This is a genomic window from Burkholderia sp. CpTa8-5 (genome assembly GCF_017815045.1).
Taxonomy (GTDB): Bacteria; Pseudomonadota; Gammaproteobacteria; order Burkholderiales; family Burkholderiaceae; genus Burkholderia; species Burkholderia sola.
This window is the reverse complement of the sequence record NZ_JAGIQD010000001.1, coordinates 1-57,270: the sequence shown is the minus strand read 5'-3', so window position 1 is coordinate 57,270 and position 57,270 is coordinate 1. Positions and strand designations below refer to the sequence as shown.

Annotated in this window: 48 protein-coding genes and 1 pseudogene (1 of these 49 only partly in view); 26 read left to right on the top strand and 23 right to left on the bottom strand. The window is 66.6% G+C overall.

The window, feature by feature from the left end:
* Positions 1 to 149, top strand: the 3' portion of a protein-coding gene (locus J8I35_RS00245) for a porin (RefSeq protein WP_209924178.1). 1,024 nt of this gene lie to the left of the window's left edge; only the last 149 of its 1,173 coding nucleotides appear in the window; the start codon falls outside the window, past its left edge; its stop codon occupies positions 147 to 149.
* Positions 150 to 229: 80 nt separating this feature from the next.
* On the opposite strand, the gene J8I35_RS00240 is transcribed toward J8I35_RS00245, so the two are convergent.
* The 3 genes from J8I35_RS00240 to J8I35_RS00230 form a co-directional block, all read right to left on the bottom strand.
* A complete protein-coding gene (locus J8I35_RS00240; protein WP_209924177.1) occupies positions 230 to 694 on the bottom strand; it encodes a sodium:proline symporter in 465 nt (154 codons plus the stop codon).
* A 60-nt stretch (positions 695 to 754) separates the two neighbouring features.
* The gene (locus tag J8I35_RS00235; protein WP_050015628.1) at positions 755 to 1,420 is read right to left on the bottom strand and encodes a hypothetical protein; all 666 of its coding nucleotides are present in this window, start codon (positions 1,418 to 1,420) and stop codon (positions 755 to 757) included.
* A 220-nt stretch (positions 1,421 to 1,640) separates the two neighbouring features.
* Positions 1,641 to 2,603, bottom strand: a complete 963-nt coding sequence (locus tag J8I35_RS00230; protein WP_209924176.1) for a LysR substrate-binding domain-containing protein — start codon at positions 2,601 to 2,603, stop codon at positions 1,641 to 1,643.
* Positions 2,604 to 2,660: 57 nt separating this feature from the next.
* Here J8I35_RS00230 and J8I35_RS00225 point away from each other — a divergent pair, with 57 nt between their 5' ends.
* From J8I35_RS00225 to J8I35_RS00215, 3 genes are all read left to right on the top strand, one after another.
* Complete coding sequence (locus J8I35_RS00225) at positions 2,661 to 3,560, top strand: EamA family transporter (RefSeq protein ID WP_124555163.1); 900 nt, start codon at positions 2,661 to 2,663, stop codon at positions 3,558 to 3,560.
* 576 nt (positions 3,561 to 4,136) lie between these two features.
* The gene (locus J8I35_RS00220) at positions 4,137 to 5,291 is read left to right on the top strand and encodes a branched-chain amino acid ABC transporter substrate-binding protein (protein WP_050015633.1); all 1,155 of its coding nucleotides are present in this window, start codon (positions 4,137 to 4,139) and stop codon (positions 5,289 to 5,291) included.
* A gap of 87 nt (positions 5,292 to 5,378) precedes the next feature.
* Positions 5,379 to 5,681, top strand: a complete 303-nt coding sequence (locus J8I35_RS00215; RefSeq protein WP_050015635.1) for a hypothetical protein — start codon at positions 5,379 to 5,381, stop codon at positions 5,679 to 5,681.
* Between the two features lie 95 nt (positions 5,682 to 5,776).
* On the opposite strand, the gene J8I35_RS00210 is transcribed toward J8I35_RS00215, so the two are convergent.
* Positions 5,777 to 8,824 (bottom strand): FAD-binding and (Fe-S)-binding domain-containing protein, encoded by a 3,048-nt coding sequence (locus J8I35_RS00210; RefSeq protein ID WP_209924175.1) that lies wholly within the window; start codon positions 8,822 to 8,824, stop codon positions 5,777 to 5,779.
* 151 nt (positions 8,825 to 8,975) lie between these two features.
* Here J8I35_RS00210 and J8I35_RS00205 point away from each other — a divergent pair, with 151 nt between their 5' ends.
* The gene (locus J8I35_RS00205) at positions 8,976 to 9,866 is read left to right on the top strand and encodes a LysR substrate-binding domain-containing protein (protein WP_209924174.1); all 891 of its coding nucleotides are present in this window, start codon (positions 8,976 to 8,978) and stop codon (positions 9,864 to 9,866) included.
* 21 nt (positions 9,867 to 9,887) lie between these two features.
* Here the strand turns inward: J8I35_RS00205 and J8I35_RS00200 are convergent, their stop codons facing one another.
* Positions 9,888 to 10,736, bottom strand: coding sequence for a LysR substrate-binding domain-containing protein (locus J8I35_RS00200; protein WP_050015640.1), 849 nt, complete (start codon positions 10,734 to 10,736; stop codon positions 9,888 to 9,890).
* A 111-nt stretch (positions 10,737 to 10,847) separates the two neighbouring features.
* Between J8I35_RS00200 and J8I35_RS00195 the strand changes: the two genes are divergently transcribed.
* A complete protein-coding gene (locus J8I35_RS00195) occupies positions 10,848 to 11,495 on the top strand; it encodes a LysE family translocator (protein ID WP_050015704.1) in 648 nt (215 codons plus the stop codon).
* Between the two features lie 59 nt (positions 11,496 to 11,554).
* On the opposite strand, the gene sfnG is transcribed toward J8I35_RS00195, so the two are convergent.
* The gene (sfnG, locus tag J8I35_RS00190; RefSeq protein WP_050015642.1) at positions 11,555 to 12,658 is read right to left on the bottom strand and encodes a dimethylsulfone monooxygenase SfnG; all 1,104 of its coding nucleotides are present in this window, start codon (positions 12,656 to 12,658) and stop codon (positions 11,555 to 11,557) included.
* Positions 12,659 to 12,695: 37 nt separating this feature from the next.
* Positions 12,696 to 13,256, bottom strand: coding sequence for an FMN reductase (msuE, locus tag J8I35_RS00185; protein ID WP_089490148.1), 561 nt, complete (start codon positions 13,254 to 13,256; stop codon positions 12,696 to 12,698).
* Positions 13,257 to 13,709: 453 nt separating this feature from the next.
* On the opposite strand from msuE, the gene J8I35_RS00180 reads away from it, so the two are divergent.
* Positions 13,710 to 14,837 (top strand): sigma 54-interacting transcriptional regulator, encoded by a 1,128-nt coding sequence (locus J8I35_RS00180; RefSeq protein WP_209924173.1) that lies wholly within the window; start codon positions 13,710 to 13,712, stop codon positions 14,835 to 14,837.
* 246 nt (positions 14,838 to 15,083) lie between these two features.
* Entirely contained in the window at positions 15,084 to 16,784 is a 1,701-nt protein-coding gene (dhaL, locus tag J8I35_RS00175; protein ID WP_209924172.1) for a dihydroxyacetone kinase subunit DhaL, read from the top strand.
* 19 nt (positions 16,785 to 16,803) lie between these two features.
* Here dhaL and J8I35_RS00170 read toward each other — a convergent pair whose 3' ends face one another.
* On the bottom strand, positions 16,804 to 17,091 hold the full coding sequence (locus J8I35_RS00170) for a DUF1330 domain-containing protein (protein WP_209924171.1): 288 nt from the start codon (positions 17,089 to 17,091) through the stop codon (positions 16,804 to 16,806).
* Positions 17,092 to 17,354: 263 nt separating this feature from the next.
* Between J8I35_RS00170 and J8I35_RS00165 the strand changes: the two genes are divergently transcribed.
* On the top strand, positions 17,355 to 18,737 hold the full coding sequence (locus tag J8I35_RS00165) for an MFS transporter (protein ID WP_209924170.1): 1,383 nt from the start codon (positions 17,355 to 17,357) through the stop codon (positions 18,735 to 18,737).
* Between the two features lie 307 nt (positions 18,738 to 19,044).
* Positions 19,045 to 19,977: an MBL fold metallo-hydrolase gene (locus J8I35_RS00160; protein ID WP_209924169.1), complete on the top strand. Its 933-nt coding sequence runs from the start codon at positions 19,045 to 19,047 to the stop codon at positions 19,975 to 19,977.
* Between the two features lie 140 nt (positions 19,978 to 20,117).
* On the opposite strand, the gene J8I35_RS00155 is transcribed toward J8I35_RS00160, so the two are convergent.
* From J8I35_RS00155 to J8I35_RS00120, 8 genes are all read right to left on the bottom strand, one after another.
* A complete protein-coding gene (locus J8I35_RS00155; RefSeq protein ID WP_124651809.1) occupies positions 20,118 to 21,512 on the bottom strand; it encodes an aspartate aminotransferase family protein in 1,395 nt (464 codons plus the stop codon).
* 20 nt (positions 21,513 to 21,532) lie between these two features.
* Positions 21,533 to 23,011 (bottom strand): NAD-dependent succinate-semialdehyde dehydrogenase, encoded by a 1,479-nt coding sequence (locus J8I35_RS00150; protein ID WP_209924168.1) that lies wholly within the window; start codon positions 23,009 to 23,011, stop codon positions 21,533 to 21,535.
* Between the two features lie 121 nt (positions 23,012 to 23,132).
* Positions 23,133 to 23,603 (bottom strand): Lrp/AsnC family transcriptional regulator, encoded by a 471-nt coding sequence (locus J8I35_RS00145; protein ID WP_034208857.1) that lies wholly within the window; start codon positions 23,601 to 23,603, stop codon positions 23,133 to 23,135.
* Positions 23,604 to 23,616: 13 nt separating this feature from the next.
* Positions 23,617 to 24,642 (bottom strand): N(2)-acetyl-L-2,4-diaminobutanoate deacetylase DoeB, encoded by a 1,026-nt coding sequence (doeB, locus tag J8I35_RS00140; RefSeq protein ID WP_124651813.1) that lies wholly within the window; start codon positions 24,640 to 24,642, stop codon positions 23,617 to 23,619.
* A gap of 4 nt (positions 24,643 to 24,646) precedes the next feature.
* The gene (gene doeA, locus J8I35_RS00135) at positions 24,647 to 25,855 is read right to left on the bottom strand and encodes an ectoine hydrolase DoeA (protein WP_209924167.1); all 1,209 of its coding nucleotides are present in this window, start codon (positions 25,853 to 25,855) and stop codon (positions 24,647 to 24,649) included.
* Between the two features lie 10 nt (positions 25,856 to 25,865).
* A complete protein-coding gene (locus J8I35_RS00130; RefSeq protein WP_089490155.1) occupies positions 25,866 to 26,870 on the bottom strand; it encodes a cyclodeaminase in 1,005 nt (334 codons plus the stop codon).
* Between the two features lies 1 nt (position 26,871).
* Positions 26,872 to 27,843 carry a hydroxyectoine utilization dehydratase EutB gene (gene eutB / locus J8I35_RS00125; RefSeq protein ID WP_209924166.1) on the bottom strand — a complete coding sequence of 324 codons (972 nt, stop codon included), beginning with the start codon at positions 27,841 to 27,843 and terminating at the stop codon, positions 26,872 to 26,874.
* Between the two features lie 107 nt (positions 27,844 to 27,950).
* Positions 27,951 to 29,363, bottom strand: a complete 1,413-nt coding sequence (locus J8I35_RS00120; protein WP_209924165.1) for a PLP-dependent aminotransferase family protein — start codon at positions 29,361 to 29,363, stop codon at positions 27,951 to 27,953.
* Between the two features lie 356 nt (positions 29,364 to 29,719).
* Between J8I35_RS00120 and J8I35_RS00115 the strand changes: the two genes are divergently transcribed.
* The 6 genes from J8I35_RS00115 to J8I35_RS00090 all read left to right on the top strand — a co-directional run bounded on the left by J8I35_RS00115 (position 29,720) and on the right by J8I35_RS00090 (position 35,631).
* Positions 29,720 to 30,199 (top strand): MarR family transcriptional regulator, encoded by a 480-nt coding sequence (locus tag J8I35_RS00115; protein WP_209924164.1) that lies wholly within the window; start codon positions 29,720 to 29,722, stop codon positions 30,197 to 30,199.
* Positions 30,196 to 32,319 carry an FUSC family protein gene (locus J8I35_RS00110; protein WP_209924163.1) on the top strand — a complete coding sequence of 708 codons (2,124 nt, stop codon included), beginning with the start codon at positions 30,196 to 30,198 and terminating at the stop codon, positions 32,317 to 32,319. Before J8I35_RS00115 ends, J8I35_RS00110 begins: the two co-directional genes overlap by 4 nt.
* Before the next feature lie 34 nt (positions 32,320 to 32,353).
* The gene (locus tag J8I35_RS00105; RefSeq protein WP_006481008.1) at positions 32,354 to 32,566 is read left to right on the top strand and encodes a DUF1656 domain-containing protein; all 213 of its coding nucleotides are present in this window, start codon (positions 32,354 to 32,356) and stop codon (positions 32,564 to 32,566) included.
* A gap of 1 nt (position 32,567) precedes the next feature.
* Positions 32,568 to 33,545, top strand: coding sequence for an HlyD family secretion protein (locus J8I35_RS00100; RefSeq protein ID WP_209924162.1), 978 nt, complete (start codon positions 32,568 to 32,570; stop codon positions 33,543 to 33,545).
* Positions 33,542 to 35,038, top strand: coding sequence for an efflux transporter outer membrane subunit (locus J8I35_RS00095; RefSeq protein WP_209924161.1), 1,497 nt, complete (start codon positions 33,542 to 33,544; stop codon positions 35,036 to 35,038). Before J8I35_RS00100 ends, J8I35_RS00095 begins: the two co-directional genes overlap by 4 nt.
* Positions 35,039 to 35,205: 167 nt before the next feature.
* Positions 35,206 to 35,631 carry a TOBE domain-containing protein gene (locus J8I35_RS00090; RefSeq protein ID WP_050015667.1) on the top strand — a complete coding sequence of 142 codons (426 nt, stop codon included), beginning with the start codon at positions 35,206 to 35,208 and terminating at the stop codon, positions 35,629 to 35,631.
* Between the two features lie 118 nt (positions 35,632 to 35,749).
* On the opposite strand, the gene J8I35_RS00085 is transcribed toward J8I35_RS00090, so the two are convergent.
* Positions 35,750 to 36,811, bottom strand: a complete 1,062-nt coding sequence (locus tag J8I35_RS00085; protein ID WP_209924160.1) for a DMT family transporter — start codon at positions 36,809 to 36,811, stop codon at positions 35,750 to 35,752.
* A gap of 471 nt (positions 36,812 to 37,282) precedes the next feature.
* On the bottom strand, positions 37,283 to 37,999 hold the full coding sequence (locus J8I35_RS00080; protein WP_245170035.1) for a ProQ/FINO family protein: 717 nt from the start codon (positions 37,997 to 37,999) through the stop codon (positions 37,283 to 37,285).
* A gap of 649 nt (positions 38,000 to 38,648) precedes the next feature.
* Between J8I35_RS00080 and J8I35_RS00075 the strand changes: the two genes are divergently transcribed.
* The gene (locus J8I35_RS00075) at positions 38,649 to 39,233 is read left to right on the top strand and encodes a DUF2889 domain-containing protein (RefSeq protein ID WP_050015673.1); all 585 of its coding nucleotides are present in this window, start codon (positions 38,649 to 38,651) and stop codon (positions 39,231 to 39,233) included.
* 107 nt (positions 39,234 to 39,340) lie between these two features.
* On the opposite strand, the gene J8I35_RS00070 is transcribed toward J8I35_RS00075, so the two are convergent.
* Entirely contained in the window at positions 39,341 to 39,832 is a 492-nt protein-coding gene (locus J8I35_RS00070; protein WP_209924159.1) for an NAD(P)H-dependent oxidoreductase, read from the bottom strand.
* A 173-nt stretch (positions 39,833 to 40,005) separates the two neighbouring features.
* A complete protein-coding gene (locus tag J8I35_RS00065) occupies positions 40,006 to 40,659 on the bottom strand; it encodes a TetR/AcrR family transcriptional regulator (RefSeq protein ID WP_209924158.1) in 654 nt (217 codons plus the stop codon).
* An 84-nt stretch (positions 40,660 to 40,743) separates the two neighbouring features.
* On the opposite strand from J8I35_RS00065, the gene J8I35_RS00060 reads away from it, so the two are divergent.
* The 4 genes from J8I35_RS00060 to J8I35_RS00045 all read left to right on the top strand — a co-directional run bounded on the left by J8I35_RS00060 (position 40,744) and on the right by J8I35_RS00045 (position 46,366).
* Positions 40,744 to 41,868 (top strand): MBL fold metallo-hydrolase, encoded by a 1,125-nt coding sequence (locus J8I35_RS00060; RefSeq protein ID WP_209924157.1) that lies wholly within the window; start codon positions 40,744 to 40,746, stop codon positions 41,866 to 41,868.
* A gap of 127 nt (positions 41,869 to 41,995) precedes the next feature.
* Positions 41,996 to 43,012: an AraC family transcriptional regulator gene (locus J8I35_RS00055; RefSeq protein ID WP_209924156.1), complete on the top strand. Its 1,017-nt coding sequence runs from the start codon at positions 41,996 to 41,998 to the stop codon at positions 43,010 to 43,012.
* A gap of 1,634 nt (positions 43,013 to 44,646) precedes the next feature.
* Positions 44,647 to 45,342 (top strand): ParA family protein, encoded by a 696-nt coding sequence (locus tag J8I35_RS00050; protein WP_006497839.1) that lies wholly within the window; start codon positions 44,647 to 44,649, stop codon positions 45,340 to 45,342.
* Complete coding sequence (locus J8I35_RS00045) at positions 45,335 to 46,366, top strand: ParB/RepB/Spo0J family partition protein (protein ID WP_124679245.1); 1,032 nt, start codon at positions 45,335 to 45,337, stop codon at positions 46,364 to 46,366. Before J8I35_RS00050 ends, J8I35_RS00045 begins: the two co-directional genes overlap by 8 nt.
* Before the next feature lie 95 nt (positions 46,367 to 46,461).
* Here the strand turns inward: J8I35_RS00045 and J8I35_RS00040 are convergent, their stop codons facing one another.
* A complete protein-coding gene (locus J8I35_RS00040; protein ID WP_069619691.1) occupies positions 46,462 to 47,778 on the bottom strand; it encodes a replication initiation protein in 1,317 nt (438 codons plus the stop codon).
* A 2,363-nt stretch (positions 47,779 to 50,141) separates the two neighbouring features.
* On the opposite strand from J8I35_RS00040, the gene J8I35_RS00035 reads away from it, so the two are divergent.
* Positions 50,142 to 50,450, top strand: coding sequence for a DUF4148 domain-containing protein (locus tag J8I35_RS00035; protein ID WP_124651852.1), 309 nt, complete (start codon positions 50,142 to 50,144; stop codon positions 50,448 to 50,450).
* Between the two features lie 153 nt (positions 50,451 to 50,603).
* Here the strand turns inward: J8I35_RS00035 and gcvA are convergent, their stop codons facing one another.
* Entirely contained in the window at positions 50,604 to 51,509 is a 906-nt protein-coding gene (gene gcvA / locus J8I35_RS00030; protein ID WP_209924155.1) for a transcriptional regulator GcvA, read from the bottom strand.
* Positions 51,510 to 51,649: 140 nt separating this feature from the next.
* Between gcvA and J8I35_RS00025 the strand changes: the two genes are divergently transcribed.
* Positions 51,650 to 52,948 carry an adenylosuccinate synthase gene (locus J8I35_RS00025; protein WP_209924154.1) on the top strand — a complete coding sequence of 433 codons (1,299 nt, stop codon included), beginning with the start codon at positions 51,650 to 51,652 and terminating at the stop codon, positions 52,946 to 52,948.
* A gap of 299 nt (positions 52,949 to 53,247) precedes the next feature.
* Complete coding sequence (locus J8I35_RS00020; RefSeq protein WP_124555192.1) at positions 53,248 to 54,198, top strand: LysR family transcriptional regulator; 951 nt, start codon at positions 53,248 to 53,250, stop codon at positions 54,196 to 54,198.
* A 169-nt stretch (positions 54,199 to 54,367) separates the two neighbouring features.
* On the opposite strand, the gene J8I35_RS00015 is transcribed toward J8I35_RS00020, so the two are convergent.
* Positions 54,368 to 55,336, bottom strand: a complete 969-nt coding sequence (locus tag J8I35_RS00015; protein ID WP_209924153.1) for an AraC family transcriptional regulator — start codon at positions 55,334 to 55,336, stop codon at positions 54,368 to 54,370.
* A gap of 595 nt (positions 55,337 to 55,931) precedes the next feature.
* On the opposite strand from J8I35_RS00015, the gene J8I35_RS00010 reads away from it, so the two are divergent.
* Both J8I35_RS00010 and J8I35_RS00005 read left to right on the top strand, forming a co-directional pair.
* Complete coding sequence (locus J8I35_RS00010) at positions 55,932 to 56,813, top strand: LysR family transcriptional regulator (protein WP_209924152.1); 882 nt, start codon at positions 55,932 to 55,934, stop codon at positions 56,811 to 56,813.
* 224 nt (positions 56,814 to 57,037) lie between these two features.
* Positions 57,038 to 57,270: pseudogene (locus J8I35_RS00005) on the top strand (efflux transporter periplasmic adaptor subunit); the annotation flags it as partial.

The window sequence follows — 57,270 nt, the reverse complement described above, 5'->3', positions numbered from 1 at the left end:
CGCTGTTCGGCTATCAGAAAGCGAGCGGCAACACGCTCAACGCGAGCGGGGCGACCGTGAAAGCGGCCGCGTCGGTCGGCTCGTACGGCGTGAACTCGGGCACCGATACGCAGGAACTCGCGATCGTCGGCATCCGCCACAAGTTCTGATCGTCGCGTCGCACGACGATCGTTCCGACAGGCGCGCACCGCCGTGCGCGCCATACCGCAACGCAGCAGGTTCGAAGCCATTACGCCGATTCGCGTCGGGCCGCATAGTAGACCGCGGCTGCCGTGATCCCGAAGACCAGATGAGCGATCAGCGTGATCGCGCCGCGAACCGGGATGAACCACGGAAAGATCGCCGTGAACCCGTACAGGTTCACGCCGTACAGGAGCAGCCCGAACGCGCCGCCCGCGAACAGCGCGGCCACGCACGACAGACTGCGGACCAGCCGTGCCAGCACGGCCGCATAGACGAGCGAAAGCATCGCATGCACGAGCGTCGCCACGCCCATCACCAGCGGATCGAAGCCGCCGGACGGCCCGAGCACGCTTCGCCCCATCACGATCGCGGTCGTGAGGCGCGCGTCGCGGAACAGATTCTGGATGGCGTCATCGCCGGCGATTGCCCAGAGCAGCAATTCGATGACGGTCGATCCGACCGCCGCGCCAAACGCTGCCCAGAGAATCGACACCACACGCGCTTGCTTCAATGCTCGTCCTCATGGCGGCCCGATCGATGCATCAAGCGAACCGCCGTGCAAACCGGCGTACTACGCCCCTTCGCAGTCCGACCAGTACGCAAACGGGTCGCGATGTTTCGGATAGTGCTCGTCCAGCCATTTCAACAGCGTCGCGCGGGCATTGTCCATGTCGGCCTTCAACGACGACGTCGTCAGTTCGTGCACTTCGACGGACTTTTCCCGATCGATCACGAAGCAGTTCCAGTCGGGGCCGTCGAGATCCGGATCGTCGGATGCCTTCGACGACTTGCTCCAGCCGAAACGCTTGCGCGCATCGATGTAGTAGCGCGGATGCACCTTCAGATACGACATCTCGCCACCCTGCAGGCTGCTCTCGGCGCGCAGCACGTCGCGTTCGTCGACGATCTGCGTGACTTCCGGCAGCCGGCGCGAGCGCCATCCGGCCGGCAGCGTCGCCACCGCGCGGACGCTGTCGTACGCACCCCACTCGAGGCCCCACGCTTCGGCCATGCGCTTCATGAACGCGTCGGCGCTCGGATAACCGCGCAGCTGGATGCGGGTCGACAGCGTGACTTCCACCCCGCCGCGACCGCCGGATGCGCTCGACACCTCGTCGTCCGTTGCGAACGGATTGCCCGGACGCGGCGATTCGCGCTTCGCGTCCGTGGGCGCCAGGCCGGAAAAAAGTTGATCCAGCGCCGCACGCGCTTTCGACGATTTGTCTGGTCTATTCATCGGTTCCCTTTTGTGCAAATTTGAACCCGTACTGTCATGGTTGGTGATTGCCCTGCCGTCGGGCAAAGGCTCGATTCCGCTTCACTGCGGCGATCTCGCCGTATTCCGCGGCTGCATTGTAACGATTCGGCGGCCGCGGCCGAGCGAACGTGACAGGCGGCCCGCCACACGCGTGACGTGCGTGCCGAAGCGGTCGCCTGCGCGAACCGCCGGGTGCGCGCTACCGCAGCGCCTTCACCATCCGCTCCATCAACGCGAGCACCTCCGGCCGACTCTCGCCCTTCGCATGCACGAAGTGATAGCTGAGCAGCGAATCGACCTCGTGGCGGCTCACGCGCACGAGCGCACTTCGCTGCAGATACGCATCCGCCAGCGGCGTTCGCGCAAGCGCCACGCCCAGCCCCGCTTCGGCCGCCGCGAGCACGAGGTTGTAATCCTCGAACCGGCGATCCTGCGCACGCGGCTTGAACGGAATGCCGAGCGCGTCGAACCACGTGCGCCAGCCGGTCACGTCGGAATCGTGCAGCAACGGCATGTCGAGCAGCGCGGCGTCGGCCGTTGCGCGGCGCATCCTGGCCAGTTGCGCGGCGAGCCGCGGATGGGCGACCGGATACAGCCGTTCCGGCATGAACGGCCGGGTGTCGAGCCGACGCCAGTTGCCGCGCCCGTACCGGATCGACAGATCCGCTTCACCGCCGGCGATATCCACGTTGCGCAGCTCGATACCGAGCTCGATGCGCAACGCGGGCGCTTCACGCTCGAGCATCTGCTGCCGCTCCAGCAGCCACAGCTGCGCGAACGCGGGCACCACGCTCATCCGGACCAGCCGCGGCGTGCGCGGCGAGCGCCACTGATCGGCCGCGCTGTCGATGATCGCAAACGCCTGCTCGATCCGGCCGACGAAGCGCTGCCCGTCCGGCGTCAGGCGCACGCCGCGCGCATGCCGTTCGAACAGCGCCATCCCGAGCCAGTTTTCCACGGCGGCCACCCGTCGGCTGATCGCGCCGTGCGTGACGCCGGAGACGTCGGCGGCCGCGAGAAACGAACCTTCGCGCGCCACCGTGCAGACCGTCTCGAGGCTCGCGAGCGGCGGCCGCGGGGCCGGCATCGGCGCGGCGGCCACCGGGCGCACCGGCGCCGGACCGTCGGCCCGCCGTGCCCCCGAGCTGTGAGCCATATTCATATCCGGGTGTTGATCTGTGCGCTAGCTTAGCATCTCGCGACACCGCACCATGGCTTCATGAATACACTTTCGTCACCGACGTCGCGCGGCGCGCGACAACCGCTCATCGCGGCAGCGGCGGTCGCGTTCACGATCGTCTCGTGGGCGTCCGCGTTCCCGTTCATCCGGATCGGCCTGCACGGCCTCGCGCCGCTGCAGCTCGCGGCCGCGCGCTTCGCGACCGCCGCGTTGCTCGTGATCGCGTGGCTCGCATGGCGACGGCCGCCGCTGCCGACGAAAGCCGACGCGTGGCGCTTTCTCGCGTGCGGCCTGCTCGGCATCGCACTCTACAACGCGCTGCTCAATACCGGCGAACAGACCGTGTCGGCCGGCGCGGCGAGCTTCATCGTGAACACGCTGCCGATCTTCACCGCGTTGCTGGCCGCCGTGTTTCTGCGCGAGCGCTTCAATCGCTGGGGCTGGCTCGGGTCGCTGATCAGCCTGGCCGGCATCGCGGTGATCGCACAAGGGCAGCCCGGCGGCCTCGTGCTCGGCTCGGGGAGCACGCTGATCCTCGGCGCGGCGCTGTGTTCGGCCAGCTATTTCGTGTTGCAGCGGCGGCTGATTCCCGTGTACGGCGCGCTGCCGTGCACCGCGTACACGCTGCTGGCCGGCGCGGTGCTGCTCGCGCCGTGGCTGCCCGGCGCGCTCGTGTCGCTCGGCGGCGGGTCGCGCGACACGGCGTGGGCCGTCGTCGTACTCGGCGTCTTTCCCGCCGCGCTCGGTTACGCGACCTGGACCTTCGCGCTCGGCTACTTCGGCGCGGCGCGCGCGGCCAGCTTTCTCTATTTGACACCGGCGGTCGCGACGCTGCTGTCGGTGGTGCTGACGGGCGAGCGGCCCGGCATCGCGACGGCGTGCGGCGGCCTGCTGGCGATCGCGGGGGTGGTCGTCGTCGCGTTGCGCGGGCGGTCGTAGCGTGACGTGCAGCGAATTGCGTGGCCGCCGCGACGATCCGAATGTAGAAGCGACGCCGGCCCCAAAAACGCCCCGGGCTTTGTCGATCCGGATGCGCGGTTCGGCCCGTGCAATCGGCACCCATTCGCGGGCGCCACCGAACTTGACCGTTAGTTGCATTACGGCGGCAATCACGCTTGATGAAGCGCGACCATGAAACCGGCTACGCGATGCGCAACCGACCAAACTGTGCAGACAAATCGACCGAACAGTTCCGGATTGACCGCCCATCAGTGTCCATGGCTTCGCCGTGGCGACCGGTCGAATAATGGATGCAGCCGTAAGGCCCACGACAGCGAACCGCAATCCGCGGGCCGCCGCGGCGCGCCGCAGCACACGGAAGCGGAAGCGGGTTCCGATATATTCATACGAATTGCATGGCGTCAGGCGCTCGCTCCCTCGGCCGGGCGGCAAGTCACCCGGCCCGACGCCATGCAAGCGACGCCCATGACGGGTAGCGAAAACCGTCCGATCGCCCCGGCCCCCGGCCGGCCGGTCGAGACGTCAATAGAAAGACATTCAATTCGGAGATGGCAGATGGAACGAAGCACTGTCGGCATGCGCTGCAAACCCCTGATCACCGTTGCACTGGCTGCCGCCGCGTTCGCGGCCGCGTCGAGCGCGATGGCCGACCAGGTCGTGAAGATCGGCAGCGTCGAACCGACGACGGGTGGCATTTCGCACCTCGGCAAGGACAATGAAAACGGCGCGCGCCTCGCGGTCGAGGAAATCAATGCGAAGGGCCTGACGATCGGCGGCAAGAAGATCACGCTGCAGCTCGACGCGCAGGACGACGCGGCCGATCCGCGCCAGGCGACGCAGGTGGCGCAGAAGCTCGTCGACGACAAGGTCGTCGCCGTCATCGGCCACCTGAACTCGGGCACGTCGATTCCGGCGTCGAAGATCTACAGCGACGCGGGCATCGTGCAGATCTCGCCGTCGGCCACGAACCCGACCTACACGCAGCAGGGCTTCAAGACGACCTACCGCGTGGTCGCGACCGATGCGCAGCAGGGGCCGGCGCTCGCGAGCTATGCGCAGGCGAAGGGCGTGAAGAGCGTCGCGGTGATCGACGATTCGACCGCGTACGGCCAAGGCCTCGCGAACGAGTTCGAGAAGAAGGCGAAGGCGCTCGGCCTGAAGGTGCTGTCGCACGACGCGACCAACGACAAGGCGGTCGACTTCCGCGCGATCCTGACGAAGATCAAGGGCGAGAACCCCGACGCGATCATGTACGGCGGCATGGACGCGACCGGCGGCCCGCTCGCGAAGCAGGCGAAACAGCTCGGCCTGCGCGCGAAGATCCTGTCCGGCGACGGCGTGTGCACCGACTCGCTGGCCCAGCTGGCCGGCCCGGCGGCCGACAACGTGCTGTGCTCGCAGGCAGGCGCTGCGCTCGAGAAGATGCCGGGCGGCGCGGACTTCCTCGCGAAGTACCAGAAGCGTTTCAACCAGGGCATCAAGTTCGATGCGCCGTTCGCGTATGACGCGGTCTACATCGCGGTCGACGCGATGAAGCGCGCGAACTCCACCGACCCGGCGAAGATCCTCGCGGCGATGCCGGCGACGAAATACGACGGCGTGATCGGCACGACGACGTTCGACGCGAAGGGCGACCTGACGCACGGGATCATCTCGATCTACGGCTACAAGAGCGGCAAGAAGACCTTCCTCGACCAGGTGAAGATGTAACCCGACGCGGCGCCGGCACGACGGGAACGCCACTCGTCGGCGCCGGCGCCGCGCGGGCCGAATGCTGATTCACGGAGACGAAGCATCATGTGTGCAATGGCGTATGCGGAATTCCAACAGGAGTTGAAGAAGGCGCAGTTGACGGCGCGCGAGTTCGCCCGGCTGATCCGGATGAACGAAAGTTCGATCACCAACTATTCGAGCAAGGGCACCGTCCCTTCCCACCTCGCGGTCATCGCGAAACTGATCGGCACGCTGGCCGCGCACGAAATCGACTTCCGGCGCGTGATCCGGCAAATGCGGATCGAGCCGAAACGGCCGCGCGGCGTCGGCGTGTTTCCCGCGGCCGAAAAACCGCGGGCGCGGAAAGCGGCGAAAGCCGACGCCTGACCCGCGCCGGCGAAGGTCGACAGCGGCACGGGGACGGCCGCTCGACACGCGATCGACGCCCCGTTACCGGCCGTGCGTCCCGCACCGCCCTGTCGTCACCCCACCGCCCGCACGTGATCGAGCAGCGCCTGCAACGGATGGCGCAGTTGCTTCGACGACAGGCGCTTCACCTGGCTGCGACACGAATACCCGGTCGCCAGCGCCTCGCCTTCCTGCTCCATCCCGTCGACGTGCGCGGCCCACGACTGCGCATAGATCGTCTTCGACGTCGCGAGATTGCGCGCCTCGTGTCCGTACGTGCCCGACATCCCGCAGCACCCGGCCGCCTGAACCTGCAAGCGCAGCCCGCGACGCGCGAACACCTGCGTCCATTGCTTGCCGCTGTCCGGCGCATTGGTTTTCTCGGTGCAGTGCGGCAGCAACCGATATGAAACCGTCGGCCCGCCCGCACCGGCTTCGGGCAGCACATCCAGCAGCCATTCCTGCGGCAGCGCGACCTTCGGTACGTCGGCGAGCCCCGTCACCTTCAGGTATTCCTGCCGATACGTGAGCGTCATTGCCGGATCGAGGCCGACCAGCGCGACACCCGAGCGCGCCAGCGCCGCAAGTTGCGTCGCGTTGCGGATCGCGGCCTGTTCGAATGCGCGAAGAAAGCCCTGCACGTGCAGCGCCTTGCCGTTCGGCGCGAGCGGCGCGAGCCACACCTGAAAGCCCAGGCGCGCCGCCAGCTCGATCAGCGTCGCCAGTTGCTCGGTATCGAAATAGCGCGTGAACGTGTCCTGCACGATGACGACGCTGCACGCGCGCTGCGCATCGCTCAGCGCGGCCAGCGCGTGCGGATCGGCCGGCTTCACGTTCCATGAGCGGATCACGGCTGCGAGATCGAAGCGGCTCAGCAGCGGGCTGTCGACCATGCCGACGTGGCGCTCGAGCAGCGTCCGCACCCAGCCGGCGCCCATCAGCCCGTTGTACAGCATGGGCACGCGCGCCATCCACGGCATCGTGAATTCGAGCGAACCGATCAGGTAGTCGCGCAACGGCCGCAGATAACGCTGGTGATACAGCTCGAGAAAGCGCGAGCGGAACTCGGGCACGTTCACCTTGACCGGGCACTGCCCGGCGCACGACTTGCATGCGAGGCAGCCGGCCATCGCGTCGTACACCTCGTGCGAGAAATCGGCGTCGCCATGACGCGCGTGGCGGCTGTTGCGCCAGCGCTCGGCCAGCCCGCGCAGCCACGGCTGACGTTTGCGCCCCGCCGCGACGACGTCGACGCCGGCCTGTCCTTGCAGACGCAACCATTCGCGCATCAGCGACGCGCGCCCCTTCGGCGACTGCACGCGTTCGCGCGTCGCCTTCCACGACGGGCACATCGCGTCGTCCGGATCGAAGTTGTAGCACGCGCCGTTGCCGTTGCAATGCATCGCGGTGCCGTAGCTCTGCCACACGCGCTCGTCGATCTGCCGGTCGTGGTCGCCGCGCGTCGGCACCTCGTCGATCTTCAGCAGCCGCAGCGTCGAGTCCGGCGGCGTCGCGATCTTGCCCGGGTTGAACTGGTTGTGCGGATCGAACGCGGCCTTCAGTTGCTGCAGCGACGGATACAGCTCGCCGAAAAACGCCGGCGCATATTCGGAACGCACGCCCTTGCCATGCTCGCCCCATAAAAGGCCACCATGGCGCTGCGTGAGTTCGGCCACCGCGTCCGACACCGGCCGCACCAGCGCGGCCTGCTTCGGATCCTTCATGTCGAGCGCCGGACGCACGTGCAGCACGCCCGCATCGACGTGGCCGAACATCCCGTACCGCAACCCGTGGCCGTCGAGCAGCGCGCGGAATTCGGCGATGTACGCGGCGAGGTTCTCGGGCGGCACCGCGGTGTCCTCGACGAACGGCTGCGGACGCGCCTCGCCCTGCACGTTGCCGAGTAGCCCGACCGCACGCTTGCGCATCGCATACACGCGCTTGACTGCATCGTCGCCGGTCGCGAGCGTATGGCCGAGACGCTCGACGCTCGTATCGGTGCGCAAATGCTCGACGAACGCGCGCACGCGTGCATCGACGTCGTGTTCGTCGTCGCCGCTGAATTCGATCAGGTTGATGCCGAGCGTCGGACGCGCGTCGTCCTGCGGGAAATACTCGGCCACGCTGCTCCACACGAAGTCCTTCATCGCGAGCATCAGCACCTTCGAGTCGACCGTCTCGATCGACAGCGGCTTGAGTTCGAGCAGCGTGCGTGCGTCGCGCAGCGCGTCCATGAAGCCCGCGTAACGCACGTTGACCAGCACCGAGAACTTCGGGATCGGCAGCACGTTGAGCTTCGCCTCGACGACGAAGCCGAGCGAGCCTTCCGCGCCGCACAGCACGCTGTTCAGGTTGAAGCGGCCGTCCGCTTCGCGCAGGTGCGCGAGGTCATAGCCGGTCAGGCAGCGGTTGAGCTTCGGAAATTTCGCGTCGATCAGCGCGGCCTTGTCGTCGCTGATGCGCCGCGCGGTGCGATACACCTTGCCGACGCGGTCCTGCCGCGCGCAGCGGCGTTCCAGTTCCTCATCGTCGAGCGCGTCGCTGTGCAGCCGCTCGCCGCCCATCAGCACGACATCGAGTTCGAGCACGTGGTCGCGCGTCTTGCCGTACGTGCAGCTACCCTGTCCGCTCGCGTCGGTGTTGATCATCCCGCCGACGGTCGCGCGGTTCGACGTCGACAGCTCCGGCGCGAAGAAGAGCCCGTGCGGCTTCAGCGCGGCATTCAGCTGATCCTTGACGACACCGGCCTGCACGCGCACCCACCGCTCTTCGGCGTTGATTTCGAGGATCCGGTTCATGTTGCGCGACAGATCGACGACGATGCCGTCGGTCAGCGACTGCCCGTTGGTGCCGGTGCCGCCGCCGCGCGCGGCCACCGCGACGTCACGATGCGCGGGCTCGGCCAGCAGCCGGGCCAGCAGTTGGACATCTTCCGCATGCGCGGGGCAGACCACTGCCTGCGGCAGGCGCTGGTAGATCGAGTTGTCGGTGGCCTGCACGGTCCGGTTCGCGTGGTCCGCATGGATTTCGCCGGCGAAGCCGGCCGCCTGCAGCGCGGCGAGAAAATCGCGGTAAACGTTCGCGGACGGGCTGACGGGACGGGGCAACGGGACGATCGACATGGGGCAAAAGCGCAATGTAGGTGGAGCCAGCCGGTTCGCGCGCCAAAACATGATTTTTTGGCAAGTTTCCGCACAACCGGGAATTCCAGTATCTTTGGATCTTCCGCCAGAAACAAACGAATTCTCGCCCTGCGAAACTTGCATAAAACTCATGAATTACCGTCGCCTCACCCCGTCGATGTCGCTGCTGCTCGTATTCGAGGCCGCCGCGCGGCATGAAAGCTACACGCGCGCGGCCGACGAGCTGTCGCTGAGCCAGAGCGCGATCAGCCGGCAAGTGCAGACGCTCGAGGATCAACTCGGCGTGCCGCTGTTCCGGCGCGAGGGCCGCTCGGTCAAGCTGACCGAAGTCGGCCGCCGCTACTTCGCCGAGCTGAGCGGCGCGCTCGGGCGCATTCGCGGCGCGACGCTGCAGGCGATGTCGCATCAGGCGGGCGCCGGCTCGCTGCGGCTGGCCACGCTGCCGACCTTCGGCTCGAAATGGCTGCTGCCGCACCTGCACGGCTTCTACGCCGCGCATCCGGGCGTGACCGTGCACCTGCATTCACGGATCGGCGCGATCGATTTCCTCAACGACGATCTCGATGCGGCGATCACCGTCGGCGCGGGCGACTGGCCGAGTCTGCACGCGCACCGGCTGTACAACGAGTTCCTGGTCGCGATCGCGCCGCCCGACACGGGCCGCGGCCGCCAGGCCGACGCGCGCACGCCGGCCTGGGCCGCGAAGCAGACGCTGCTGGGCGTGACGAGCAATCAGCAGGCCTGGGTCGAGTGGTTCTCGCACTATCGGCTCGATCATCGCCAGATGCGCGTCGGCCCGAGCTTCGAGCTGACGTCGCACCTGATCCAGGCCGTGCGCGCGGGAATGGGGATCGGGCTGGTGCCGAAGGTGCTCGTGGAGGACGAATTGAGCCGCGGCGAGCTCGTGTCGATCGGCGACGCGATTACCAGCCAGCGCAGCTATTACCTCGTCTACCCGCCGGGCAACGACACGCTGCCGTCGCTGGTCGCCTTCCGGGAATGGCTGCTGGCGTCGTGCTGACGCGCTGCCAGTAGGCGGACCTCAGGCGCGCCATTCACCGAGAATCTGCTCGGCGAGGTAGTCGCACGGCGGCCGCGCGGACTGCGCGCTGCGTGCAAGCACGACCTCGAGTTCGCCGAGCGACGGCAGCCCGTGGCTCTCCGACAGCTGCAACAGGTGATCGGGCACGCAGCAGCGTGCGAGCGGCGCGATCGCGAGGCCGGCCTCGACCATGCTGAGCAGCCCGAGAAAGCTCGGGCTTTCATACGACATCCGGAACGGAATCTTCCGCCGGTTCAGCGCCTTGATCGCATGATCGCGCGCCATGCTGCCGTGCGAGAACAGCGCGACCGGCAGCGGCCGCTCTTCCCATACGTTCCGTTTCGCCGATCCCGTCCAGACGATCGGCTCGAGCCGGATCAGCTCGCCGGACACGCCCTTGACGCGGGTCAGGCATGCGAGATCGACCGTGTTGTCCTTCAGCATCGGCACGAGCGCGCTGCTCGGCTGGCCGATCACGCGCACCTCCACGCGCGGATGCATCGCGGCGAACTTGCCGAGCACCTGCGGCAGCAGCGACGAGATGTAATCGTCGGGCACGCCGATCGTCACGCGGCCGCGGATCTCCGGACGCACGACCGACGCCCATGCCTCGTCGCGCATCGCGAGCATCCGGCGGCCGTAGTCGGCCAGCATCCTGCCGTCGTCGGTCGCCGTCACGTTGCGCGTGTCGCGAATGAACAGCGGCTTGCCGAGCGCGTCCTCCAGCGTCTTGATCTGCATGCTCACCGCCGACGGCGACCGGTGCACGACTTGCGCGCCCTGCGCGAACGATCCGGATTCCGCAACGGCCACCACCATCGCGAGCACATCGAGGTCGAGCTTCTTCATGTCGATTCAGAAAAACTGATCAATCGATTCAGTTTATCCCGTTTTACTGTTCGCTTCCAGCGCCGGACAATGAACTCCGTCAGCACTCATTCGATGCAGGAAGCGGAAAACATGCACACGTCCGGATCGCTCTACGGGTTTCTCGTCATCGGCGGCATGCTCGCGGTCACGCCGGGGCCGAACATGGTCTACGTGATGTCGCGCTCGATCGCGCAAGGGCGGGCGGCCGGGCTGGTGTCGCTCGCCGGCGTGATGCTCGGTTACCTGTTCTACATGTTCGCCGCGGCGTTCGGCATCACGACGCTGTTCATGAGCGTGCCCTACGCGGGCAGCGTGCTGGGCGCGGTCGGCGCGACCTATCTGCTGTACCTTGCGTGGCAGGCGGTGCGGCCGGGCGGCCGCTCGCCGTTCGAAGTGAAGACGCTGCCGAACGAGCAGCCGCTGCGGCTGCTCGCGATGGGCGCGACGACCAGCGTGCTGAACCCGAAGCTCGCGATGCTGTTCGTGTCGCTGCTGCCGCAGTTCATCGACTACGGGCAAGGCAGCGTGTTCGGCCAGTCGCTGTTTCTCGGCTCGCTGCTGATCGCCGCGTTCGCGTCGGCCAACGGGATGGTCGCGATCTGCTCGGGCAGCCTCGCGAAGTTCCTGCATGGCCGCCCGACGCTGCTGCTCGCGCAGCGCTGGGCGATGGGCGCGGTGCTCGGCGGCCTCGGCGTGGAGATGATGATCGACGCGTCGAAGTTGGCGGGAATCGCGTAAGCGTCGTGCCGCCGCGCGCGCCCGCACGATCGCGGGCCACGCGCCGGCGGCAGGCGGCGTCACGCAGCGATCGCCTGCCGCTGTGCCTCGAGTTCGCGCACGAGCGGCAACACGCGCTTGCCGAAGTACTCGACTTCCTCGATGAAATGCAGGAACCCGGCCAGCACGAGATCGACGCCGATCGCCTTCAGCGCGACGATCCGCTCGGCGATCTGCTGCGGCGTGCCGATCAGGTTCGTGCGGAAGCCGTCGTTGTACTGCACGAGATCCTCGAACGTCGATTTCGCCCAGTTGCCCTCGCCTTCGGGCGACGCCTTGCCGGCCTGCTTCACCGCATCGCCGAACGCGTGCACGGCCTCGACGTGCGCGTGCCGGATGATGTCGTCGAGCACGGCCTTCGCCTCTTCCTCGGTGTCGCGCGCGATCACGAATGCATTGACGCCGATCCGCACGCGATGGTCGTTCGCGGCCGCCTTCGCGCGAATGTCGTCGATCTGCGCCTTCAGGTTCTCCGGCGTATTGCCGTTCGTGAAATACCAGTCCGACACGCTCGCCGCGTTGTCGCGCGCCGCGCGCGAGCTGCCACCCTGGAAGATTTCCGGATGCGGCTTCTGCACCGGCTTCGGGCTCAGCGTGTAATCGTTGAAGCGGTAGAAGTCGCCCTTGAACGTGAAATTGTCCTGCGTCCAGATGCCCTTCAGCGCCTGGATGAATTCCTTCGAACGTCGATAGCGTTCGTCGTGCTCGAGCCACGGCTCGCCGATCGCGGTGAATTCGCCCTTGAACCAGCCGCTCACGACGTTGATCGCGATGCGCCCGTTCGAGATGTGGTCGATCGTCGCGAGCTGCTTCGCGACCACGGCCGGATGCCACGGCCCCGGCAGGATCGCGGCGAGCACCTTGAGCTTCGTCGTCGCATGCAGCAGCGCCTGGCTGAACGACACCGACTCGTGCTGGTATTCGGCGCCGTAGCCGGCCGTGAAGCGGATCTGGCTCAGCGCGTAGTCGAAGCCGGCCGCCTCGGCCGTGCGTGCAAGCTTCTGGTTGTATTCGAGGCTCCAGTCGGTGCGCTGCTCGATCGTGCTGACGACGAGGCCGCCGCTGACGTTCGGCACCCAGTATGCGAATTTGACGCCGTCGGCGGAAGGGTCGGGAAGGCTCATGAAGGTGTCCTGGTCGAAGGGGGAACGAAAAAGCGGCTTACGCGGCCGCGGCGGAAAGCGCGTGCGGGCGCAGTTGCGGCGCCGCGCGCGCCACGGCGAGCGCGATGCGCTCGCGCAACGCCGGGTTCGCGATCTGGTACCGATCGAAATCGCTTTCGGACGCGTACACGCCGATCGGCAGCGTGCGCGCCTGGAAGAAGCTGAACAGCGGGCGCAGCTGATGGTCGATCACGAGCGCATGACGCTCGCTGCCGCCGGTGGCCGCGAGCAGCACGGGCACGTCGATGAGCGCGTCGTGGCGCACGAGGTCGAACAGGTGCTTGAAGAGGCCCGTGTACGACGCGCGATACACCGGGCTCGCGACGACGAGCGCGTCCGCCGTCTCGATCGCGCGGATCAGCGCATCGAGATCGGCCGGCACCTGCGCGCGCGTGAGCGCGCCGGCCAGCCGGCTGCCGATCTCGCCGAGTTCGATCAGCCGCGTCTCGATCGGCAGCGCGGCGCCGAGCGCCGCGACGATCGCGTCGGTCAGCGCCAAGGTGCGCGACGGCCGCTGCAGGCTGCCCGATATCGCGACGACGTTCAGGGTGTGGCTCATGCAATGCGTTCCCGTGGTGAAGCCGCGTGCCGTGCGGCGATACCGGTTCGGGTCAGCAAGGAGCGTGCCATCGGTTCGGGTGCGTGACGGAAAGGTCATCTGGATCCCGAAATTTTTCGCCATCGCCCAGCAGAAATGGTGCTCGGCCTCATGCGCGACAGTGACAAGCGTTCCCGTTCGTGCGTCACATCGATATTCCGTCACGCGATGAACACCATGCAGCGGGCCTGCTGATGCGCTGCTGATCAGGCAGCAGCGCATCGCACGCGATAGCACCGAATTCGACGACAAGGCGTCACGACACCGCCGCTCGTCCGCGCCATTGCGGGTTCCGCAGCAATCGCGCTTTGGTTATCAGAAATCGATGCTTTTCGCGCGCGGCGAAACGTTCAACACTCTGCTGACCACGCAGCAGCCGGCCCGCATTGCCCGGCCATCCAACGGTTCATCGCCATGACTTCCATTTCCGCATCGCCGCGCCCGCTCAATCTTCGTGTCGTCAACGCTTCCCGCGACCCGGCCGCGCTTCAGGCCGCGGCGCCCGTGCTCACGCAGCCCGAACGTTACGCGCCGTCACGCGCGCACGCGCAGGTGTTCGCCGATCCGCGCTCGCTCGCGCTGCTCGAACAGGTTCGCCGCGTCGCGCCGAGCGACGCGAACGTGCTGATCGTCGGCGAGACCGGCACCGGCAAGGAATTGATCGCACGCCGCGTGCACGATCTCGGCGCCCGGCGCGAGGGGCCGTTCGTCGCGGTGAACTGCGGCGCCTTCTCCGAAACGCTCGTCGACAGCGAGCTGTTCGGTCACGAGAAAGGCGCGTTTACCGGCGCATTCAGCGCGAAGCCCGGCTGGTTCGAAGCCGCGCACGGCGGCACGCTGTTCCTCGACGAAATCGGCGACCTGCCGCTCGCGATGCAGGTCAAGCTGCTGCGCGTGCTGCAGGAACGCGAGGTCGTGCGGCTCGGGTCACGCACGGGCATTCCGGTCGACGTGCGCGTGGTCGCGGCGACCAACGTCGACTTGCAGCAAGCGGTCGCGGCCGGGCAATTTCGTGGCGACCTGTTCTACCGGCTCAACGTCGTGCAGCTCGCGGTGCCGCCGCTGCGAGACCGGCCGGGCGACATCCTGCCGCTCGCGCGCCACTTCTTCGACCTTTACCGCGACCGGCTCGGCGGCGGGCCGCGCCGCATCGATCCGCGTGCCGAGCGCCGGCTCGAGGCCCACGGCTGGCCCGGCAATATCCGCGAACTGGAAAACGTGATCCATCACGCGCTGCTCGTAAGCCGTCACGATGCGCTGCAGGACACCGACCTGCAGATCGCGACGCCGTGCCTGCCGGCCGTTGCCGCGCCTGTGGCCGAGTCGTCCGCCGATGCACAGGCGGCGCTCGAACACGCGCTGCGCGACCTGTTCGACGACGGGCACGGCAATCTCTTCGAACGCATCGAGGACACCGTGATGCGCGTCGCGTTCGAATTCAGCCATCGCAACCAGATCCGCGCCGCGCAGTTGCTCGGCGTCAGTCGTAACGTGCTGCGTGCGCGGCTGATTCGCGCGAAGGCGATCGCCGCGCTGAAATAGCGGCATCCGGCGCGCGCCCCGACGCCATGGCGCCATGACGCCATCGCGCCGCGATCCGTGTCGCAACATCCGAACCTGATGTATCGTGGCGCGAAGCGTACGCTTCGTTGCCCGCGCCGCACCAGGTCGTCGTATACGACCGCCCGTGACCGGCAACAGCACACGCACGATCCTCCGCAACACGAAAGCCGTCCGGCGCCCGTGCGCGTCCGGCCGAGCCCCGTTCACCCGTCCGGAACCGTCGCCATGAAAAAGCTTGTGAACCGCCCGTCCGACGTCGTGCGAGAAATGCTGGAAGGCATCGCGCGGCAATCGCCGCATCTCGCGATCCTCGGCGACGAGCACGTGCTCGTGCGCCAGCCGCTGCCCGAGCCGTCGCAGCGGCCGGTCGCGATCCTGTCAGGCGGCGGCAGCGGCCACGAGCCCGCGCACGGCGGCTATGTCGGCGAAGGGATGCTGAGCGCGACCGTGTGCGGCGAAGTGTTCACGTCGCCGTCGACCGACGCCGTGCTCGCCGCGATCCGCGCGAGCGCCGGCCCGAACGGCGCGCTGCTGATCGTGAAGAACTACACCGGCGACCGGCTCAATTTCGGGCTCGCCGCCGAGCTCGCGCGTGCGGAAGGCATTCCGGTCGAAACCGTCATCGTCGCCGACGACGTATCGCTGCGCGGCCGCGTCGAACGCGGCCAGCGACGCGGGATCGCCGGCACCGTGCTGATCCACAAGCTAGCGGGCGCCGCCGCCGCGCGCGGACTGCCGCTTGCCCGCGTCGCGAGCATCGCGCGCGACGCGGCGGCCGAACTCGGCACGATGGGCGTCGCGCTCGACGGCTGCACGATCCCGGGCGCCGACAAGTCGGGCTTCAGCCTCGCCGATCACGAAATCGAGCTGGGCCTCGGCATCCATGGCGAGAAAGGCGTCGAGCGTCGCGCGCCGTTACCGGCCGACGCGCTGGCCGACACGCTGCTGTCGAGCATCGTCGCCGATCTCGTGCTCGAGCGCGACGAGCGCGTCGCGCTGTTCGTCAACGGCCTCGGCGCGACGCCGGACATGGAACTCGCGATCGTGCTGCGCGCCGCATTCGACAACCTGACCCGGCGCGGCATCGTCGTCGCGCGCGCGTGGGCCGGCACGTTCCTGTCCGCGCTGAACATGCCGGGCTGCTCGATCTCGGTGCTGCGACTGAACGACGAGCGCGCGGCGCTGCTCGACGCGCCGACGCAGGCGCGCGCATGGCCGGGCGGCGGCCTCGTGAACACGCAGATTCGCGTGGCCGCGACCGCGTCGCAGGACGCGCCGCCGCCGCCGCTCGACGCGGCCGGCCGCGCATGGGCCGCGCGCCTGCAACCGGCGCTGCACGCGGTCGCGCAAACGCTGATCGATCACGAGCAGACGTTGACGGATCTCGATGCGGCAGCGGGCGACGGCGATCTCGGCGCGAGCATGCGCCGCGCCGCGCAGGCGATCCTCGAACTGCCCGACACCGCGTACGGTACGCCGTCGGGTGCATTGGCAGCGCTCGGCGCCGCGTTGCGCCGCGCGATCGCCGGCAGCTCCGGGCCGTTCTATGCGACCGCGCTGCTGCGCGCGTCGCGCCGGCTGGCCGATATCGCCGAGCCGTCGCCGCGCGACTGGGCTGCGGCGTTCCGCGCGGCGGTGGATTCGATCGGCGAACTCGGCGGCGCGCAGGCCGGCGACCGGACGATGCTCGATGCGCTGGCGCCGGCCGTCGACGCATTCGGCCGCGCGCTCGACAGCGATCGCGATCCCGCGAGCGCATGGACGGCGGCCGTCGACGCGGCCGAGCGAGGCGCGGAGAAAACGACGCGCATGACGCCGCGCGCGGGACGGGCCAGCTATCTCGGCGAGCGTGCGATCGGCACGCCGGATGGCGGTGCGGTGGCCGTCGCGTACTGGCTGCGCGCGCTGCTGCCGCACGTGCGGTAACGGGCGCGCGCGGCCGCGTTCAGACGCCTTCGACCAGCACCGCGCGATAGCGCGCGCCGTTGAAGCGGTGCCGGACGACCGCCTGGTATTCGGGGCCGTGATACCACGCGTGCGCGGCCTCCTTCGACGGGAACTCGACGATCACGACGCCTTCCGGGCCTTCACCCTCGAGGATTTCCTGCGGCCCATAGGCGGCGAGCACCTTCACCGGATGGCCGGCAAGGGTCGCGCCGACCTGGCTCGAGTAGAGGTCGAGCTCCTGCTGGTTCTGCGTGCTTTCCCGTGTAAAGACGATGTAGGTCGCCACGATATGCGCTCCTGATCAAGGGTGAAAAAAGGGACGCCACGCGCGGCACAGTCCGAGAAATCCCGCGTGGCAGCGCGCAGCTTACCGCCGTTCGCCGACCGGCGCTGCGCCGAGCCGGCCACGGCCTCCGCGGGCCGCCCGCCACGGCGCGGGAAAACCCCGATCTCCACATCGTCCTATGACATCGGGCAGCGCTAATTGGCGGGATTACTTTGATCCTCGTCGGCGCCCGCCCGGGCGCACGCTGATAGCGAGGACCCCTCATGCGATACGTGCCATCGTGGACTTCCGTTTCCGCCGCCGCGTCCGTTCCGGACGAGACGGCTTCCCGCGGCGACGAGCCGCATAGCCTGCCGCGGGTCGCGATCACGGCCGCCGCGCTCGGTAACGCGACCGAATGGTTCGATTACGGCATTTACGCGTACGGCCTCGCGTATATTTCCGCTGCGCTGTTTCCCGGCAACACGGCCAGCGCGACGCTGTTCGCGCTCGGCACGTTCGCGATCTCGTTCCTGATCCGCCCGCTCGGCGGCCTGTTCTGGGGCCCGCTCGGCGACCGGCTCGGCCGCAAGCGCGTGCTCGCGCTGACCGTCCTGACGATGTCGGGCGCCACCTTGCTCGTCGGCGTGCTGCCGAGCTATGCGACGGCCGGCTGGCTCACGCCGGCCGCACTGATCGTGCTGCGCATGGTGCAGGGTTTCTCGACCGGCGGCGAATACGGCGGCGCAGCCACCTTCATCGCCGAATACGCGCCCGATTCGCGGCGCGGCCTGTGCGGCAGCTTCCTCGAATTCGCGACGCTCGCCGGCTTCTCGCTCGGCGCGTTCCTGATGCTCGGCTTCGCGCTGCTGCTCGGCGATTCGGCGATGCATGCATGGGGCTGGCGCCTGCCGTTCCTGGTCGCCGCGCCGCTCGGCCTGATCGGCTTCTACCTGCGCTCGCGCCTCGAGGAAACGCCGGTGTTCCGCGAGCTCGAGGAACAGGCGCACCGCCGCGAGAAAAGCGTCGCCGCCGCGCTGCCGATCCGGCTGCTGCTGGTGCGCTATGCGAAGCCGCTGCTGCTGCTCGGCGGGCTCGTCGTCGCATTGAACGTCGTCAACTACGTGCTGCTCGCGTACATGCCGACTTACATGCACAAGGAACTCGGCGTCAGCGAGAACATGTCGCTGCTGATTCCGTTGATCGGCATGCTCGCGATGATGGTGCTGCTGCCGTTCGCCGGCTGGCTGTCGGATCGCGTCGGTCGCAAGACGATGTGGTGGTTCTCGCTGGTCGGGCTGTTCGTCGCGGCCGTGCCGATGTTCACGCTGATGACGCACGGTCCGCTCGGCGCCTTCATCGGCTTCGCGGTGCTCGGCGTGCTCTACGTGCCGCAGCTCGCCACCATTTCCGCGATGTTCCCGGCGATGTTCCCGACCCACGTCCGGTATGCGGGCATGGCGATCGCGTACAACGTGTCGACGTCGTTGTTCGGCGGCACCGCGCCGATCGTCAACGACTGGCTGATCGGCAAGACCGGCAACGCGCTGATTCCCGCGTACTACATGATGGCCGCCTGTGCGGTCGGGCTGATCGCGCTGCTGGCGGTGATCGAGACGCGCGGGTGTTCGCTGCGCGGCGACACCCTCCCCGGCCAGCCGGGCTGACCCGCGCCCCGGCGGCGCCCGGCTTCCCATAAACGGCATCCACCGCATCGCCCGCCGTCCGGCAACGGATGGCGGGCGATGTGCATTTCGGGCGGCTGAAGCCGCCGCCGGATTGTTGTCGTCCGGACAACACGATGTGCGCACCTACGGCGCTGTCGGCATGTATCGGCCGTCACTACAATCGCTCACACGCTCACCCTCAACCGGAATCCGGGCGAACCGAAGCGCGATCTTCACGATCGCGCTCGCGAACCGCGCTGCGCCGCGCAGGGCGGATTACCTCACTCGACGAACAGGATTACTGAACATGAACGCACCCATCCGCAACGTCCAGCCGGTCATCGAACCCCTGGGCAACGAAGCTTCGGGCGAACTCGTTCCGTCCCGCTACGCCGTGCGCATCGGCGACGTCGATGTCGTGCTGATCAGCGACGGCGTGCTGCCGCTGCCGACTTCCACCATGTCCACCAATGTGAGCGAAGCGGATCGCAACGCATGGTTCGACGGCCGCTTCCTGCAACGCGACATGTTCGACTGGGCGCTCAACATCGCGCTCGTGCGCAGCGCCGATCGCCTGATCCTGATCGATTCGGGCGTGGGCGACGGCTTCGAATACTTCACGCGCGCCGGGCGCTCGGTGATGCGTCTGGAATCGGCCGGCATCGACCTGGCTGCGATCACCGATATCGTGATCACGCACATGCACATGGATCACGTCGGCGGGCTGAACGTCGACGGCGTCAAGGCGAAGCTGCGCCCCGACGTACGCATTCACGTATCGGCCGCGGAAGTGGCGTTCTGGAAAAATCCGGACTTCAGCAAGACGGTGATGCCGGAAACCGTTCCGCCCGCGCTGCGCAAGGCGGCCGCGACGTTCGTGGAACTCTATGGCGAAAACATCGTGCCGTTCGACCGGACCGTGGAAGTCGCGGCGGGCGTGTCGGCGCGGGTGACGGGCGGCCATACGCCGGGCCACTGCGTGGTCGACATCGCATCGAAAGGGGAGAAGCTGACGTTCGCGGGCGACGCGATTTTCGAAGTCAACTTCGACAATCCCGACTGGCAAAACGGCTTCGAACACGATCCGGACGCGGCGGTCGACGTGCGTCTCGCACTGTTCAACGAAGCCGCCGACACCGGCGCGCTGCTGGCCGCGGCCCATGTCGCGTTCCCGTCCATCGGGCACGTTGCGCGGCACGGCGACGGGTTCCGTTTCGTCCCGGTCGTGTGGGATTACTGAGTGACGGCCGGTAGCCGACGCGCGCCGCAGGCGATGCGCTGACGGTTTCCGCGAACCATACCGGCAAAAAAGACGCCGCCGCACTCGCATGCGGCGGCGTCACCTCACGCGCCGGAGCGCGCATCAGCACCGCTTGATAATCAAGCGACGGTCGAAAGATTCCGCTCCGCGACCTCATCCACCGCGTCCTTCACGATCGCGACGATCTCGTCGGCTTCAGCACGCGTCATCACGAGCGGCGGCGCAAACCCGAGAATGTCGCCATGCGGCATCGCCCGCGCGATCACGCCGCGCTGCAACGCGGCAGCCGACACCTGCGCACCGATCTTCAGCGCGGAATCGAACGGCGTGCGCGCGTCCTTGTCGGCCATGAACTCGAGCGCGGCCAGCATGCCGACGCTGCGCACCTCGCCGACGAGCGGATGCGCGCCGAATGCATCGCGCAGCTTCGCGCCGAAATACGCGCCCACTTCCGCAGCGTTGCCAACGAGGTTCTCGCGCTCCAGGATCGCAAGGTTCGCGAGCGCGGCGGCCGCGCACACCGGGTGCCCCGAATACGTCCAGCCATGCCCCATCGGCCCGTGTTCCTGCGAGCCGCGCGCGATCACGTCCCACACCCTCTCGCCGACGATCACGCCCGACAGCGGCGCATACGCGCTCGTCAGCCCCTTCGCGACCGTGATCAGGTCGGGCTCGATCCCGAAGTGCTGCGCGCCCATCTTCGAGCCGAGACGCCCGAACCCGCACACGACTTCGTCCGAGATCAGCAGGATGTCGTGCTTGCGCAGCACGGCCTGGATCGCGGGCCAGTAGCCGGCCGGCGGTTCGATGATGCCGCCCGTGCCCATCACCGGCTCCGCGATGAACGCGGCGACCGTGTCGGCGCCCTCGCGCGCGATCAGCTGCTCGAGTTCGTCGACGCAGTACGCGACGAACTGCGCTTCGTTCATGCCGGCCGGCGCCTTGCGATACCAGTGCGGACACACCGTATGCTTCACGCGGTCGATCGGCAGGTCGAAATGCTGATGGAAGCTCGGCAGGCCCGTGAGGCTGCCCGTCACGATGCCCGAGCCGTGATAGCCGCGCTCGCGCGAGATGATCTTCTTCTTGTTCGGGCGGCCGAGCACGTTGTTGTAGTACCAGACGATCTTGACCTGCGTTTCGTTCGCATCGGAACCCGACATCCCGTAATAGACCTTCTTCATCCCGGCCGGCGACCAGTCGATGATGCGCGACGACAGCTCGATGATCGCGTCCGACGCGTGGCCGACGTACGTGTGGTAGTACGCGAGCTGCTTCGCCTGCTCATGCATCGCGTCGGCCACTTCGGTGCGGCCGTAGCCGATGTTCACGCAGTAGAGGCCGGCGAACGCGTCGATATATTGCTTGCCCTGGTGATCCTCGATGCGGATGCCTTCGCCGCCGCGCACGATCTTGCCCGGCAGCGCGCCGGTCTCGTGGTCGTACGCGTGCGTCGACGGGTGCATGAAGTGGGCGCGGTCCTCGCGCAGCAGTACGTCGATCGATTTTGTCATGATGTGCTCCTTTGAATGGGTCAGGCCGTCGCCGCGACAGGCAGGCCGAGATTGCCGAGGCAGAAGTACTTGGTTTCGGTGAACGGCTCGAAGCCTTCGGCGCCGCCTTCGCGCCCGAGTCCCGACGCCTTCATCCCGCCGAACGGGATCGGCGCGCCGGTGAATTTCACGCCGTTGACCGACACCATCGCGAAATCGAGCCGCCGCACGAGCTGGAAGATCGTGTCGATGCGCGTCGCGCATACGTACGCGGCGAGCCCGTACTCGGTGTCGTTGGCCGTTTCTACCGCTTCGTCGAGCGTGTCGAACGCGCAGACGGCCGAGATCGGCGCGAAGTTTTCCTCGTCGACCACGCGCATGCCCGGCGCGGCATCCGCGATCACGGTCGGCTCGTAGAACCAGCCGCCGAGCGCGTGCGGCCGGCCGCCCGCGACGATGCGCGCGCCGCGTGCCCGCGCATCGTCGACGCGTGCGACGGTCGCGTCGAACGCGGCCTGATGCACCAGCGGACCGACGTCGACGCCTTGCTCGAACGCAGGCCCCGTCTTCAGCACGCGCACCGCGTTCGCATACCGTTCGACGAACGCGTCGTACAGCGGTCGCGCGACGAGAATCCGGTTCGCCGCGCAGCAGTCCTGGCCGGACGTCTGGAACTTCGCGCCGACGGCAATCCGCACCGCCTGGTCGAGATCCGCATCCTCGGTCACGATGAACGGCGCGTTGCCGCCCAGTTCGAGCGCGATCTTGCGGATGCCGGCCTTCGCGGCGGTTTCGGTCACGAGCCGCCCGACCCGCGTCGAGCCGGTGAAGCTGACCGCACGCACACGCGTATCGCCGACCAGCGTTTCCATCGCCATCTGCGGCTCGCCGAGCACCACGTTGAACACGCCGGCCGGGAAGCCGGCCTCGTCGGCGAGCTGCGCGAGCGCGAGCGCCGAGAACGGCGTTTCGTGCGCGGGCTTCACGACCACGGTACAACCGACCGCGATCGCGGCCGCCGCCTTGCGCGTGATCATCGCGGCCGGGAAATTCCACGGCGTGATCAGCGCCGCGACGCCGACCGGTTCCATCACGGTGCCGAGATGCGCGCCGTCGATATGCGTCGGAATCGTGCGGCCCGCGACACGCTTCGCCTCGTTCGCGAACCATTCGACGAAGCTCGCCGCATAGCGGATCTCGCCGCGCGCTTCGGCCAGCGGCTTGCCCTGTTCCAGCGACAGCAGCGCGGCCAGATCGTCGACGTGACGCAGGATCAGCGCATGCCAGCGCAGCAATGCCGCGCTGCGTGCGGCCTGCGGCGTCCAGCGCCAGGTGTCGTACGCGCGCTGCGCGGCGTCGACGGCACCGACGATCTGCGCGCGTTCGAGCATCGGCACGTGGCCGATCACGGCCTGATCGGCGGGGTTCACGACGGCGACCGTCGCGGCACTGTCGCTGTGGATCCAGCGACCATCGACGTAGCAGGTCGACTTGAACAGAACGGGGTGTCCGGGCAGCATGCTGCGTCTCCTGGTTGGTGGGCACGAACTTCATTGTGTCGCGCCCGCGCATGCGGAAATTTCGGTTTGCACGGCGGGAAATGCCGGTTTTTTCCGTATTGCCGCGCGCCGGCGCGAACTTTTACAGCCAGTCCGGCGCGCCGCCGGAGCCGCACTTCACGACCTTCGTCACGATGTACGTGAAGTAGCGCTCGATGCCGAGGTCTTCCATCAGCAACGCATCGATGAAGCGCTGGTAATGGTCGATGTCGCGCGCGACCACGTGCAGCACGTAGTCGACGCCACCGCCCGTCGCATAGCACTGCGCGACTTCGGGCGCGGCGGCCACGCGATCCTCGAAGCGCCGCATGTCGGGCGCGGTGTGCCGCGACAGCGTCACTTCGACGACGATGCGGCTGCCGGAGAACGCGCCGATCCAGTCGACGTCCGCGCGATAGCCGCGGATCACGCCGCTTTCCTCGAGCTTGCGCACGCGCTCCCATGCGGGCGAAATCGACAGGTTCACGGCTTCCGCGAGCTTCGACTTCGTGATGCGCCCGTCGCGCTCGAGCAAGCGCAGGATCGCGAGGTCGTATCGGTCGAGCTTGATCACGTCGTGCGCGTCCTTATACGGCGACCGGGATGTTGCGCTCGACGATGTCGGCGACCACCGCGATCGTGTCGCCCGGTTGCACGATGCCCGGGAAGTGCCGGGCCGCGAGCAGCCCGCGCCGCCGTGCGACGTACTCGATGGGCGTGACGCCCGTGCGGTCGATGTCGTGCACGCGCGCGAGCACGTCGCCGGCCTTGACCTCGCTGCCGAGATCGCGGCACATCTCGAGCAGCCCGTGATGCTCGCTCGTCGTGTAGCAAGAGCCGTCCGGCATGTCGAGCAGCGTCGTCGTACGCGGCGCGTTGCCATCGATGACGTCCTTGGCGATCACGCCCGCATGCGCAAGCAATCCATACACGCCGCGCTCGGCGATCGCGACGCTTGCCGCCGTCGACGTGCCGCCGCCACCGAGCTCGGTCGACACGAACACCTTGCCTGCTTCCTCGGCCGCGCTGTCGTACAGGCCGACGCTGTCGAGTTCCAGCATGCGCATCGAATACGGCGCGCCGAACGCACGCATCGCGCGCTCGCAGCGCGCTTCCTGGTCGCGATCCTGCAGCACGTGAATCGCCGCGAACGGCACGAAGTCGAGCGTGCGCCCGCCCGCGTGAATGTCGAGCACGTGCGTCGCGAGCGGCAGCAGGTGGCGCTGGAAGTAGTCGGCGATCTTCTCGGTCACCGTGCCGTCCGGTCGGCCCGGGAAGCTGCGATTGAGGTTGCCCGCATCGATCGGCGACGTGCGGCAACCGGCGCGGAACGCCGGGTAGTTCATGAACGGCACGACGATCACGCGGCCGGTCACGTCGGCCGCCTTCAGCGAGCCGGCGAGCTTCGACAGCGCGACCGGCCCTTCGTATTCGTCGCCGTGATTGCCGCCGGTCAGCAACACCGTCGGCCCGTCGCCGCGCTTCACGACGGTCACCGGAATCATGATCGCACCCCACGCGGAATCGTCGCGCGAGTAAGGCAGCTTCAGGAAGCCGTGTTGTTCGCCGTCCGCGTCGAAATCGACGGTCGGCGTGATCGGGGAAGCACGCATCGCCCTACTCCTTTACGAACAGCTTGCGCGGTACGTTGCAGAACGTCTCGACGCCGGTCTCGGTGATCAGGATGCTCTCCGTGATCTCCAGCCCCCAGTCGTCGAGCCACAGCCCGGGCATGAAATGGAACGTCATGCCGGGTTCCAGCACCGTCCGGTCGCCCGGGCGCAGGCTCATCGTGCGCTCGCCCCAGTCGGGCGGATAGCTCGCGCCGATCGGGTAGCCGCAGCGGCTGTCCTTGTCGATGCCCGCGCGGCGCAGCACCGCGAAGAACGCGTTCGCGATGTCCTCGCATACGTTGCCGGGCTTCGCGGCCGCGAGCCCGGCCTCGATCCCTTCGACCACCGCGCGCTCGCCTTCGATGAAGTGCGCGGGCGGCTTGCCGAGATAGACGGTGCGCGACAGCGGGCAGTGATAACGGCGGTAGCAACCGGCGATCTCGAAGAACGTGCCGGCGCCGCGCGCGAACGTCGAGTCGTCCCAGGTCAGGTGCGGCGCGGCGGCATCCGCGCCGGTCGGCAGCAGCGGGACGATCGCCGGGTAGTCGCCGCCGAAGCCTCCCGCACCGCCGATCCCGGTCGCATAGATCTGCGCGACCAGGTCGCTTTTCTTCATGCCCGGCTCGATCGTCTCGACGATGTGCGCATGCATCCGCTCGACGATGCGCGCGGCCACGCGCATGTACTCGATCTCGCGCGGCGACTTCACCGCGCGCTGCCAGTTGACGAGCGCGGTCGCATCGACCCAGCGCGCGGCCGGCAGATGCTTCTGCAACGACGCGTATGCCGCTGCGCTGAAGTAGTAGTTGTCGAGTTCGACGCCGATGCGCAGCGCGCTCCAGCCGCGCGCGGCGATGACTTCGGCGGACAGGTAGTCCATCGGGTGGCGCGCGCGCGACTGCACGTAATGATCGGGATAGCCGACGATGTTCTCGTGCGCCATGAACGCGGTGCGCTTCGCGCCGTTCGCGTCCTGGCCGCGGCCGAACCACACGGGTTCGCCGTCCAGCGCGAGCAGTACGCACTGGTGCACGTAGAACGACCAGCCGTCATAGCCGGTGAGCCAGCCCATGTTGGTCGGGTCGGTGACGATCAGCAGGTCGATGCCGGCCCGCTCCATCGCCGCGCGTGTCTTCGCGATGCGCGCGGCATATTCGCTGCGCGCGAACGCGAGCCGCGGCGCGGCTGTCTGGGTTTCGATGACTGCGGACATCTGTCTCCTCTCAAGTCGTGAGGTCGTTGTGAAAAATCGTGCCCACTTCCGCCGCGCGGGCGCGTTGCAGCGCGAGCACGGCAATCGCGGTGTCCTGCGCGCCGGTGCCGGTCAGGTCGCAGATCGTGATGTCGTCGCGATGCGTGCGGCCGTCTCGGCGGCCGGCGATCACTTCGCCGAGTTCGGGAAACACCGCGTCGGCTGCAACGGCGCCGGCCGCGATCGCATGCGCGAGCTCGCCGGCCACGCGGGTCTGCCGCAGCCGGTCGCAGAAATAGCGCGCGGCGCCGAATACCGACGGCGCGAGTTCGGTCTTGTAATCCGCATCCGAACCCATCGCCGTCACGTGCAGCCCGGGGTGCAGATCTTCCGCGTGCACGAGCGGCGCACGGCTCGGCGTGGTCGTCACCGCGATGTCCGCGTCGGCGAGCGCCGCGTGCACCGAGCGCGCGACGACCGCGTCGATCCCGTGCGCGGCACGCACGTCGGCCGCGAATCGCGCGGCACGTTCGGCATCGCGCGCCCACACCGTCACGTGCGTGATGTCGCGCACGAGCATCAGCGCGGCAAGCTGCAACCGCGCCTGTTCGCCCGCGCCGACGATCGCCGCGCGGCGCGCATCGGCGCGCGCGAGCCGGCGCGCGGCCACGGCGCCGGCGGCCGCGGTGCGCACGGCTGTCAAGTAACCGTTGTCGAGCAGCACGGCCTCGGTCAGGCCGGTGCGCGCGGACAGCACGAGCATTAGCCCGTTCAGGCTCGGCAGCCCGAGCGACGGGTTGTCGAAGAAACCGGGGCTGACCTTGATCGCAAAGCTGTCGAAGCGCGGCAGGTACGCCGTCTTCACGTCCACTTCGGCGTGGCGCTCGGGCAGCGCAAGATTCAGGATCGGCGGCATCACGACGGCGTCGGTCGCGAGCGACGCGAACGCGGCCTCGACCTGGTCGATCGCGGCAAGATCGAGTGGCACCAGCGCACGCAGTTGCGCGTGGCCAAGCAACGTGACGGGATGGGCCATGTCAGTTCTCCGAAACGAGCCTGCGATGCACGGCCATGTCGATGTTCGCGCCGCTCACGACGACCACGATCGGGCCGCTGCGATCGCGGCGTGCGATCCGTTCATCCAGCAGGGCGGCGAGGCCGACCGCGCCGGCGCCTTCGACGACGAGCCGCTCTTCCCGATACGCATGCGCGATGCCGCGCGCGATCGACGGCTCGTCGAGCAGCACGACGTCGTCGGCCAGCGCGCGCGTCATGTCGAACGTGTAGCGGTTGTCGAGGCCGATGCCGCCGCCGAGCGAATCGGCCAGCGTCGGCTGTTCGGCGACGTCGACCGGGCGACCGGCCGCGAGGCTCGCGTGCATCGCGGCGCCGCACGCCATCGATACGCCGATCATCTCGATCGGTGGCCGGATCGCCTTCGCGGCAAACGCGACGCCGCTGAACAGGCCGCCGCCCGACAGCGGCACGACCAGCGTCGCCGTATCGGGCAGCGCTTCGAGTATCTCGACGCCGATCGTCGCCTGGCCCGCGATGATGCGCGGATCGTCGAACGGCGGCACGTATGCATAACCTTCGTCGCGCACCAGCCGCCGCGCTTCCACCTGCGCGTCGTCCTGGCTGTCGCCGACGATCACCACGCGCGCGCCGAGCGCCGCGACCGCCTCGACCTTGTTGTCCGGCACGAGCGACGACATGCAGACGGCCGCATCGATGCCGAGCGCGCGTGCCGCATGCGCGACCGCGCGGCCATGATTCCCGGTCGATGCGGTGACCACGCGCGTCACGCGCTGCGCCGCAAGTTCCGCTAGCGCGTTGGTCGCGCCGCGCAGCTTGAAGCTGCCGGTCGGCTGCAGCGTTTCGAGCTTCAGGTAGACCGGGGCGCCGACACGCGCGGACAGCGCGGCGGACGCGACGAGCGGCGTACCGTCGGCGCGCCCGGCGAGACGGCGGCGCGCGCGGTAGACGTCGGACAGCGACAGGGAAGACATGGAACGCGCGCCTCGCGACGAATGTGATGCGATCCAGTCTAATGTTCCAAATCGCGCTTTCGAATGTCCTGATACATTGCGCGCGATGTCGCGGCAGCGCCGCCGGTTCAGTGGAAGTCGTTCAGGTGCGGATACTGTTCGAACACACCCGCGATCGTCTCGAGCGCTGCATTGCACGCCGCATCGGAGGTTTCGGCGCCGATGCACACGCGCACCGCGTTCGGTCGCTCCGTGCCGCCGACGAGAAACGGATCGGATGACGTCACCGCGATCTTGCGCGTGCGCAGTTCACGCACGATCCGCTCGGCTTGCCAGTAGTCGGGCACGCGCAGCCATGCCGACAGCGCGTTGGGATGCGCACCGAGCACATACGGCCCCAGTGCGGCCCGCACCATCTGCTGACGCACGGCGAGCCGCTGGCGCTGCAGTTCGACGAGCCGCCGCGCGGTGTCGTCGACGATCCAGCGCGTCGCGATTTCGGCGATCGGCGACGTCGCCATCCAGCTGCTCACGCGCAGCACGCTCTCGACGCGCAACGCGAGCCGTCGCGGCATCGCGAGATAGCCGGTGCGCAACCCCGTCAGTACCGATTTCGTCATGCTCGTGCAGTAGAAGCCGAGCTCCGGAATCAGGCTGGCGATCGGCGTGCCCGTCTTCTCGAGCAGCGGACCGTACACGTCGTCCTCGATCACGTATACGCCGTAACGCGTCGCGATGCGCGCGATCGAGCGGCGCCGCGAATCGGTCATCAGCGACACGGTCGGGTTATTGAGGGTCGGCGTGCAGACGAGCGCGCTGATCCGCTCGCCATCGCACATCTCCTCGAAATGTTCGGGACGGATGCCGTGCTCGTCCATCTCGAGCCCTTTCAGCGTAAACCCGAGCACGTTCGCGGAGCCGATCACGCCGTGATCGGTCAGGCTCTCGCACAACACGGTGTCGCCCGGCCCGACGATCGACGCGAGCGCGAGAAAGATCCCGTGCGCCGCGCCGTTCGTCACCAGCAGCGATTCGCGGTGCACCGGCATGTTCAGCGACGCGAGCCAAGCCGCGCCGGCGTCGCGATGCGCATCGAGGCCGGCGATCGGCCGGAACGAACGGATCCACGGCTGATCGTCGGTGCCGGCCAGCGCCGTGCACACGCTGCGCCATGCCGCGTCGTGCTCCGGCGTGTGCACGATGCGGGCGATCGAGAAGTCGACGAGTTCGCGCTCGGTCGTATCGAGGATGTAGTTCGACATCGATTCGGTCACGCGCGCGGCCACGAAGCTGCCGCGGCCAACCTCGCAGCGGATCAGCCCCTGACGCTCCAGCTCCTTGTACGCGTTGGTGACGGTCTGCACGCTGACACCGAGGCTCGACGCGACGTCGCGCTGCGGCGCGAGCCGCGCGCCCGGCGCGAGCGCGCCGTTCTCGATGTCGCTGGCGATCGCCTTCACGAGCCGCTTGTATTTCGACTCGATGCCGTGCACCGCGCCGAGCGCGTCGCGCCAGCCTGCCGATACCTCGGTCCGTCCCATCTCGATGTCTCCGTCGTGGCTTCCGCATGGTCGCTCAGAAAGACCCCCCGAAAATATTGTCCTAGTGCAATCGCGTTCGAAAGCAGGACGTCGTGGGCGAATCGCGCGGTGCAATCGGCGTGCCCGAGCGACCGCGGCCCACACATTTTCCGATCGGTCGAAAGTCGCGGGCTACCTACCCGCCCAGCGGGCGGCGCGCGGGCTTGGAATTTGCTTCACATGCACGGCCGTGCTCGTGTGGTCGAATAGTGGTCGTCTGACAATTCAATATCGTCGCCGCGCCCCATGCGACGTGTCATCCCGGCGACGAAAACGATAGTTTGCTATCGAATGTTTTTGCCCCTATCATCTCGCCCATGACCAATCTGCACGACCTCCGCCTCGCCGTCAGCAGCCTGCTCGTGCTCACCGCGCGCAAGTGGCGCCGCACCAGCGACGGCGTGCTGACCGCGTACAACGTATCCGAGGCCTGCGCGACGCCGCTCTTGATCGCCGGGCGTCTCGGCGAAGGCGTGCGGCAAGGCACGCTCGCCGAGCACGTGGGCATCGAAGGGCCGTCGCTGGTGCGCCTGCTCGACCAGCTGTGCGCGGCCGGCCTCGCACGCCGCGACGAGGATCCGCACGATCGCCGCGCGAAAACGATCTCGCTGACGGCCGCCGGCCGCGCGGTCACCGCGAAGATGGAGGAAGACCTGCGCGCGCTGCGCGCCCAGGTGCTCAAGGGCGTGTCGCGCGCCGATCTCGAAGCGACGCTGCGCGTGCTGAACGCGTTCAACGCCGCCGACGCGCATCCTCCGGCGTCGCCCCCGTCCCACCCCGCCGATTCCGCGTCATGACCTATCCGAGCCTTCGCGACTGGCTGTTCTCGGGCAAGACGTTCGCCGCGTCGATGCTGGCGCTGTACCTCGGCCTGTATTTCCAGTTGCCGCGCCCGTACTGGGCGATGGCGAGCGTCTACATCGTGTCGAACCCGTTCGTCGGCGCGACGCGCTCGAAGGCGCTGTACCGCGCGCTCGGCACCGCGCTCGGCGCGGCCGCCGCGATCTTCTTCGTGCCGCCGTTCGTCGAGACGCCGCTCCTGTTCAGCACCATCGTCGCGACCTGGTGCGGCACGCTGCTGTACCTCGCGATCTCGGATCGCACCGCGCGCAGCTACGTGTTCATGCTAGCCGGCTATACGATGCCGCTGGTCGCGCTGCCGACCGTCACCGATCCGTCCACGATATTCGACGTTGCGATCGCGCGCACCGAGGAAATCGTGCTCGGCATCGTGTGCGCGAGCGTGGTCGGCAGCGCCGTGTTCCCGAACCGGCTCGCGCCGACGCTGATCGAGCGCACCGACGCGTGGTTCAAGGACGCCGCGTTCTACGGGCGCGAAACGCTGTCCGGGCACCTGGCCGGCAAGGCGCTGTCCGCATGCAGGCAGCGGCTCGCCGCGACGATCACCGGCCTCGAATTCCTGCTGAGCCAGCTGGGCTACGACCATGCGCATCCGCGCGTGCTTGCGCGCGCGCAGGCGCTCGCGGGCCGGATGCAGCTGTTCCTGCCGCTGATGTCGTCGCTCGCCGATCCGCTGATCGCGCTGATGCGCGACCTGCACGTGCGCCCGCCCGCGCTCGACGCGCTGCTGGCCGACGCCGCGAAATGGTTCGACGCGCCGCTGCCGGCCGTGAAGACCGGTTCCGACGGCGATATGGCGCACGATCCGGTCGCGGACGACCTGCGCGCGCGCATCGCCGCGCTGCAGCCGCCCGACAGCGCGCTGGCGAGCTGGGACGGCGCGTTGCTGTCGAATGCGCTGTGGCGGCTGCGCCAGGTCATCGACATCTGGCAGGACTGCCGCTCGCTGCGCGCGCTGATCGCGAACGAGTCGGGCGTGTGGCAGCCGCGCTACCGGCACTGGCGGCTCGGCGGCACCGAGCGCTTCTTCGATCGCGGGATGATGCTGTTCTCGACGCTGACCGTCGTGTTCGCGATCGTGTTCGCGTGCTGGCTGTGGATCTCGTCCGGCTGGCACGACGGCGCGGCCGCCGTCACGCTCGTGGCCGTGTCGTGCAGCTTCTTCGCCGCGCTCGACGAGCCCGCGCCGCTGGTGTTCAAGTTCTTCCTGTCGACCGCCGCGAGCGTCGTGTTCGCGGGCCTGTATCTGTTCGTCGTGCTGCCGCACGTGCACGATTTCGCGATGCTCGTGCTGATGTTCGCGGGGCCGTTCATCCTGATCGGCACGCTGCTGCCGCGCCCGCAGTTCAACATGGTGACGATGCTCGTCGCGGTCAACACGGCCACCTTCATCAGCATCCAGAGCGCGTACGAGGCCGATTTCTTCGTGTTCCTGAACAGTAATCTCGCGGGCGTCGCCGGGCTGCTGTTCGCGTACGTGTGGACGCGCGCGACGCGGCCGTTCGGCGCGGAACTCGCGGTACGGCGCCTGCTACGCTCGGGCTGGGAGGACGTCGCGCGCTCCGCGTCGACGCAACCGCTCGACGATCAGCGCAACCACGCATCGCGGATGCTCGATCGCGTCACGCAACTGCTGCCGCGCCTCGGTGCGTCCGACGACCACCGCCACCCGTCGATCGAAAGCTTCCGCGACCTGCGCATCGCGCTGAACGCGCTCGACCTGCGTCGCTCGCGGCGCCGGCTGTCGGGCGACGTGCCCGACGCGATCGATCGCGTGCTGGCCGGCGTCACCGATCACTACGCGCGCTGCGCGGCCGCGAACGCGCGCCAGCCCGCGCCGCCCGCCCTGCTCGCGACGATCGACGACGCGCTGCGGCGCGTGGCCAGCCGCAACCTGCCGGGCGCCGCGCCGGCCGACGGCACCGCCGCGCCCGCGGCGCCGGTCACGCACCGCCGGCTGCGCGACACGCTGCATGCGCTTGTCGGCCTGCGCCTGTCGCTGTATCCGGCCGCGGCCGCGCAAGCGCCACAGACGCCGGACGGAGCACGCGCATGAGCCGGCTTTCCACCTTGTCCTTCCGACCGCGACCATGATCGGCGAAATCGATATCTTCGGCGTGTTCGTGCCGGCCCCGCTCGTACTGATGTTGATCGCGTACCTGATCAACATCGTCGTGCGCGCAGTGCTCGAGCGCGTCGGCTTCTACCGCCTCGTCTGGCACCGTTCGATCTTCGACCTCGGCATCTACGTGTTCGTGCTGGCCGCCGTCGTGATCGTGTCCCACCAACTCGTGGCTACCTAACGTGAAAAAAACCTGGCTCTCGGCAGGGCAAGTCCTGCTCACCCTGATCGTCGTCGTCGTGGCCGGCCTCGTGCTGTGGCGCATCATCAACTACTACATGTTCTCGCCGTGGACGCGCGACGGGCACGTGCGGGCCGACGTGATCCAGGTCGCGCCGGACGTGTCGGGCCTCATCACGTCGGTGCAGGTCGCCGACAACCAGGAGGTCAAGCGTGGCCAGGTGCTGTTCGTGATCGACCAGGCGCGCTACGCGCTCGCGGAACGGCTCGCCGAAGCGACGCTCGCGCAGCGCCGCGCGACGCTGGCGCAGGCGAAGCGCGAATACGCGCGCAACCTGCAGCTCGGCAACCTGGTCGCGAGCGAACAGGTCGAGGAAAGCCGCACGCGCGTCGAGCAAGGCGAAGCCAGCGTCGCCGATGCGCAGGTGTCGCTCGACACCGCGAAGCTGAACCTGCAGCGCACGACGATCGTCAGTCCCGTGGACGGCTACCTGAACGACCGCGCCCCGCGCGTCGGCGAATACGTGCCGGCCGGCCGCGCGGTGCTGTCGGTCGTCGACCGCAACTCGTTCCGCGTCGACGGCTACTTCGAGGAAACCAAACTGCGCGGCATCCATATCGGCCAGCCGGTCGACATCATCGTGATGGGCGAGCCACATGCGCTGCGCGGCCACGTGCAGAGCATCGTCGCCGCGATCGAGGATCGCGACCGCACGCAGGGCGCGAACCTGCTGCCGAACGTGAACCCGGCGTTCAGCTGGGTGCGGCTCGCGCAGCGCGTGCCGGTGCGCGTCGTGCTCGACGAGGTGCCCGACGATTTCCGGATGATCGCGGGCCGTACCGCGACCGTATCGATGCGCGGCGCCGACACGCACCGCAACGACGACGCGAAGCCGGTGGGCACCGGCACCACATCGGCGGCCGCGCCGGTTTCGGCTACGTCAGGTACGGCCGCCAGCGCCGCGGGAGCCTCGCAATGAAGCGGCATGGTCTGCGCGTCGCGGCGACGCTCGCCCCGCTTGCGCTCGCACTCGGTGCGTGCAAGTCGGTCGGCCCCGACTACATGCTGCCGCAACAGGCGTACGTCAACGCGCCGCTCGCGAACCATGCGCTCGACGACGCGAACGGCACGCTGGTGTCGCGCGACGCGGTGCCCGGCAACTGGTGGCAACTGTACGACGACCCGGTACTCAATGGGCTCGTGCGCGATGCGCTGAAGTCGAACACCGACCTGCGCGTCGCCGCGGCGAACCTCGCCCGCTCGCGCGCGGCGCTGGTGGTCGCGAACGAACAGGGCGGCTTCTCCGGCAAAGCCGAGGCAGCCGTGCAGCGCGCGCAGGAATCGGCCGAGCAATACCTGCTCGAAAACAAGCTGCCGGTCGTCAACGAAGGCACGGTCGGCATCAACGTGTCATACGAGCTCGACCTGTTCGGCAAGCTGCGGCGCGGCGTCGAAGCCGCGCGCGCGGACAGCGAGGCCGTCAAGGCGGCCGGCGACCTCGCGCGCATCACGGTCGTGGCCGACGTCGTACGCGCGTATGTCGAAGCGTGCTCGGCCGGCGACGAACTGGCGATCGCGAAGCAGTCGCTCGCGCTGCAGCAACAGCGCGTCGCGCTGTCGCAGCGGCTGCGCGACGCGGGGCGCGGCAACCAGACCGACGTGACGCGCGGCGTGACGCAGGTGCGCACGCTGTCCGCCGACATTCCGCGCTTCGAAGGCCGCCGCAAGATCGCGCAGTACCAGCTCGCCGCGCTGCTCGCGCGCGCGCCGGCCGACCTGCCGAAAGCCGCCGCCGAATGCGAACGCCTGCCGAAACTGCGTCGGCCGATTCCGATCGGCGACGGCGCCGCGCTGCTGCGCCGCCGCCCCGACGTGCGCGAAGCCGAGCGGCAGCTCGCCGCCGCGACCGCGCGGATCGGCGTGGCAACCGCCGCGCTGTATCCGTCGGTCAGCATCGGTGCGTCGGCCGGTTCGGTCGGCGTCGCCGCCGACCTGTTCTCGTCCACCACGAATCGCTGGTCGTTCGGACCGCTGATCAGCTGGTCGTTCCCCGTGAACGGCCAGCGTGCGCGCGTGCGTGAAGCCGAAGCCGCGACGGGCGGCGCACTCGCGCACTTCGACGGGGTCGTGCTGAACGCGCTGCGCGAAACGCAGTCGAGCCTCGCGACCTATGCAGCCGACGTGCAACGCACGGATGCGCTGCGCACCGCGTACGAATCGGCCCGCAGTTCCGCCGCCGAAACGCATCGTCTCTATGCGGCCGGCCGCGAATCGTTCATCGCCGATCTCGACGCGACGCGCACGTTGACGAGCGTGCGGGCGCAGGTCGCGGCGGCCGAAGGGCAGGTCGCGGCCGACCAGGTGCGGCTCTTCCTCGCGCTCGGCGGCGGTTGGGACGGCGACGGTGCGGCAGCCGCCGCGAACGCCGGCTCCGCGGCCGCGGCACCCGCGGCCGGCCCGTCGGCGCCGTAGCGACATCGGCTATATCGCATGCGTGACGACACGCCCCGCGGCAACGGGTTGGACTGATTCGCGCGATGGCACTCGCAGGGCCGGCGTTGACGGTACACTGGCCGATGCATTTCCAATCACCTTTTGCCGCAGCCGGCTCTGCCGCGGCAACCACCCGGAGAGTCATCATGCGAACGAGCGCCCGCAACCAATTCGCCGGCGAGATCAGCGCCGTCAAGCCCGGTGCCGTCAACGACGAAATCACGCTGCGCACGCAGGACGGCCTCGAGATCGTCGCCGTGATCACCCATGGCAGCGCGGCGTCGCTGGGCCTCGCGGCCGGCACGAACGCGTTCGCGCTCGTCAAGGCGTCGTCGGTCATCGTGATGGTCGACGTCGACAGCAGCAAGGTGTCGGCTCGCAACTGCGTCGCGGGTACCGTCGCGTCGGTCGCGAAGGGCGCGGTCAATTCGGAGGTCGTGATCAAGGCGGCGAGCGGTGCGGAAATCGTCGCGATCGTCACCAACGACAGCGTCGATCGTCTCGGGCTCGCGAGCGGCGCCGCCGCATCCGCGGTCTTCAAGGCATCGAGCGTGATCGTCGGCGTCGAGTGATCGCGTGACGATCGCACGCAATGTGCGGGCAACCAGCATTCCGGAACCAACGATCGGCTGTTAGCGTTCCCATAAACGGCCACCTTGCAATGCGCAGCGCCCGTCGCTCACGACGCGGTCAGTGTCGATGCCGGTGATGAATATCCGGAAAATGCGCATGACTGTGCGTGATCGGCAGATGCACGTGCGGATGCGTGTGCGGTTCATCGCCGTCATACGGGAAGTCGTGCGCGTGCTGGTGATGGTCGTCGTGCCGATGCCGATGCGTATGCTCGAGCCGCTCGTGCGCATGCGTGTGTTCGTGCCGTTCGCGCACGTGCAGCCAGATGCCGATCGCCATCAGCGCGGCCGCGATCCAGAACGTCGCGGGCGGCAACGCGGGCCAGATCAGCAGCGACAGCACGACCCCGAACAGCGGGGCAATCGAAAAGTACGCGCCGGTGCGCGCGCTGCCCAGATGACGCAGCGCGACGACGAACAGCACGAGGCTGATCCCGTAGCCGCCGAGCCCCGTCAGCATCGCCTCCGCCGTGACCGGTATCGCAGGTAGCGTCGCGCCGGTCGCCAGTGCGATGCCGATGTTCACCGGCCCCGCGATCAGCCCTTTCACGCACGCGATCACCATCGCGTCGTTGGCGGCCACCTTGCGGGTCAGGTTGTTGTCGATCGCCCAGCACAGGCATGCGCCGACGATCAGCAGCGCGCCGACCGGCACGCCGGCCCGGCCCGGCGTCCACGACAATAGCGTGCCGCCGGCGACGATCGCCACCATGCCGAGAAATATCTGCGTATCCACGTTCTCGCGAAACACGACCCACGCAATCACGGCCGTCAGCACGCCCTCGAGATTGAGCAGCAGCGCGCTCGTCGCCGCCGGCGTGCTCGATAGGCCGAGCATCAACAGAGCCGGGCCAGCCACGCCGCCCGCCGCGATCGCCCCGGCCAGCCACGGCAGATCGGCGCGCTGCAACGGCGCGGCGTCCGCGGCCGGTGCGTGACGGCCGTGCCAGCCGCGCAGCAGCATCCCGATGCCGAGTCCGACGCCACTGCCGAGATAGAAGAGGCCAGCGACCATGAACGGCGACATCGCGCCGATCAGCGCCTTGGCGAGCGGTGTCGCGGCGCCGAACAGCGCGGCAGCGGCGAGCGCGACGAAAATCGCGGAACGTCTCGGGTTCATGGTCCGGGTTGAGTTGGCGTTAACGACGCTGGGCGTGGCTTTGGGTCGACGCGGGCTTGCCGTACTTTTCAAAAGACGGGTTGTATCCCGGCGCTCGGCTTGCCCACGGCCTGGCGATCCAGTCGTGATTATCGCGCGCAATTTTTATCGCGACGAGCAGGCGGGATCGCTCACGCGTCGATCGACGCGTTTCGCTTCATCATTTCGTAACGCGAATTATCTGGTCGGCCCGCCAATTACTCAGGGATGCGAATTATCTGAACGCAAGCGGAACAATCAAGATCTCGCGCGTGTCGAGCCCGATCGACGAATGTGAGTCGTCCGGTCGCGTTGTCTGTTCGACGGGGAGGAGATGGACCGGCAGGTTCAGTGCCGGTAGAGGCAGTCCCGACCTGCGTCTGTCGACGCCGGTCGGTCTGTCGTGTCATGCGCCGCCGCGGCTTGCAGCGGGTACGCGGCGCGCGATGTGGATTACTCGTTGCCGGCCGCTTGCTGTTCGACCTGCGGTGCGGCGCCGGTCTGCACCTTCGCTTCCGCTTCGACCTGCGGCGCGGCATCGGTCTGCACCTTCGCTTCGGCTTCGGCTTGCGCCGGTTGCAGTGCAGCAGCGACCTCGGCCTGCTGCTCGGCCTTCGGCTGCTGCGGCGCACCCTTGGCCGATTGTGCCGCGCCCTTGCCGCCGGGGCGACGAGCCTTCAGACGGCGCGCACGCGCCGCGTCGTCGTGCGTCACGCGCCCGGCTTCGTTACCCTGCAGGTCGACGCGCACCGCGTCTTCGACGAGGCAGGACCAGTAGCGGTTGCCGCGGCACCACGTCGACATTGCCTCACGCAATTCCGCTTCGCTGAGGCCCACGGCCTGCGCTTCGCGGGCGAGATCGTCCCAGATGCCAACCTTGAGCGGCACTTTAGGGGCCGGATTCTTCGGGAACGCGCGCGGAAACTTCCGCTGCAGTTTGCCGATCGCGACGATGACCGGATCGACCGGCGCCGACGGCTTCGTCGGAGCAGGCTTCGCCCGCTGCTGCGCCTTCGCGCCGGCGCCCGGCTTGGCGCCGCGGGACGGCTGGTCGCCGGACTTCGGCTTCGCGCCGGCGTCCGTCGGCGCCGCCGGCCGCTTCGCGTTGCGCTCCTGCTTGGCCTTCGCTGCGAGCTGCGCCCGCAATTCGGCAAGTTGTTCAAAACCCATAAATTCAATCCACCAGGAATATAAGGTGTGGTTCGTGCGGCCATGCCGCGCGGCGCAAAAGCATCGCCGCCATGCGTGCGGCCGGCCTGCCGCCGGTGCGGAACACTACGGGGCCGCATCGCGCACGCCACTCTGTTTTCAGGCACCCGGCCTCGATGCCGGACAAGGCAGGAGTGGAAGTATACCGGTACGCGGGACGGTCGGTTGACTCGCCGGTCCGCATTTGCCCGAGCCGCGGCGCCGAAAATGCGTCCGCGTGGTCGTGTTGCGCATTATATGGATACGTTTCCGGATGTCACGCCATTCGCGGCCCGGCCGGAAATCGGGCCGGGCGGACGCTCGACTGAATATGCGATCTTCCGCGCGACAGCCGTCGAACAGCGTCGTGCCGCGTCCGCAAAGCGTTGCATTGCATGGCCCCCGACGTCGCCCGACACGCCCGCCCGACCCTCGCTTGCGCCGGCATCGGCGGCCGATTGGTTGCGTCCGCATCGAACGCGTCGCGGACGAAAATATCGGAAAGTGCGTAGTATGGCCGAATCGACTTCGTTGGCAGCACGTCCCGCCGGCTTTTCACCGTACGCCCGATCGGCCGTGCGCGATCCCGTTGCCTGCGAAAAGACCCGGTTTCAAGAGACGGAGCGGATGCATGGTTTCCCAAGACGACACCCCGCACGACGGCATCACGCGCGACGAGATCCACCATCGGCAGATCGACATGCGCGGCTATCGGCGCAGCGACGGCCTGTTCGAAGTAACGGCCTGCCTCGCGGACCGCAAGACCAGCGATTTCACGCCGCCCGGCGGTGCGCGGACGGTCGCGGCGCTGACGCCGCTCCACGAGCTTGGCGTGACGCTCGTCTTCGACGTCGACATGGTCGTGCGCGCCGTATCCACGTTCATCCGTTCGCATCCGTATGCGCAATGTCCGGGCGGCGGCGACTCGCTGCAGGCGCTCGTCGGATTGACCATCGGCGCGGGCTGGAACAGCGAGGTTCGCAAGCGCCTGCCGTCTTGCGATACGTGCACGCACCTGAAGGAATTGCTCGGCCCGATCGCGACGACGGCCTATCAGACGATGGTCGGCATGCGGCGATCGTCGCTCGATTACCGCGACAGCGAAGGCAAGCCGCTCAAGATCGACAGTTGCTACGCGTACGGCGCATCGCGCGATCTCGTCAAACGTCTTTGGCCCGAACATCACCGGCCTTCGGGCACTGCGAAGGGCGGCTGAAGCCCCGGCACGCGGCGGTCCGGCGTTGTTTGCGAAACCGGTATTGCGCGAACGACTGCAGATCCCGCCTGTGTCGATTCGGCAGATCGGCGCTGCCGTATCCGTCCTCAGAACACGCCCAGTGCCAGCCCCGCGGCAAGCCCCGCACCCAGTTCGGCACAGCGCGCGAGCGCGTCTTCGTCGATCGTCTTCGTCGCGAGAATACGCTCCGGCGTCTGCGCATGTGTGCAGACGATCAGCCCGGGTGCGACGTTCTTCAGCCGCCATCCGGTCGCAATCCGGTCGATCTGCCGCAACGCGTTCTGTCCGTCGCTGCCCGCGCAGATCATCGCCGCATACGGACGACCGTTCACGCGATCGAGCGCCGCGTAGTAGCAGCGATCGAAGAAATCCTTCAGCAGCCCGGACATCGCCGCTAGATTCTCCGGCGTCGCGAACAGGTACGCGTCGGCTGCCAGCACGTCGTCGGCGCTCGTCGCGTCCGCGCGCTGCAGCCTGACGTCGACGCCGGGCTGCTCGCGAGCCGCACCGGCAGCCGCTTCGGCCATCTGCTGCGTGCCTCCGGTCATCGTGTGATAGACGATCAACAGCGTTTTCATGGGTCGTTGCTCGCAGTCGGTTTCGGGTGCGCGGACGTATCGCCGGGTTTGGGCCGGCTGGCTGGTCGACACGGGTAGGTGCGATTGTGCGTTCGGCTTCTCCGGATTGGCGGGTTTCGCGCATCGCAGCGATTTCGACTGGTCCGCGCTACCGGATGCCCGCGGATGCGCGTTCAGCCCTGCGCGCGATGCGATGCGGCGCCGTCTTCGTGTCGCGCGTAGTACGCGAGGAACATGTCGGCGGCCGATTCCGCCACTTTCTGCTGCTCCTGCGCCGTCAGCGGCGGCTGGCCCATCGTGATCTGCGGCCAGAACGCGAATGCCTTCATCGCGCCATGCAACTGATGCGCGGCGAACACCGGATCGGTGACCGCCAGCCGGCCGGCCGCCGCGGCCGCACGCACCCAGACCGTGACGTCTTCCTCACGCTCGCCGAGACGTTCGACCATGTCGCGCGCGCGTTCCGGCGAATGGATGGCCGCGCCGATCGCGACGCGCGCCAGCGCGAGAAACGCTTCGTCGTTCATCAACCGCAATTTGCGCTCGAGCAGCGCGAGCAGTTGCTCGCGCAGCGGCACGTCGGCGCGATAGGTCGGCAAGTTGCCGGCCCGGGTCGCATCCCACAGCTTGTTCAGGATCGCGGCGAATAGCGTCTCCTTGCTCGGAAAGTGGTTATAGACCGTGCGTTTCGACACATCGGCGCGCGCGGCGATACGATCCATGCTCGTCGCATCGTAGCCGGCCGCGAGAAATTCCTCGATCGCCGCATCGACGATGGCTGCGCGCTTTCGGTCGGTCAGGCGCTGAGGGGAAGTGCTGGTATCCATACGGAAATTTTACACCGGGCAGTTTACTTATCTCAAAAATAAACTACACTGTTTAGTGTACTTTATTCTTCGGACGAACCGGACATGGCATCGCCTCTCGTTTTGATTCACCGCATTCTGGGCTTTGCGGCGGCCCGCCGCGGCCGGACGCTGTCCGGCGGTTCGCCGCAGCACAACGGCGAGCGCTTTGCCAATGTCGCGCCGCGGCCCGCCGAAGGATTGGGCAAGACGCTGGGCATCGCATGGAACATGCTGGTCAACAAGCCGCGTCATACCGTGCCGGCCGGCGCCCTCCCCGTCGATTCGCTGACCCGCGCGGAACTCGACGCGGCGCCCGATCGCAGCCTGTACCGGCTCGGCCATTCGACGCTGTTGCTGAAGCTGCGTGGCGAATTCTGGCTGACCGATCCGGTGTTCGCCGAGCGCGCGTCGCCGTTTCGGCGCATCGGCCCCAAGCGCTTTCATGCGCCGCCGATCGCGCTGGAAGATCTTCCGCCGCTGCGCGGCGTGATCCTGTCGCACGATCATTACGATCACCTCGATCGCGACACGGTGCTCGCGCTTGCCGCCACCACCGGCGTGTTCGTGACGACGCTGGGTGTCGGCGATCGATTGATCGAATGGGGCATCGACGCGGACAAGGTTCGCCAGCTCGACTGGTGGCAAAGCGCGGACGTGGCCGGGCTGACGCTGACGGCTACGCCCGCCCAGCACTTCTCCGGGCGTAGCCTGTTCGACGGTAACAGTACGCTGTGGGCGTCGTGGGTGATCGTCGACGACGACCTCCGCGTATTCTTCAGCGGCGATACGGGTTATTTCGATGGCTTCCGGGAGATCGGCGAGCGCCTCGGGCCGTTCGACGTCACGCTGATCGAAACAGGCGCCTATGATGCGCAATGGCCGTACGTGCACATGCAGCCGGAAGAAACCGTGCAGGCGCACATCGATTTGCGCGGACGCTGGCTGGTCCCGATCCACAACGGCACGTTCGACCTCGCCATGCATCGCTGGCAGGAGCCGTTCGAGCGTGTCACGGCGTTGGCGCTCGTACGCGGCATCGAACTGTCAACACCGAGAATGGGCGAACACCTCGATCTCGACGCGCCGCATCGTGGCGAGCGCTGGTGGCGCGCGGTCGACGAGCGCGCGGCAGCGCCGGCGGCGAAATCGCGACGCTGGCAGCTTTGCGCATCGCAGGCGACGAAGTAGTCCGCCAGTCGCTGCGCGTGCCTGCCGGGAAGATGACCGTGCCGCGATTCCGGGTGGTGAATGCGTTGCCGGCCTCCCCTGCACGTCGACGGCTGCCTGTCGACCCGATTACCTGAGTAGAGAAGTCATGCATCCGGTACCCGTCCGATACATGCCCGGACAACGAGACGATGATGTCGCCATCACCGCATTCGACCAGGCAGGCCACCGTTCGACCCGCCGCAGCCGCGAGAACGAATTGCGGCAGGCGCTCGCAGAGCGCGTCGCGAGATGGACCGAAGGTGTCGATCACCTCAACACGGCCATTCCCAATCTGAGCTTTCATCGAAGGGAAGCGCCGACGCTGCCGATGGAATGCATGGTCGAGCCGAGCTTCGGCCTCGTCGTTCAGGGCGCGAAGCGGGTCATACAGAGCGGGGATGCGTATATCTATGACGCCAACCGCTTTCTGATCACGTCGCTCGATCTGCCCGGTTCGACGCAAATCATCGAGGCCAGTCCCGACAAACCGTTTCTCGGGCTCGGCCTCAAGCTCGATTTCCGCGTCATGGCCGAACTGATGACGCAAGTCGCGCCCGATCACGACGATGCGCCGGCTGGCCGCGGACTCGTCGTCGGCGACATGACCGAACCGCTGTACGACGCGCTGAACCGGCTACTCGCGCTGCTGGACGACCCGAACGCGATTGCCGTTCTCGCACCGTATATCGAGCGGGAAATCTACTATCGGCTGCTGACGAGCGACCAGGGCGCGCGCCTGCGCCAGATTGCGTCCACCGGCAGTCAGTGCAACCGCGTGTCGCGCGCGATCCGGTGGTTGCGCGCTCACTACGACGAATCGTTGCGCGTCGATGATCTCGCGGCGCAAGTTCAGATGAGCAGTTCGACCTTCCATCATCACTTCCGTCAACTCACCGGCATGAGTCCGTTGCAGTATCAGAAATGGATACGACTCAACGAGGCGCGTCGGCTGATGCTGGCGGAGCGGCTCGATGCAGCGTCGGCGGCGTTCAGGGTCGGGTATGCGAGCCCAACGCAGTTCAATCGGGAATATAGTCGGCTGTTCGGTAATTCTCCGCGACGGGATATCGATAGCCTGCGAGGTGGCGCGGACGTCGCTCTGTCGATCGTGGCGAGTTATTGATCGCGAGCGCGGACGGTAGCGATGTACGGGCTTCGATGGGATTCGCAAAGTACGGGGCTGGATTTGTCGCATGCAGTTTAAGGGGACGCGCGCCACTCTGTAAGATCATGTTGTACCGGCGGCGCTCCAGAATCCTGCTCGACGACTCCCCGGCCTCAGCTTCTCCGTTCCATATTTCGCGATTTCACGAATCTGGGGCTCGGCACATGCGTTGTCACGTGACAACCGGCGCTAAATACCAAGCCCACTTGATGCCGAATTGGCGGCTCGATGCCACGCAGTGGTGGAGTGATCCTCCGACACGTCGACAACCTCTAGCTGCGCCCCGCCACAAAACGTCTCATAAACTACAAATCACGTATCGATCAAGACGAATCTACCTGCGATTGGGCCGTTCCCCAACGCCGTCGCACTGAAATAGCATACGCCCCCATTTCCAAGCTTTTTCGCGCTCATTTCGCGTGAAACAGGATGAAGAATGTGGCGCAAGCCGTTGCCACACAAGGATTTCCGGCGAGCACCGATTTTCGGCGAATGTTTCACGACCCGATCCGTTTGGGTTGGCACATGTCCCTGGCACATGGATTCATCACCCATTGCGGCCGGGATACGCGGCGATCTCGCGCACGTCGAACCTCTCCAGGGCACGGTGAATTGATACTTGCCACGAGACAGCCGCCCCTGTTGGCCGACACGAGCAGCAACACTAATTTCGCTCCACCGTGTAAATGGGGGCACATCATAGTCGCCACGATATCGTCGTGGGGGCGCACCTCAGCAGTTGTTCTGACGCATAGCTTCGACACGTGAGCGTCCATGCGACGATAGCGGAATAACGGCCCGATGTTGTCCGGACCACGCTACCGAGACGCTCGTTTGCAACCCTCGCGCGGGACTCTTCCCTTCATATACAGCCCGCCTGCCGCACGAGTCTTCCAGACACCGGCTCCTGTTGTCACGTGACAACTCGCTAGCGATTCAGTGACGAGCCGAGACCGAAAACTGTCGACGATGCCGTTCCTCCTTAGCAATAAGCCCTGTACGCCACGAGCACACGCCAACCGCGACGACTCCCTGATGATCGCGGAGTGCCCGTTAGGAGATGCGTCGGAATCCATTTGTCACGTGACAACTCACCTCGTTACCGACGAGGGGTATATGGTCACGCGCCGCGCGCATCGACAATTGAAGTAAGGAAATTTCTGAAGTTCCTGCGGAATCCGAGACGCGGCGTATGCAATAGTTCCTCACGACGTACGGCCCAAGAGAAATCGGAGATCCAGCGACTTGTCACGTGACAACCCTCTGTTTCCCCCGTGACCAACATCATCACCGACATGGATTCGTATCGAATTTCGGATGAAATCTACGCACGGCAAAACGCCAAGTCTCTCCACAAGATCTCGTTATGGACCCCAAAGACCGTCGGCTTCCCTCACATTTGTCGTTCGTTCTTTTGCAACCGAGATCGATGGTTTTTTATCGAATCGCTACTCTCGAATAACGCCTAGCTATTCGGCCTACTTGTCACGTAACAACCACAACGACCAATAAAACGTCCATAGCATTGAACACTTTTGTAGACAACCTATGAATAACTGCCTATATTACGTAAAACTCCTAGGAGGAATTCAATGGCTTTCAAGATCGCCGTCAGTAATCAAAAAGGTGGAACTGGAAAGACAACCATCTCCGTCAACATCGCGGCGGCATTCGAAGCCGGCGGCAATAAGGTCGCGCTGATCGATGCCGACCCTCAAGGCACTTCCGTCCGGTGGGTCACAAGTGGCGAGAACACGCTCCCGATGACGGTCCTATCGCTGGCGCCTGCCGGCCGCGGCATCGGCGGCGAAATCAAGAAACAGGATGCGAACTTCGACGTGATCGTCGTCGACTGCCCCGGCAACCTCGAAGATCCACGTATTGCATCCGTCCTCGAAGTGGCGGACTTCTGCCTGGTGCCGCTTTCGCCGTCGCCGGCCGATCTGTACAGCACGGTTGCAATGATCCGCATGATCGAGTCGATGCGCGCCGTTCGAAATCCTCAACTTTCTTCCGCATTAATGCTGAATAGCGTCAATGGAAAAACTAAAATGCGTGAAGAAATTTTAAAAATTTTACGAGCTGAAGAAATAGGGGAGCATCTGCTCGACAGCCAGATTGCGCAACGCGAGGTCTATCGTCAGACGTTCGCGCTCGGCACCACGATCCATCACCATAATCGATACCTGAAGGGCCTGAAGGAAGCCCGCGCGGAAATCGAAAAACTGGTCACGGAAATGGCCCAATACATCGCGTCGACGCGCGCTACCGGAGCCGCCCATGGCTAAGGACACCTCGAAAGACAAGAAGCCGACCGGCAACCTGCATCTGGCAGCCGGCCTGTTGCGCGGACTCGCGCAGGAAAACGCGGCGCTCGAAACGCGGCTGCCCGAGCCGGCGGCCGCACCGGCTGCCGTCGTCGAAGCGGCGCCCGCCAGTGCGCCGGCCGCAACCGCGCCCGCCGGTACGCCCGATCTGGGCGCGCCGCAGAAAGTACTGGTCAAGGACTGCATTCCGAACCCGTTCAATCCGCGCGTGTTCTACTCGGAGTCGAGCCTGCACGAACTCGCACTAACGTTGAAACGGGAAGGGCAGATCGAGCCGATCAAGGTCACGCGGCTCCCCGAATTTCCCGGCAAGCTCGTCGTGATCGACGGGCAACGCCGGCTGCGTGCGACGAGCATCAACGGCGACGAGACGATCAATGCGACGTTCCGCACCGATCACACGCCCGAGCAGCTCTATACGATCGCGTACCGCGCGAACCACGACCACGAACGCCAGACGATCTTCGACGATGCGGTCGCGTGGAAACGTCTGCTCGACGAGAAGGTCTTTGCCGACCAGAACACGCTGGCGGAAAAAATCGGCAAGGACAAGGCATCGATCAGCAAGACGCTGTCGCTGAACGCGCTGCCGAACACGCTGCTGGAGCGGATGGCGAGTGCGAACGACGTGGTCGGTCTGCAGGCCGCGTACTTTCTGAAGCTGATCTTCGAACGCCTGGGCGAGCCGACGGCCGACCGGCTGCTGACGGCCGTGATCGACCGGAAAAAATCCGTCCGCGATCTCGAGAATTTCCTGCGTGCGCAAAGCGACGGCGCCAAGAAGCCCGGACGGACGCGCTATAGCGTCCGTCATGACTTCGCACTCGAATCGCGCGCAATCGGTCAGTTGAAGACTTATCCGGACGGACGTCTGGATCTGCAGCTCAAGGGCGTCGACGCATCCCACCAGGAAGCGCTTGCCGACAAGCTCAAGACCGTCATCGACGCATACGTCGCCGATCTGGCGGCGGCAACGCCAAAGTAACGCGCCACCGGCAAAAGGCCTCGCCTTCGCGCTGCGCCGCACAGCCGGACCACAACAGGGTCCGGCGCACGGCGCGCACGACGGCGAGGCCTCGTTCAGTTGCCCGCGAGACTGCTTTTCAGCAGGAATTCCAGCAGGTCATCCGAGGTCGGCTCGCCCCACGTATCGAGCGCCAGCCAGCGGAAGAAGCTGGTCTGCGCGAGCTTGCTCGCCTTCTTCTTCGGCGACAGCGTCAGGTCCTTCGAACCCGCCACCGTCTCGTTGTAACGCTCGATCAGCTTGGTCTGGTCGTCGATCTCCAGCTCGCGGAAATACGCGCCGGCTTCCTCGACCTTCGCCGCCAGATACTTGTCGCGAATCTGTTCCTGCTTGCTCTGCGCGGATTCCTTCGCCGGTGCGGCCGCTTCGGTTCCCTGCCCGTCGGCCAGCGTGTAACCGTGCGTCAGCGCCTTGCGGAAATACGCGGCGACGTTGTCGACCGGCGCCGCATTTTTCTTCGTGGTCCGATTGAGCGTATAGGCGATCGCCGCCTTGATGCGCTGCACGCCGTATTGCGTGATCAGCCGGCGCGCCTCCGAACGCGGAATGCCGAACTTCGCGACCTCCTCGACCAGCGCTTCGTTCTTGACGTCGCCGTCTTCGACCGTATCGGTGCTCTGCTTGCGTGTCACCTTGAACTGCACGGCTTCCACGCTGCGGCCGGATTTGTGTTCGATCAGCTCGAGCGTGTGATCCGATACTTCGTTCACCTCCTGAATGCACGGCACCAGGACCTTGCTCTTGAACAGCTTGTATTCCTTGTACGACTGCGACGCCTTGTCCTGGCCGAGAATGAGGTCACGGAATTTCGGCAGCGGAATCTTCGCGGTGATGCCGATCCCTTCGTAGCGCACCGTGTTTTCCCACAGCGCGAGCGAGTGCGATCGCCGGAACTCGCGAGCGATCCGCATATCGATCAGCGCGTAGATTTCGGGATTGAGCAGTTCGCTGCGAATCTGGTCGGAGAAGCTGTACTTCAGCACCGATTGCTCGAGCTCCGCGCCGGCGAGCAGGCCCGACGCTTTCCAGACCGTCGAACGGTCCGCGGCCAGGTAGTCCCAGTTGACGACGGTACTGATCAGCGAGTTGACCGTATCCTTCACGTACTTCGTGTTGTTGCTGTTCAGCCCGCTCTCGTGCGACAGCGACGCGATCGAGATCGAGAAGCTCGTCCGGCCCGGTTCGAACGCCTCCTGCCGAAGTGCGTTCTTGATCAACGAGCTGAACATCTTGCGCTGCTGCAGACCGATCTTTCCCGACTTCGGTGCGATATGAATCGCCTGGACCGCCTTGCGCAGCAAGTCGGGCGGCTCGGGTGTCTGAAACAGCGAAACCTGTTTGTCTGAGCCTTTGCTTGCGGGCTTGCGCGGCATCGTGGTGTCCGGGTAAGGTTGCCTTATTGAGAGCGGACTTTATACCTTTTCGCGCGACGGAGCAACGCCCTTGCTCAAGCATCACTTTCACTATATGAGCTAACTATCTGACACATAATGAGAAATCCGTGTTTCACGATTTGTTCAGAGCCCCATATCCGTCTACCTTTTGATCAAAATACCTCCCAAAAGCCGCTACCTTTCCTGGCTCGACAGGGCAACCCGGCACAAGAATTGCCATACGAAGGTACCCATCCATGGGGGCAAACGGACGGAATCGAGATCGCCGGGAAGATTCGTGGTGCCCCGCAACACAGCCGCCTTTTTCTCCCATAACAGGCTACCTTTGTCGTTTCCCATAGGAGGCTACCTGTCACCGGGGTCGACGCAGCTGCTTTCCGGATTGAAGGTGGAAATCGCTCCCATAAACGGCAACCATTCGTTTTCCCCATAGGAGGTAACCTGTCCGTGGCCTTAGCCCTGTCTATGGGAAAGCTTCACGGCGTCTCCGAGCAAAGGGCAGCAAATTGACTGAGACCGACTCCCATAAATAGGTACCGTCCAGATTTCCCATAACCGGCTACCCGAAGAAAATCACTGTGCACGCATCGGACTACCAACCGAGAAAAGTCCCCCATAAAAGGCTACCTTCCTGTGTTCCCATAGACGACTACCGAGCGCGATTGACGGTCGATTTCCCATAACCGGATACGTTCGCCCCATATCCACAACCCGGATTCCCCACAACACGGTACCCCAACCCCCAAATCCACAGACCTGAAACCCCAAACCCTTCCACCTGTGCTCCCATAAATGGGCACCGAACACCCCTCAAACCCTTGCCAGACAAGGCTGTGAGCCGTCTAAAAGTAGTTAAAGAAGTAAACGTGGTTTACCAAAGATGTAAACACACGTGTGCTTGCACAGAAAGACGAACCCCATAAACCGCTACCAATGGGAGTCTTCTGTGGGACGCAAGGCGTTCAGATCCTGCGATCCAGGCCGACTCGGCTCTGTTTGACACACCGTTCCAGGAAGGCTCCAGGCCTGACAGGGCCTCCCGAAGAGGTGAGTACCCACTCACAAACGCCGAAACGTAGAAACTTATGGGAGGAAATGCGCGGTTTCGACGTAGAGGTTCCCGTTTATGGGACCCAAAAATGTGCCCCATGGCACCCTCGGCACCATGACTGACGAGCGCAGCGAATCCCGTCGCTTCGTCCACAGCAGTTCGAAATCATCCTGGACTGCCCGCGAATGGTTTTTTGTACTCGCGCGGCCTCGTCTATGGACAAGTTTTTTGTCGATCGCCTGTGATGCCGCTCGCCAAATTTAGCCTGTGGACTGTGCCCGACGGAATCCGATCCCGGCTGTTTCCATCCCACGTCCGGTCCGTTTTTCTACCTTTGGAGTGCCACCCGGCAAGCCGTGCTGTGTCCGTCGACATCGTTGCGAACCAACGTGAAGGTGCTGTCGGTGCCGGAGCTCACCGCAATCGAATTCCCCGATGCTCCCGAATATGCTCACCTTCCGAAAAAGCAGAGTCCCGTAAAAGCTCACCGATAGGCGGTGGCACAGGTATAAGCAAGCTGTGTAGATCCCAGCCCTGATCCACATAAGGAACCATCAATGGGAGCAAACGGGAAACGATCGGCATCCTTGTGTGGCGCTTCAGCGTCGGCAAGCACGGTTGCACAGACGGATAGGCTTCACGGCCATGGGCATATCCACCCGACGAGCGCTGCTCGCTCATGATCAGTTTCAGCGCATGCGTGCAGTCCATCGGGCCGACGTCTTCACCGCTTGCGCCGCCCCGCCTTTTTTGTCAGACCTACGGATCGACAACCCGCTTTGCCTCCACACACAGACAACCTTCTGCATCACAGTGCGGCAAGCGGTACCGAACAGATCACCGCACGCCGCAACGACGCAACGTAACCCTCCTGACCGCCGAAGAAACGAATCGTGGTCGTTTATGGGAGGAACCGTCGCTCGAGCCGCATCGAACGATAACGTGACGCATGGATCGACTGCTGCTGCGGTGATCGTGCAAGCACGACGATCCTCACGTCGCGCATGAGCGCATGAGCGCATGAGCGCATGAGCGTATCGATATCGCCACCAGTGAAACACGCGTCGGCGCCTCGCACCGCGTCGAGTACCGCGGCGCCCGGCCTCGAGCGCACCAACCGCGTCGTCTCCCATACGTGTATCCCCAATTCCGTCAGCACGTTGACGCCACAATTTTTGCGACACGGTTATGATGCTCAAGTCCTGACCGCGACATGACGACTGGTCAGGGCAGGGGCGGTATCTCGATGGTTTTTCAAACCGTGATGGTCATCAAAAAAGAGAGTTCAGCGATGCGAATCCAGATCAGAAAACTCACGCTGGCTGCTACCGCAGCCGCTTTCCTGTTCGGCTCGGCCGTTCCGGCCTTTGCACAGGAAACCGCAAGCGCGCCGGCTGCACAGGACGCCAAGGCCGCGAAGAGCGAAGCGCGCAAGGCGGCCAAGGCCAAACGCAAAGCCGAGCGCAAGGCTGCGCGTGCGAAGAACACCGCCGAGCTGAAGAAACTCGAAGACGCCGGTTACAAGCCGGCGGCCAATGATCCGAACTATCCGCAGAACCTGCAGAACGCGGAAAAGAAGGCCGGCGCCGCAAGCCAGTAAGCGTCGTCCGGCGGCAAGCCACGGTTCGATCCGCGGCTTGCCGCGTGTGTCGCGATCGCGCGATGCACGAAAGCAAACATGCTCCATACGTTTATTCAATTCGATTCGGAATCCTGCATGTCGTGAAGATGCACGACACACAGGCGCGGGCGCTCAGCGCCGCTCGCCCGACGCAGTCGCGCTTCCCGTTGCCTTTAGCCAGTCCTTGAACGCGCGTACGGCGTCGTCGTCCGCTCGCGCGGACGCCACATACGTAAAGTAGCGCCACGGCGGCAGCGCCGGTTCGCTGAACGGCTGCACGAGCCGGCCTTCGGCGATGTCGTCGGCGACCAGCGCGATCGGGCCCATCGCGACGCCGAGCCCGTCGAGCGCGCCTTGCAGCGTCAGGTAGAAATGCTCGAGCGTGAGCGAGTGCCGCGGGACGAGGTTCGGGTGCCCGGCCGCCGCGAGCCATTCCGGCCACATGCCCGGATAGGTTGCCGCGTGCAGCAGCGTGAAGCCGGCGAGATCGGCAGGCGTCTCGAGCGACCGGCCCTCCAGCAACTTCGGCGCACACACCGGCAGCCGGACTTCGGACAGGAATTCCTCCGCAACGTACCCGTCGATGGCCTGCGGGCCGCCGCGAACGATCAGGTCGACCTTGTCGCGCAGCTTGTCGATCGGCTCGTTCGACGTCGACAGCCGCACCTCGATGGCCGGATGCGCGACCTGGAATGACGACAGCTTCGGGACGAGCCAGCGCAGCGAGAACGTCGCGGGCGCGCTGACGCGCAGCACGCGCTGCTGCGCGTGGCCGAAATGCTGCGCGGTGGCAAGTGCGATCCGGTCGAACGAAGCGCCGACCTCGGCGAGGTACGCGCGGCCGGCCGCGGTCAGTTCGACGCGCCGGTTGTGGCGTTCGAACAGCGGCCGCCCGAGCCACGCTTCCAGTTGTTGCACGTGCCGGCTGATCGCGCCGTGCGTGACGCACAGCTCGTCGGCGGCCAGCGTGAAGCTGCCGAGCCGCGCGGCGGCTTCGAACGCGCGCAGCGAATTCAACGGAGGGAGTCGTCGGGCCATTGCATCGTTTCGCGTGAAATTTACTCACACGATGGTTCAGGTTTAATCGTTTGATCGGGTGATTCGGCTCCGTCAATATGGCACACAAACGGCCAACCGGGCCGACCGAGTGTCTGAATTTCTCACATGGAGTACGGAGCATGCCGAACGTGGTGGTCGTGGGCGCCCAATGGGGCGACGAAGGCAAGGGGCGCGTCGTGGACTGGTTGGCGGCGCAGGCCGATGTCGTCGCACGCTACAACGGCGGCCACAACGCGGGCCACACGCTGGTCGTCGGCGGCAACACGTACAAGCTGGCGCTGCTGCCGAGCGGCATCGTGCGCGGCAAGCGCGGCGTGATCGGCAACGGCGTGGCGCTCGATCCGGAAGCGCTGCTCGCGGAAACCGGGCGGATGGCCGAACTCGGGCTGTCGGTGACGCCGGACAACCTGTCGATCGCCGAGAACGCGACGCTGGTGCTGCCGATTCACCGCGCGATCGACGAGGCGCAGGAGCGTTTGCGCCGCGAACCCATCGGCACCACGCTGCGCGGGATCGGGCCGGCCTACGAGGACAAGGTCGGGCGTCGCGGGCTGCGCGTCGGCGATCTCGCCGAACCGGGCGGGCTCGCCGCCAAACTCGACGTGCTCGTCGACCATCACAACGCGTGGTTCCGCGGCCTGGGGCTCGACGAGTACGATCGCGACGCGATGCTGGCGACGCTGGTTGCGCTTGCGCCGAAGATCCTGCCGTTCGTGCGTCCGGTCTGGGCCGACCTCAACGACGCGACCGATCGCGGCGAGCGCATCCTGTTCGAGGGCTCTCAGGCCGTGATGCTGGACATCGACTGGGGCACCTATCCGTTCGTGACGTCGTCGGGCACCGTGGCATCGGCCGCGGCGGCCGGCACCGGGCTCGGGGCAGCGAAGCTCGGCCACGTGCTGGGCGTGACGAAGGCGTATGCGACGCGGGTCGGCGGCGGCCCGTTCCTCACCGAGCTGACTGACGTGACCGGCGAAACGCTGCGTACGCGCGGACAGGAGTTCGGCGTCAACACCGGCCGGCCGCGACGCTGCGGATGGCTCGATGCCGCGCAACTGCGCCAGGCCGTCAGGGTCTCGGGCATCGAGTCGCTGGCGCTGACCAAGCTCGACGTGCTCGATGGTTTCGAGTCGATCGCGCTGTGCGTCGGTTACGAATTCGACGGCGTGCGCGTCGATCATTTGCCCGCGAGCCTCGATGCGCAGTCGCGCGCGAAGCCGCTCTACGAACGGTTCGAAGGCTGGCAAGGCTCCGTGCAGGGCGTGCGCGAGCGTGCGGCGCTGCCGCGGGCCGCGCAGGCTTTCATCGCGCGCATCGAAGCCGTGGCGGGCGCGCCGGTGTCGATGATCACCACCGGCGCGGAGCGCGACGACACGATCGTGTTGCGCAATCCGTTCGATGCGGCGGGCGTCGCGTAACGCGCGAGATGCACAGGGTGTCGATCGAGAGCGCGATCGTGGTCGGCGGGTAGCTTTTGCCGATCGCAGCGGTTGGCCTGTCGGTCCCTCCGATACGCATGTCCGCCCGGCCCGGATGCCGCTCGGTGAGCGGCTTCGCAGCACGATTCGGCATCCGGATCGTGCCGCCTACGGCGAACTGGACACGCCTGCACCGCTGCTGTACTGTTCCGCACAATTCGCGCCAGACCGGCGTGTGCCAGCGCTGCCGGCACCCTGGCCGCACGACGGCGCGACGTGACAATCGCGGGGACAGGTCGATGGACACGTTACAGATGATGCGCATTTTCGTCCGGGTCGCGGAAGAGGGCAGCTTCACGAGCGCGGCCCAGCGCCTGGACATCACGACGGCCTACGCGTCGCGTTCGGTCGCGCAACTCGAAACGCATCTGCGCACGCGCCTGCTGAACCGCAGCACGCGCCGCATCGCACTGACCGACGCCGGGCAGCGCTATCTCGACCGCTGCCAGCGCATCCTCGGCTATATCGACGAAGCGGAAGCCGAGGCGGCCGATGCACAGGTGAAGCCGTCCGGACGGCTGCACGTCCACGCGACGACGAGTTTCGGCCAGTCCTACGTGGTGCCCGCGGTCGTGCGCTACCGCGAACGCTATCCGTCGGTCGCGGTCGAGCTGACGCTGTCGCAGCACGTGCCTGACATTATCGACGAAGGCTACGACGTGTCGCTGCAGTTGAGCACGACGGAGCTGCCCGATTCCGGGCTGGTATCGCAGCGGCTCGGCGACGTGGGCAGCGTGCTGTGCGCGTCGCCTGCCTACCTGAAGGCGCGCGGCACGCCGCGTGCGGTGAGCGATCTCGCCGGGCATGCGTGCCTGCGGCTCGTCACGTCGTTGTTTCCGCGCGACCGCTGGCATCTCGACGGCCCGAACGGCCGCGAAACGTTCGAACTGTCGGTGCCCGATTTCCAGGTGAATATCGCCGATGCGCTCGGCGCCGCGCTGCGCGCGGGGCTCGGGATCGGCCCGCTGCCGATGTCGGCTGCGCTGCCCGCGCTCGCGAGCGGCGCGCTGGTGCGCGTGCTGCCCGATTACCGGTTGCAGAAGCTGACGGTCTATACGCTGTATGCGTCGCGTCAGTATCTCGATGCGAAGATCCGCACGTTCGTCGATTTCCTGCGGGAATGCGTGCCCGAGATGCTGGCCGCCGACGAGGCCGCGTTGAACGCTTGCTGCGTGTCTCGTCAGTCCTGATTCACGCATGATCGATACGTGAGTACCGCGCACTGTCTTTCGGGTCAACTGAAATAATTCGCAGTCCTGCGTTAAAGGCAGGCGACGCATGCATGTGCGCGGACCGGTTGGACAATGATGCCCGTGTCCCCGGCACGTCCTTATGAAAGCGTTTTCTTGCGATTCGCGTTCATGGTGCGACGCGCGACAGCGGCACCGCTTCGCCGCGCAGCCGAGCGACGTCGCGGCCCGGTGCGTCGCCGAACAGCCGTGCGTATTCACGGCTGAACTGCGACGCGCTCACGTAGCCGACGCTGCGGCACGCCTGCCGCGCATCCATCGCCGACACGCACATCAGGCGGCGCGCCTCCTGCAGCCGCAGCACCTTCTGGCATTGCAACGGACTCATCGACGTGACCGCACGGAAATGATGGTGGAAGGTCGACGGGCTCATCTCCACCTGTCGCGCGAGCGCGTCGACCGCCATCGGATCGAGATAGTGATCGCGAATCCATGCGACGGCGCGCGAGATGCGCTGGGTCGTCGAACCGGCGTCGCCGATCTGCGCGATGCGCGCGCCCGACGGGCCGCGCAGCAGCCGGATGAGGATTTCGTCGACGATCAGCGGTGCGAGGAGGTCGAGGTCGTCCGGTTGTGCGATCAGTTGCATCAGCCGCGCGACGGCGTCGACGATTTCGGGCGTCGCGTCGAGCGTGTCGAGCGCGCGGTAGTCGACGGCTTTCGGCAGCCCGCGCGGAAAGACGACGGGCGTGAGCGCCGCGATGCGGTGCGGATCGAGTGCGAGTTGCGCGTAAAGGAACGGCTCGGCGGGGTTCGCGCGCGTCACGCGTCCGGTCACGGGGAGGTCGGCGGTGGCGACCAGCATCCGCGATTCGTCGATCGTGTAGGTATCGTCGCCGACCCGCATCGACTTCGCGCCTTGCCCGACGATGCTCAGGCACGCGTGGTGCACGCCGTGGTTCCACTGCGGCGGCAGCGCGGACGCGCGCGCGACACGCATGCCGCGCAGCGGAAGGTCGAACATGCCGTCGTGCGGCGCGTACACGGCGATCAGCGCCGCGAGCCGGGCAGCGGGCGATCGGGCATCGTGATCCGGTGGATGGCGCGGTTGCGGCGGCGTTCGGGCGTCGATTTCCATGTTGCGTGAGCGGTTGGCGGAGCGGGCGATGCCGTGCGTGCGCTGCGATTCGCTGCCGGCGTGCAGGCATGGCGGTCACATCGTACGGCCAGTTGCGTGCGAGGGATTGCCTAAAACTGTCCGAAATTAGCCCGATCATCCGGACCTGCATGATCGGCGGCCGCGTCGCCTGTCGTGGCAGGGTGTGCGACGCACAAATTCGGAAATTAAGGCAAAACAATCGCAGGATCGGGCAAGCCATTTTCCGGCGGTTTCCCTACCATTGCACCTGCTGAAGGAAATGCGATTCGGCGTGCCCGGACGATACGGGTAACACCGTCCGCGTGATGCGCGGACGCCGCCGGCCTTGCCGCGCGCGTTGCCGCCGCGAATCGCCGGGAAAGACTCAGGACTGCTATTGAACGATCGTGCATCGGGCTTGCCGAGGCCGGCTTGCGTCCGTTGCAAGCCGACGCGTGCCCGTCGCGAGCGTGTCGACCGACCCGGCGGAGCCGGTGTCGGGGCCGCCGCATTGGCCGGGCCGATGCGGGCCGGCTGTGGCGCGGCGTCGGGTGCAGATGGACGGGCAGTCGTCCGCGCAGGGAAATCCGGACAAATGGACCAACTTCAATCGATTCGGGCATTCGTGACGGTGGCAAAGGAAGGCGGGTTTCGCCGGGCGGCGACGCGGTTGCGCGTGTCGACGGCGATGGCCAGCCGACTGGTCGATGCGCTCGAGACGCGCCTCGGCGCGCGCCTGCTTCAACGCAGCACGAGCCACCAGTCGCTGACGGAAATCGGCGAGCTGTATCTCGCGCGCGTCGAGCGGATTCTCGGTGCGATCGACGAGATCGACGGCCGTTTCGTCGCGATGGGCAGCAAGCCGGAAGGCGTATTGCGCGTGGCCGCGCCGGTCGCGTTCGGGCTCAGCCAGCTGAGCGCGCTGCTCGATCGTTTCGTGCACCGGTTTCCGGACGTGCGGCCGACCGTGACGCTGACCGATGCCCACGTCGACCTGACTACCGAAGACATCGACGTCGCGTTCCTGACCGACAGCATGCCGGTGTCCGGCGCGCATGCATTGCATACGCTGGCCGCGTACGAATCCGTGCGCGTCGCGGCGCCCGATTATGTCGCCGCGCACGGCGGCGCGGCTGCGTCCGGCGACTGGCCGGACATCGCGACCGTGCGGCTCGAGTTGCCGGCGGCCGATGACGACCACGCGGCCGGGATTCGATCCGGCGTCGCGCCCGGCAATACGGGCGTCGGCCATCTCGAGATGGCACGGCGGCTGGCCGTGGCCGGCATGGGCGCGGCGGTGCTGCCCGCGTATCTCGTCGACGCCGATCTGGCGGCCGGCACGCTGGTGCGCGTGGCCCCGCTCCATCCGCTCGCGCCCGTCACGTTGAAGCTTGCGCATGCGCGTGCCGCACGTCTGCCGGCCGCCGCGCGCGCGTTCATCGAATTCGCCGGCGCCGCATTCCGACCCGCGCGCTAGCAGTCTGGCAGAACCCATGGCAACGCGATCCCGCCGAGGCAGCGGGCTCGCCGTTCCTTTTCGGAAGCAGTTCGGCGAACGAACGCTCCGCCGGGTGCAACGCACACCCGCAACACGTGTCCGCATCCGCGGCGGACAGGACCCTTCAGGTTCGCCGCGCGTCAGGGCCATGAGGAGATCTGGTGATTCCCATTGAAGGTCGTCTAATTGTGAGAGGTCGCTCCATGCGCGTCGAACGGGTTCCATACCGCTTAATCACTGCCGCAACGGCTGCCGTTTTCCTGGCCGCGTGCGGGAAAAAAGAAGCGGCGCCGCCGCCGCAAACGCCGGAAGTCGGCGTCGTCACCGTCCAGCCGCAAGCCGTGCCCGCGGTGACCGAGCTGCCGGGCCGCACCAGTGCATTCCTCGTCGCGCAGGTCCGCGCGCGGGTCGACGGCATCGTGCTGCGCCGCGAATT

Excerpts from the sequence above, each read along its gene's own strand:
- J8I35_RS00235 (WP_050015628.1), bottom strand. The coding sequence starts at position 1,420 with ATGAATAGACCAGACAAATCGTCGAAAGCGCGTGCGGCGCTGGATCAA.
- J8I35_RS00230 (WP_209924176.1), bottom strand. The coding sequence starts at position 2,603 with ATGAATATGGCTCACAGCTCGGGGGCACGGCGGGCCGACGGTCCGGCG.
- J8I35_RS00225 (WP_124555163.1), top strand. The coding sequence starts at position 2,661 with ATGAATACACTTTCGTCACCGACGTCGCGCGGCGCGCGACAACCGCTC.
- J8I35_RS00220 (WP_050015633.1), top strand. The coding sequence starts at position 4,137 with ATGGAACGAAGCACTGTCGGCATGCGCTGCAAACCCCTGATCACCGTT.
- J8I35_RS00215 (WP_050015635.1), top strand. The coding sequence starts at position 5,379 with ATGTGTGCAATGGCGTATGCGGAATTCCAACAGGAGTTGAAGAAGGCG.
- J8I35_RS00210 (WP_209924175.1), bottom strand. The coding sequence starts at position 8,824 with ATGTCGATCGTCCCGTTGCCCCGTCCCGTCAGCCCGTCCGCGAACGTT.
- J8I35_RS00205 (WP_209924174.1), top strand. The coding sequence starts at position 8,976 with ATGAATTACCGTCGCCTCACCCCGTCGATGTCGCTGCTGCTCGTATTC.
- J8I35_RS00200 (WP_050015640.1), bottom strand. The coding sequence starts at position 10,736 with ATGAAGAAGCTCGACCTCGATGTGCTCGCGATGGTGGTGGCCGTTGCG.
- J8I35_RS00195 (WP_050015704.1), top strand. The coding sequence starts at position 10,848 with ATGCACACGTCCGGATCGCTCTACGGGTTTCTCGTCATCGGCGGCATG.
- sfnG (WP_050015642.1), bottom strand. The coding sequence starts at position 12,658 with ATGAGCCTTCCCGACCCTTCCGCCGACGGCGTCAAATTCGCATACTGG.
- msuE (WP_089490148.1), bottom strand. The coding sequence starts at position 13,256 with ATGAGCCACACCCTGAACGTCGTCGCGATATCGGGCAGCCTGCAGCGG.
- J8I35_RS00180 (WP_209924173.1), top strand. The coding sequence starts at position 13,710 with ATGACTTCCATTTCCGCATCGCCGCGCCCGCTCAATCTTCGTGTCGTC.
- dhaL (WP_209924172.1), top strand. The coding sequence starts at position 15,084 with ATGAAAAAGCTTGTGAACCGCCCGTCCGACGTCGTGCGAGAAATGCTG.
- J8I35_RS00165 (WP_209924170.1), top strand. The coding sequence starts at position 17,355 with ATGCGATACGTGCCATCGTGGACTTCCGTTTCCGCCGCCGCGTCCGTT.
- J8I35_RS00160 (WP_209924169.1), top strand. The coding sequence starts at position 19,045 with ATGAACGCACCCATCCGCAACGTCCAGCCGGTCATCGAACCCCTGGGC.
- J8I35_RS00155 (WP_124651809.1), bottom strand. The coding sequence starts at position 21,512 with ATGACAAAATCGATCGACGTACTGCTGCGCGAGGACCGCGCCCACTTC.
- J8I35_RS00150 (WP_209924168.1), bottom strand. The coding sequence starts at position 23,011 with ATGCTGCCCGGACACCCCGTTCTGTTCAAGTCGACCTGCTACGTCGAT.
- doeB (WP_124651813.1), bottom strand. The coding sequence starts at position 24,642 with ATGCGTGCTTCCCCGATCACGCCGACCGTCGATTTCGACGCGGACGGC.
- doeA (WP_209924167.1), bottom strand. The coding sequence starts at position 25,855 with ATGTCCGCAGTCATCGAAACCCAGACAGCCGCGCCGCGGCTCGCGTTC.
- J8I35_RS00130 (WP_089490155.1), bottom strand. The coding sequence starts at position 26,870 with ATGGCCCATCCCGTCACGTTGCTTGGCCACGCGCAACTGCGTGCGCTG.
- eutB (WP_209924166.1), bottom strand. The coding sequence starts at position 27,843 with ATGTCTTCCCTGTCGCTGTCCGACGTCTACCGCGCGCGCCGCCGTCTC.
- J8I35_RS00120 (WP_209924165.1), bottom strand. The coding sequence starts at position 29,363 with ATGGGACGGACCGAGGTATCGGCAGGCTGGCGCGACGCGCTCGGCGCG.
- J8I35_RS00115 (WP_209924164.1), top strand. The coding sequence starts at position 29,720 with ATGACCAATCTGCACGACCTCCGCCTCGCCGTCAGCAGCCTGCTCGTG.
- J8I35_RS00110 (WP_209924163.1), top strand. The coding sequence starts at position 30,196 with ATGACCTATCCGAGCCTTCGCGACTGGCTGTTCTCGGGCAAGACGTTC.
- J8I35_RS00105 (WP_006481008.1), top strand. The coding sequence starts at position 32,354 with ATGATCGGCGAAATCGATATCTTCGGCGTGTTCGTGCCGGCCCCGCTC.
- J8I35_RS00095 (WP_209924161.1), top strand. The coding sequence starts at position 33,542 with ATGAAGCGGCATGGTCTGCGCGTCGCGGCGACGCTCGCCCCGCTTGCG.
- J8I35_RS00090 (WP_050015667.1), top strand. The coding sequence starts at position 35,206 with ATGCGAACGAGCGCCCGCAACCAATTCGCCGGCGAGATCAGCGCCGTC.
- J8I35_RS00085 (WP_209924160.1), bottom strand. The coding sequence starts at position 36,811 with ATGAACCCGAGACGTTCCGCGATTTTCGTCGCGCTCGCCGCTGCCGCG.
- J8I35_RS00080 (WP_245170035.1), bottom strand. The coding sequence starts at position 37,999 with ATGGGTTTTGAACAACTTGCCGAATTGCGGGCGCAGCTCGCAGCGAAG.
- J8I35_RS00075 (WP_050015673.1), top strand. The coding sequence starts at position 38,649 with ATGGTTTCCCAAGACGACACCCCGCACGACGGCATCACGCGCGACGAG.
- J8I35_RS00070 (WP_209924159.1), bottom strand. The coding sequence starts at position 39,832 with ATGAAAACGCTGTTGATCGTCTATCACACGATGACCGGAGGCACGCAG.
- J8I35_RS00065 (WP_209924158.1), bottom strand. The coding sequence starts at position 40,659 with ATGGATACCAGCACTTCCCCTCAGCGCCTGACCGACCGAAAGCGCGCA.
- J8I35_RS00060 (WP_209924157.1), top strand. The coding sequence starts at position 40,744 with ATGGCATCGCCTCTCGTTTTGATTCACCGCATTCTGGGCTTTGCGGCG.
- J8I35_RS00055 (WP_209924156.1), top strand. The coding sequence starts at position 41,996 with ATGCATCCGGTACCCGTCCGATACATGCCCGGACAACGAGACGATGAT.
- J8I35_RS00050 (WP_006497839.1), top strand. The coding sequence starts at position 44,647 with ATGGCTTTCAAGATCGCCGTCAGTAATCAAAAAGGTGGAACTGGAAAG.
- J8I35_RS00045 (WP_124679245.1), top strand. The coding sequence starts at position 45,335 with ATGGCTAAGGACACCTCGAAAGACAAGAAGCCGACCGGCAACCTGCAT.
- J8I35_RS00040 (WP_069619691.1), bottom strand. The coding sequence starts at position 47,778 with ATGCCGCGCAAGCCCGCAAGCAAAGGCTCAGACAAACAGGTTTCGCTG.
- J8I35_RS00035 (WP_124651852.1), top strand. The coding sequence starts at position 50,142 with ATGCGAATCCAGATCAGAAAACTCACGCTGGCTGCTACCGCAGCCGCT.
- gcvA (WP_209924155.1), bottom strand. The coding sequence starts at position 51,509 with ATGGCCCGACGACTCCCTCCGTTGAATTCGCTGCGCGCGTTCGAAGCC.
- J8I35_RS00025 (WP_209924154.1), top strand. The coding sequence starts at position 51,650 with ATGCCGAACGTGGTGGTCGTGGGCGCCCAATGGGGCGACGAAGGCAAG.
- J8I35_RS00020 (WP_124555192.1), top strand. The coding sequence starts at position 53,248 with ATGGACACGTTACAGATGATGCGCATTTTCGTCCGGGTCGCGGAAGAG.
- J8I35_RS00015 (WP_209924153.1), bottom strand. The coding sequence starts at position 55,336 with ATGGAAATCGACGCCCGAACGCCGCCGCAACCGCGCCATCCACCGGAT.
- J8I35_RS00010 (WP_209924152.1), top strand. The coding sequence starts at position 55,932 with ATGGACCAACTTCAATCGATTCGGGCATTCGTGACGGTGGCAAAGGAA.